The organism is Furfurilactobacillus milii (assembly GCF_009863985.1).
In the GTDB taxonomy this organism is placed as follows: domain Bacteria; phylum Bacillota; class Bacilli; order Lactobacillales; family Lactobacillaceae; genus Furfurilactobacillus; species Furfurilactobacillus milii_A.
Map to the genome: position 1 here is coordinate 13,832 of NZ_WEZT01000020.1, position 47,626 is coordinate 61,457.

The 47,626-nt window shown below is 44.7% G+C and carries 50 protein-coding genes; 30 read left to right on the forward strand and 20 right to left on the reverse strand.

Going from position 1 to position 47,626, the window contains the following annotated elements:
• Window positions 1–100: 100 nt before the first annotated feature.
• The 5 genes from GB992_RS09280 to GB992_RS09300 all read left to right on the forward strand — a co-directional run bounded on the left by GB992_RS09280 (window position 101) and on the right by GB992_RS09300 (window position 4,238).
• Window positions 101–538: an adenine nucleotide alpha hydrolase family protein gene (locus tag GB992_RS09280; protein WP_161002195.1), complete on the forward strand. Its 438-nt coding sequence runs from the start codon at window positions 101–103 to the stop codon at window positions 536–538.
• 381 nt (window positions 539–919) lie between these two features.
• Window positions 920–1,750 (forward strand): hypothetical protein, encoded by an 831-nt coding sequence (locus tag GB992_RS09285; RefSeq protein ID WP_161002196.1) that lies wholly within the window; start codon window positions 920–922, stop codon window positions 1,748–1,750.
• 66 nt (window positions 1,751–1,816) lie between these two features.
• On the forward strand, window positions 1,817–2,941 hold the full coding sequence (gene mutY, locus GB992_RS09290) for an A/G-specific adenine glycosylase (RefSeq protein ID WP_161002197.1): 1,125 nt from the start codon (window positions 1,817–1,819) through the stop codon (window positions 2,939–2,941).
• 7 nt (window positions 2,942–2,948) lie between these two features.
• Entirely contained in the window at window positions 2,949–3,785 is an 837-nt protein-coding gene (locus tag GB992_RS09295) for a ribonuclease H family protein (RefSeq protein WP_161002198.1), read from the forward strand.
• Window positions 3,786–3,809: 24 nt separating this feature from the next.
• Window positions 3,810–4,238: a hypothetical protein gene (locus GB992_RS09300; protein ID WP_161002199.1), complete on the forward strand. Its 429-nt coding sequence runs from the start codon at window positions 3,810–3,812 to the stop codon at window positions 4,236–4,238.
• A 63-nt stretch (window positions 4,239–4,301) separates the two neighbouring features.
• On the opposite strand, the gene GB992_RS09305 is transcribed toward GB992_RS09300, so the two are convergent.
• Window positions 4,302–4,982, reverse strand: a complete 681-nt coding sequence (locus GB992_RS09305; protein ID WP_161002200.1) for an SDR family oxidoreductase — start codon at window positions 4,980–4,982, stop codon at window positions 4,302–4,304.
• 267 nt (window positions 4,983–5,249) lie between these two features.
• Here GB992_RS09305 and GB992_RS09310 point away from each other — a divergent pair, with 267 nt between their 5' ends.
• Window positions 5,250–6,125, forward strand: coding sequence for an alpha/beta hydrolase (locus tag GB992_RS09310; RefSeq protein WP_161002201.1), 876 nt, complete (start codon window positions 5,250–5,252; stop codon window positions 6,123–6,125).
• A 617-nt stretch (window positions 6,126–6,742) separates the two neighbouring features.
• Here GB992_RS09310 and GB992_RS09315 read toward each other — a convergent pair.
• Together GB992_RS09315 and GB992_RS09320 are read right to left on the reverse strand one after the other, a co-directional pair.
• Complete coding sequence (locus tag GB992_RS09315) at window positions 6,743–7,111, reverse strand: hypothetical protein (protein ID WP_178941868.1); 369 nt, start codon at window positions 7,109–7,111, stop codon at window positions 6,743–6,745.
• A gap of 65 nt (window positions 7,112–7,176) precedes the next feature.
• The gene (locus tag GB992_RS09320; RefSeq protein WP_161002203.1) at window positions 7,177–7,899 is read right to left on the reverse strand and encodes a demethylmenaquinone methyltransferase; all 723 of its coding nucleotides are present in this window, start codon (window positions 7,897–7,899) and stop codon (window positions 7,177–7,179) included.
• A 162-nt stretch (window positions 7,900–8,061) separates the two neighbouring features.
• Here GB992_RS09320 and GB992_RS09325 point away from each other — a divergent pair, with 162 nt between their 5' ends.
• The 7 genes from GB992_RS09325 to GB992_RS09355 all read left to right on the forward strand — a co-directional run bounded on the left by GB992_RS09325 (window position 8,062) and on the right by GB992_RS09355 (window position 14,477).
• Entirely contained in the window at window positions 8,062–9,819 is a 1,758-nt protein-coding gene (locus GB992_RS09325) for a sensor histidine kinase (protein ID WP_161002204.1), read from the forward strand.
• Entirely contained in the window at window positions 9,800–10,534 is a 735-nt protein-coding gene (locus tag GB992_RS09330; RefSeq protein ID WP_161002205.1) for a LytTR family transcriptional regulator DNA-binding domain-containing protein, read from the forward strand. The genes GB992_RS09325 and GB992_RS09330 overlap by 20 nt, the downstream gene beginning before the upstream one ends.
• A 587-nt stretch (window positions 10,535–11,121) precedes the next feature.
• Window positions 11,122–11,577: a CidA/LrgA family protein gene (locus GB992_RS09335; RefSeq protein WP_161002206.1), complete on the forward strand. Its 456-nt coding sequence runs from the start codon at window positions 11,122–11,124 to the stop codon at window positions 11,575–11,577.
• A 15-nt stretch (window positions 11,578–11,592) separates the two neighbouring features.
• Complete coding sequence (gene lrgB / locus GB992_RS09340) at window positions 11,593–12,372, forward strand: antiholin-like protein LrgB (protein ID WP_017260748.1); 780 nt, start codon at window positions 11,593–11,595, stop codon at window positions 12,370–12,372.
• A 246-nt stretch (window positions 12,373–12,618) separates the two neighbouring features.
• On the forward strand, window positions 12,619–13,074 hold the full coding sequence (locus GB992_RS09345; protein ID WP_161002207.1) for a CidA/LrgA family protein: 456 nt from the start codon (window positions 12,619–12,621) through the stop codon (window positions 13,072–13,074).
• A 9-nt stretch (window positions 13,075–13,083) separates the two neighbouring features.
• The gene (lrgB, locus tag GB992_RS09350; protein WP_161002208.1) at window positions 13,084–13,863 is read left to right on the forward strand and encodes an antiholin-like protein LrgB; all 780 of its coding nucleotides are present in this window, start codon (window positions 13,084–13,086) and stop codon (window positions 13,861–13,863) included.
• 92 nt (window positions 13,864–13,955) lie between these two features.
• Window positions 13,956–14,477 (forward strand): GNAT family N-acetyltransferase, encoded by a 522-nt coding sequence (locus GB992_RS09355; protein WP_161002209.1) that lies wholly within the window; start codon window positions 13,956–13,958, stop codon window positions 14,475–14,477.
• Between the two features lie 141 nt (window positions 14,478–14,618).
• Here the strand turns inward: GB992_RS09355 and GB992_RS09360 are convergent, their stop codons facing one another.
• Window positions 14,619–15,248, reverse strand: a complete 630-nt coding sequence (locus tag GB992_RS09360; RefSeq protein WP_161002210.1) for an HAD family hydrolase — start codon at window positions 15,246–15,248, stop codon at window positions 14,619–14,621.
• 165 nt (window positions 15,249–15,413) lie between these two features.
• On the opposite strand from GB992_RS09360, the gene GB992_RS09365 reads away from it, so the two are divergent.
• The 3 genes from GB992_RS09365 (at window position 15,414) to GB992_RS09375 (ending at window position 18,055) form a co-directional block, all read left to right on the forward strand.
• Window positions 15,414–16,841 (forward strand): C69 family dipeptidase, encoded by a 1,428-nt coding sequence (locus tag GB992_RS09365; RefSeq protein ID WP_161002211.1) that lies wholly within the window; start codon window positions 15,414–15,416, stop codon window positions 16,839–16,841.
• A 466-nt stretch (window positions 16,842–17,307) separates the two neighbouring features.
• Window positions 17,308–17,883, forward strand: coding sequence for a zeta toxin family protein (locus tag GB992_RS09370; protein WP_347877385.1), 576 nt, complete (start codon window positions 17,308–17,310; stop codon window positions 17,881–17,883).
• Entirely contained in the window at window positions 17,873–18,055 is a 183-nt protein-coding gene (locus GB992_RS09375; RefSeq protein ID WP_161002213.1) for a hypothetical protein, read from the forward strand. The genes GB992_RS09370 and GB992_RS09375 overlap by 11 nt, the downstream gene beginning before the upstream one ends.
• A 92-nt stretch (window positions 18,056–18,147) precedes the next feature.
• On the opposite strand, the gene gap is transcribed toward GB992_RS09375, so the two are convergent.
• Window positions 18,148–19,155: a type I glyceraldehyde-3-phosphate dehydrogenase gene (gap, locus tag GB992_RS09380; RefSeq protein ID WP_161002214.1), complete on the reverse strand. Its 1,008-nt coding sequence runs from the start codon at window positions 19,153–19,155 to the stop codon at window positions 18,148–18,150.
• 507 nt (window positions 19,156–19,662) lie between these two features.
• On the opposite strand from gap, the gene GB992_RS09385 reads away from it, so the two are divergent.
• Window positions 19,663–19,998, forward strand: coding sequence for a hypothetical protein (locus GB992_RS09385; RefSeq protein ID WP_161002215.1), 336 nt, complete (start codon window positions 19,663–19,665; stop codon window positions 19,996–19,998).
• A 72-nt stretch (window positions 19,999–20,070) separates the two neighbouring features.
• Window positions 20,071–22,605, forward strand: a complete 2,535-nt coding sequence (locus tag GB992_RS09390; protein ID WP_161002216.1) for a M1 family metallopeptidase — start codon at window positions 20,071–20,073, stop codon at window positions 22,603–22,605.
• 61 nt (window positions 22,606–22,666) lie between these two features.
• Here the strand turns inward: GB992_RS09390 and GB992_RS09395 are convergent, their stop codons facing one another.
• The 4 genes from GB992_RS09395 to rihC form a co-directional block, all read right to left on the reverse strand.
• A complete protein-coding gene (locus GB992_RS09395) occupies window positions 22,667–22,918 on the reverse strand; it encodes a YdeI/OmpD-associated family protein (RefSeq protein WP_161002217.1) in 252 nt (83 codons plus the stop codon).
• A gap of 3 nt (window positions 22,919–22,921) precedes the next feature.
• On the reverse strand, window positions 22,922–23,578 hold the full coding sequence (locus GB992_RS09400) for an NAD(P)H-hydrate epimerase (RefSeq protein ID WP_161002218.1): 657 nt from the start codon (window positions 23,576–23,578) through the stop codon (window positions 22,922–22,924).
• Window positions 23,579–23,606: 28 nt separating this feature from the next.
• The gene (locus tag GB992_RS09405) at window positions 23,607–25,478 is read right to left on the reverse strand and encodes an FAD/NAD(P)-binding protein (RefSeq protein WP_161002219.1); all 1,872 of its coding nucleotides are present in this window, start codon (window positions 25,476–25,478) and stop codon (window positions 23,607–23,609) included.
• Window positions 25,479–25,968: 490 nt separating this feature from the next.
• Window positions 25,969–26,883 (reverse strand): ribonucleoside hydrolase RihC, encoded by a 915-nt coding sequence (gene rihC / locus GB992_RS09410; RefSeq protein WP_161002220.1) that lies wholly within the window; start codon window positions 26,881–26,883, stop codon window positions 25,969–25,971.
• A gap of 281 nt (window positions 26,884–27,164) precedes the next feature.
• Between rihC and GB992_RS09415 the strand changes: the two genes are divergently transcribed.
• Complete coding sequence (locus tag GB992_RS09415; protein ID WP_347877386.1) at window positions 27,165–27,923, forward strand: tyrosine-protein phosphatase; 759 nt, start codon at window positions 27,165–27,167, stop codon at window positions 27,921–27,923.
• Window positions 27,924–28,662: 739 nt separating this feature from the next.
• Here GB992_RS09415 and GB992_RS09420 read toward each other — a convergent pair.
• Both GB992_RS09420 and GB992_RS09425 read right to left on the reverse strand, forming a co-directional pair.
• The gene (locus GB992_RS09420; RefSeq protein WP_347877383.1) at window positions 28,663–29,253 is read right to left on the reverse strand and encodes a B3/B4 domain-containing protein; all 591 of its coding nucleotides are present in this window, start codon (window positions 29,251–29,253) and stop codon (window positions 28,663–28,665) included.
• Window positions 29,254–29,471: 218 nt separating this feature from the next.
• Entirely contained in the window at window positions 29,472–30,107 is a 636-nt protein-coding gene (locus tag GB992_RS09425) for an NAD(P)-dependent oxidoreductase (protein WP_161002222.1), read from the reverse strand.
• A 128-nt stretch (window positions 30,108–30,235) separates the two neighbouring features.
• Between GB992_RS09425 and GB992_RS09430 the strand changes: the two genes are divergently transcribed.
• A complete protein-coding gene (locus GB992_RS09430; RefSeq protein WP_161002223.1) occupies window positions 30,236–30,883 on the forward strand; it encodes a GyrI-like domain-containing protein in 648 nt (215 codons plus the stop codon).
• On the opposite strand, the gene GB992_RS09435 is transcribed toward GB992_RS09430, so the two are convergent.
• Window positions 30,875–32,311, reverse strand: a complete 1,437-nt coding sequence (locus GB992_RS09435; protein WP_347877384.1) for an MFS transporter — start codon at window positions 32,309–32,311, stop codon at window positions 30,875–30,877. The two genes, GB992_RS09430 and GB992_RS09435, sit on opposite strands and share 9 nt — an antisense overlap.
• An 86-nt stretch (window positions 32,312–32,397) precedes the next feature.
• On the opposite strand from GB992_RS09435, the gene GB992_RS09440 reads away from it, so the two are divergent.
• The gene (locus GB992_RS09440; protein ID WP_161002224.1) at window positions 32,398–33,207 is read left to right on the forward strand and encodes a CPBP family intramembrane glutamic endopeptidase; all 810 of its coding nucleotides are present in this window, start codon (window positions 32,398–32,400) and stop codon (window positions 33,205–33,207) included.
• Window positions 33,208–33,560: 353 nt separating this feature from the next.
• Here GB992_RS09440 and GB992_RS09445 read toward each other — a convergent pair whose 3' ends face one another.
• Together GB992_RS09445 and GB992_RS09450 are read right to left on the reverse strand one after the other, a co-directional pair.
• On the reverse strand, window positions 33,561–34,004 hold the full coding sequence (locus GB992_RS09445) for a universal stress protein (RefSeq protein WP_017260771.1): 444 nt from the start codon (window positions 34,002–34,004) through the stop codon (window positions 33,561–33,563).
• 36 nt (window positions 34,005–34,040) lie between these two features.
• Window positions 34,041–35,630 carry an Nramp family divalent metal transporter gene (locus GB992_RS09450; protein ID WP_161002225.1) on the reverse strand — a complete coding sequence of 530 codons (1,590 nt, stop codon included), beginning with the start codon at window positions 35,628–35,630 and terminating at the stop codon, window positions 34,041–34,043.
• 126 nt (window positions 35,631–35,756) lie between these two features.
• Between GB992_RS09450 and GB992_RS09455 the strand changes: the two genes are divergently transcribed.
• From GB992_RS09455 to GB992_RS09465, 3 genes are all read left to right on the forward strand, one after another.
• Window positions 35,757–36,116 carry a hypothetical protein gene (locus GB992_RS09455; RefSeq protein ID WP_161002226.1) on the forward strand — a complete coding sequence of 120 codons (360 nt, stop codon included), beginning with the start codon at window positions 35,757–35,759 and terminating at the stop codon, window positions 36,114–36,116.
• 171 nt (window positions 36,117–36,287) lie between these two features.
• Window positions 36,288–37,184 (forward strand): cation diffusion facilitator family transporter, encoded by an 897-nt coding sequence (locus GB992_RS09460; RefSeq protein WP_161002227.1) that lies wholly within the window; start codon window positions 36,288–36,290, stop codon window positions 37,182–37,184.
• A gap of 39 nt (window positions 37,185–37,223) precedes the next feature.
• Complete coding sequence (locus GB992_RS09465) at window positions 37,224–37,529, forward strand: HU family DNA-binding protein (RefSeq protein WP_161002228.1); 306 nt, start codon at window positions 37,224–37,226, stop codon at window positions 37,527–37,529.
• Between the two features lie 143 nt (window positions 37,530–37,672).
• On the opposite strand, the gene GB992_RS09470 is transcribed toward GB992_RS09465, so the two are convergent.
• Entirely contained in the window at window positions 37,673–38,956 is a 1,284-nt protein-coding gene (locus tag GB992_RS09470; protein WP_161002229.1) for an ABC transporter substrate-binding protein, read from the reverse strand.
• Window positions 38,957–39,158: 202 nt separating this feature from the next.
• Between GB992_RS09470 and GB992_RS09475 the strand changes: the two genes are divergently transcribed.
• Window positions 39,159–39,503 carry a hypothetical protein gene (locus GB992_RS09475; RefSeq protein WP_161002230.1) on the forward strand — a complete coding sequence of 115 codons (345 nt, stop codon included), beginning with the start codon at window positions 39,159–39,161 and terminating at the stop codon, window positions 39,501–39,503.
• Between the two features lie 3 nt (window positions 39,504–39,506).
• Here GB992_RS09475 and GB992_RS09480 read toward each other — a convergent pair whose 3' ends face one another.
• Window positions 39,507–40,073 (reverse strand): GNAT family N-acetyltransferase, encoded by a 567-nt coding sequence (locus GB992_RS09480; protein ID WP_161002231.1) that lies wholly within the window; start codon window positions 40,071–40,073, stop codon window positions 39,507–39,509.
• Between the two features lie 154 nt (window positions 40,074–40,227).
• Here GB992_RS09480 and GB992_RS09485 point away from each other — a divergent pair, with 154 nt between their 5' ends.
• Entirely contained in the window at window positions 40,228–40,821 is a 594-nt protein-coding gene (locus GB992_RS09485) for a hypothetical protein (protein WP_161002232.1), read from the forward strand.
• 27 nt (window positions 40,822–40,848) lie between these two features.
• On the opposite strand, the gene GB992_RS09490 is transcribed toward GB992_RS09485, so the two are convergent.
• Window positions 40,849–41,661 carry a Cof-type HAD-IIB family hydrolase gene (locus tag GB992_RS09490; protein WP_161002233.1) on the reverse strand — a complete coding sequence of 271 codons (813 nt, stop codon included), beginning with the start codon at window positions 41,659–41,661 and terminating at the stop codon, window positions 40,849–40,851.
• 144 nt (window positions 41,662–41,805) lie between these two features.
• A complete protein-coding gene (locus GB992_RS09495) occupies window positions 41,806–42,999 on the reverse strand; it encodes a CynX/NimT family MFS transporter (RefSeq protein ID WP_161002234.1) in 1,194 nt (397 codons plus the stop codon).
• Between the two features lie 816 nt (window positions 43,000–43,815).
• Between GB992_RS09495 and GB992_RS09500 the strand changes: the two genes are divergently transcribed.
• Window positions 43,816–44,667: a class I SAM-dependent methyltransferase gene (locus tag GB992_RS09500; RefSeq protein WP_161002235.1), complete on the forward strand. Its 852-nt coding sequence runs from the start codon at window positions 43,816–43,818 to the stop codon at window positions 44,665–44,667.
• 91 nt (window positions 44,668–44,758) lie between these two features.
• Here the strand turns inward: GB992_RS09500 and GB992_RS09505 are convergent, their stop codons facing one another.
• A complete protein-coding gene (locus tag GB992_RS09505) occupies window positions 44,759–45,223 on the reverse strand; it encodes an ASCH domain-containing protein (protein ID WP_161002236.1) in 465 nt (154 codons plus the stop codon).
• A gap of 159 nt (window positions 45,224–45,382) precedes the next feature.
• On the opposite strand from GB992_RS09505, the gene GB992_RS09510 reads away from it, so the two are divergent.
• Genes GB992_RS09510 through GB992_RS09520 form a run of 3 tightly spaced genes read left to right on the forward strand, consistent with a single transcriptional unit; the run spans window position 45,383 to window position 46,713 of the window.
• On the forward strand, window positions 45,383–45,949 hold the full coding sequence (locus tag GB992_RS09510; protein WP_161002237.1) for an NADP-dependent oxidoreductase: 567 nt from the start codon (window positions 45,383–45,385) through the stop codon (window positions 45,947–45,949).
• 3 nt (window positions 45,950–45,952) lie between these two features.
• Window positions 45,953–46,330, forward strand: coding sequence for a zinc-binding dehydrogenase (locus GB992_RS09515; RefSeq protein ID WP_347877387.1), 378 nt, complete (start codon window positions 45,953–45,955; stop codon window positions 46,328–46,330).
• An 11-nt stretch (window positions 46,331–46,341) separates the two neighbouring features.
• On the forward strand, window positions 46,342–46,713 hold the full coding sequence (locus GB992_RS09520; RefSeq protein WP_161002239.1) for a DUF1304 domain-containing protein: 372 nt from the start codon (window positions 46,342–46,344) through the stop codon (window positions 46,711–46,713).
• Window positions 46,714–46,769: 56 nt separating this feature from the next.
• On the opposite strand, the gene GB992_RS09525 is transcribed toward GB992_RS09520, so the two are convergent.
• Window positions 46,770–47,504 (reverse strand): DUF6198 family protein, encoded by a 735-nt coding sequence (locus GB992_RS09525; protein WP_431188836.1) that lies wholly within the window; start codon window positions 47,502–47,504, stop codon window positions 46,770–46,772.
• Between the last annotated feature and the right edge of the window lie 122 nt (window positions 47,505–47,626).

Consider the following 47,626-nt stretch of genomic DNA (forward strand, 5'->3'; position numbering starts at 1 on the left):
ATTAATCAGAGACCACTTAAAATACTTGACTGGCAAACACCTTATCAGATCATGCTGACAAATTTGTCCAAAAATTCGGATTAAATTTGCAATCTACCTTATGGATTTAGCAGAAGCAACTCGTTTTGATATGGTTTCTGTTGTGGTAAACGCGGCCACAGAAAATATTGACGCGTTTGATTATGCTTTGCAGACGGCAGTTCATGATAACGCCAGTCTCAACATTATTGTATGGATAGATGATGATAATTTAAGTGTTTTTAATGCATTGAACCCAAGTTATATTCGCAAACAACATGATCAGGCTGATAAGTTTGCAACAGATTTAAGTGATGTTGCTAAGGCGATGGGTGTCAGGAGCGTGAAAGTTTCCATCAAGCGAGGCAGCAACCTGGCTCGGTTAACGGAAGAAGTGTACTGCACTGATTTTTCGTTTGATGTATTGGTGATGGGTTCGGATCATCATGATCACACTCAAATTCGGCGGGCGGTAAATCAAGCTAACGACGAATTAGAAGTGGCAACTGTTGTTCTTTAATATGATAATTATTTAAAAGACGCTTCTAAATTTGAGCGTCTTTTTTAGTGCCTTGAGAAACGAAAAATCTTGACCGTTCCGCGAGACAGGGACGGCCGATCTGTGGGACCGGTCTCAGCCCGCTTTGCGGTCTTCTACCTCGATTCAGAGCCACAAATCGTCTCTGAAGTCGTCCTGCAATACTAAGCGGCCATAAAACGCCGCTAAGAATTGCTATCACAGAACTATGTCCCTGTCTTGCTACACTACTAATACCATTCGGAAGTCTGGCAAAGATGATATTAACAGTTCTAAAACTAAACCGTTTGTTTTCAAACGTTTGACTTATAATTTTATATGGAGAGTTAAGGGAAAATACATATTCAGGGGAGATATTTAGGTATGAAAAAAACTGTTGTTCTGCTGGTATCAACAGCTTCGTTACTTATGCTGACTGCCTGTGGTAATTCAAGCAATGAACAGAATTCTGGAGCTGCGACTAATAAAAGCGAGAGGGTTGTCAAACATTCCAAAACAAATGTGAGTTCTCATGCTGATTCATCAACTAGTGATGCTAGTCAAGATTCAAATCAAAACGGTGAATCGGCGAATGACAATGACCAAACTGACGCATTTATTCAGGCACCATGGACATTTGCGACAGCTTCATCGTTTTTGCAAAAGGTTGATAGTGCCACGCCGGAGGGGAGCGAACATATTGGACTAGAGCGAATTGATCTGGGCCAAGCCGTTGATTCATCGTCGTGTCCAATCAGCAAGTTGCCAGGAAACAGTATTTACATTTCAGAAAATAATAAAAGTGGCATAGGAGACGGCGGCTTTGTGCTGACCAAAAATTCCAATAGAACTGTCACGATTATCGAAGGGTCCGGTGCAATGTCCGAACCGTTTGAAAAACTGGTCGTCGATGCTAAAAGCGGGCATATTCTAAGTACTCAGCAGCTTTCTGGCTATGATAATATGTTCGCTTATTTTGGCATTGATGTTTCAAACGATGATCAAGCGAATAGCGACAATCAAAGTGATACAGATTCGACCGATGATGACTCGTCAGATTCAGTGAGTGATGATTCACAAAGCAACGATGATAGTGACTCAAACGATGATACTTCAGATTCTCAATCGAGTGAAGATGACAGTAGTTCTCAAGATAGCAATAATAGTGTCAGTGTCGATTCTGATAACGTGGATTCGAATGATAATGGCGATTAGGAATGCACATCAGTTAGCTTAAATATGCTAAGATAACAGCACTAACAAACGGATGGGAGCGCAGCAATGGAACAGTGGTCAAAAGAAACGATTGCAGCGTTTCGAAAAACTTTATTAACGTGGTATGACGAAAATAAACGGGATTTACCATGGCGTCACGATCATGATCCGTATCACGTGTGGGTATCGGAAATCATGTTGCAACAAACGCAGGTGAATACGGTTATTCCTTACTACGAACGCTTTATGAGCATGTTTCCCACAATTAATGATTTGGCAGCGGCTAAACCAGAACAATTGTTGAAAGCGTGGGAGGGCCTCGGCTACTATTCAAGAGCCCGCAATCTGCAACGAGCGGCACGGGAAATCGTCAACGACCGGCATGGTGAATGGCCGACAACGGCTGCGGGTTTGCAGGAACTGACTGGCATTGGCCCATACACGGCGGGTGCGATTGCCAGCATTGCGTTTGGCGAACCGGTGGCAGCAGTCGATGGGAATGCCTTTCGGGTATTTGGCCGATTGCTGATGATTGACGCTGATATTACCAAACCGGCAACTCGCCAGCTGTTTGCCGAGACGATTGATCGAATTATTGATCCACAGCGGCCCGGGGATTTTAATCAAGCCATTATGGACTTGGGCAGTAGCTACATGACAGTGAAAAATCCGGATGTTGAGCATTCACCAGTAAAGATGTTTGACCGTTCATACGAAACCGGCCATGTACTTGATTATCCGGTTAAAACGGCCAAGCCGCGACCAGTTCCAGTCGATTATGTTGCGCTAGTCATCCATACACCGGCCGGATATTTAATGACGAAACGACCATCGACGGGATTACTGGCCAACTTATGGACCTTTCCATTGGTTAAGGTAAGCGATTTGTTGAAGGATGATGAGCAGGAAACAGACTTGATGGACGTCGATATCGTGTCACGTGCTGAGCAAGCATTCGAAACGGAAACGGAAATTCCGGTTTCCTTGGCCTTGATTGGTGGCCGCGCTGTGACACACACATTCACTCATTTAAAGTGGCAAATTCGACTAGTTTCTGCCGAGTTATCGACAGTCCCAGACATCAGTTTGTTTGCGGGTGAAATTGTAGCTGAATCGGCGTTTGATCAATATCCGATGCCAGTTGTCCAACAAAAGCTGTGGCGACGTTGGCAAGCTGCATCAAAAAAGTGAGGTTATTATGGCAGGAAAAAAGTTTTATGCGGTCGCTCATGGTCGCAAAACAGGCATCTTCACAACTTGGGCGGCGGCCAAACAACAGGTTGACGGGATGGCTGGAGCACGATACAAGAGTTTTCCAACACGCGATACTGCTCAGCAATGGTTGGACGCTGGCGGGCAGTACACCGCGTCTGGCCGTAAACCGCTAGCAACAGCTTCACGGCAGCACACGACAACCAGTCAACCGGTAACAGAAAAAATCGTCATGTATTCTGACGGTGGTTCTCGGAACACGGGTAATGTGGCTGGTGGTCATGTGCGTCAGGGCGACAAGGCGGCCTGGGCTTACCTGATAAAAAAAGACGGCCAGCAATATTACGATTCACTGGGTGAATTTGGCGCAACCAACAATAAAATGGAAATCACTGGCTTGTTGCGGGCGCTACAGGCTTTACAACAGTCGGGTTTGAACAAAGAACCAATTTTGGCTGTACTGGATTCAAAATATGTCCTAGATGCGATTACCAAACGTTGGCTAGCCGGCTGGAAGCGACGGGGGTGGGCACGCAGTAACGGTGCGCCACTAGCAAACAAAGAGCTGTGGCAGGCAATGAGCGACCAGTTGACAGCCTTTCCACATTTACGCTTTGAGTGGACGAAGGGTCACGCCGACAATTCTGGTAACGTGTTTGTGGATGAACTGTTGAATCAAACAATGGATGCCATGAGTGAGGAAAATCCGATCGGCAAACGGTCCGAAGTGAACCCGTTAGCGGCAATTGCGGATCAAGCGGTGGCTACTGATGACGCCGATAATGATGCGTCAGCTGATTCGGAACAAATGAATTTATTTTAAGACTTTTAGAGACGGGTGACGGGTATGAATAGGTGGCTACAACTCGTAATTTCCTACACATTGGGATTGATCTTCTTTGCTTTTTTTACCCTGGTAGCGCATTTGAAACCAGCTGGTGGCTTATTTTACACACTTACGGCGTTTGATTATGGCAATCTTGTAAATTGGCTTCTGCTTTATCCGTTTGCTCGCACGAGTGTTAGTCGTTGGCGCCAACTGCGACGGCAGGGCAAAACTGTTGATAATCGAACATTTATCCGTCGTGCCTATGATGAAAACGGCGAATCTTTTGCGCAAACGGAATACAACAGTGCGTGGGCTTCACATGGTTCGCCAAACGGCGGCTCAGCGCTGTTGACATTTATGTTATATGGTCTAGTTTATATTTTTGCAGCTGTCATCGACGTTTGGTTGTTGATTCGGCTTGTATTTGTTAAGTGCCAAAAATCTTAAATAAACGAAAATGGTTCAAACACAATAATCTGCGTTTGAACCATTTTCGTATGACTGTACAAATTAATCGTCCTCTTTAATGAGGTCGTGATAGGCCAAGTCAACGGGCTCACGTTCTGTAAATAGCTTGTAGTAAGCCTTCGCAATGTTAACCGGGTCCTGATTTTCACGGTGCCCGTCACGGATGTACGTGTTGATTGTGACCTGTCCGGCAAAGATGTTAGTTTTTTCCAGATCTTGATTGAGGGCAAGAACGAAATTCTTCATTGCCGCTTTTTCCATGCTTTGCAGAGGCGCACCTGTTGATGGTTTGGTGGCCGCGATGCTGTTAGTGAACAGCAAGGCCGTTGGTTGTGAACTTTCGAGTAGGGCCGGAATGGCTGCGTGAGCTACTGCTACCGGCGCAACGGCCCCAATCAGCATGCCAGTTTCGGCCGTCTCGGCCGTGAGTGCACGAGGTTTGACGCCAGGACGGAACGTGGCGTTAAAGATGACGGCCGTTAGTTGACCCAACTGTTTGACCTGATCGAAGGCTTCATCAATAGTGGCAGCCTTTGTTAGATCAACTGGAAAAATAGTGGCGTTGATTTGCTGGTGTTGGAGATCGTCAGCAGTTTGTTTTAAGACATTTTCATCGCGGGATAGTAAAGCAATTTGGAAGCCTTGACGGCCAAAAAGTGCGGCCTGAGCCTGGGCTAATCCAGTTTTACCAACACCGACGATTGCAACAACGGGTTGTGTCATAATAATCCCCTCCAATTCACTTTCAATATATGTTTGGCAACAGTATAGATGATTGATCAGAAAAACTCAGAAAATAATGCTCGTTATTTCGACAAAACAGAATAATTATTAGCTAACGGTTTGTAAACGAGCTGATTATTCTCATCGTGGCAAACTTAATTTGCCGTTAAGTCACGCGTTGCGACTGGTCACAAAGATTCGAAAGCGTTAAAGTTAATTAGAAATAAACAGCTGAGTGGGAAACGTCAGCGATGGGGAGGTTTGCACGTGCATCGACGGATTTGGACAATTACCAGTGCGCTCGTTTTAATGTTGGGCGCAAGTTTTGTGTTGTTCCATAAGGTAACCAGCATTGGCGTGACTGCCGAACCATTGAAGAGCAGCCAGGTTAATAAAAGTGTTATCCAAACGCACACGCCGACCATCTTCATGCCTGGCTGGGCCACTTCGGCTAACTCGTTTAACGCTATGATTGGTTACATGCAGGGCGAACGTACTGCAGGCAAAGTGATGCGAATCAATGTCGACTTTTTTGGTCGCATTCACGTGATTGGTCGTCTTAAAAAAACGGATATTAATCCGCTCATTCAAGTTACGTTTGACCGCAATCTAGGGAATAGTTATCAGCCACAGGCAAAGTGGCTCAATCAGATTCTGATGTTGCTCAAACGTCGTTACCACGTTAACGAATACAATGCCGTTGGCCATTCGTGGGGCGGCAGCGCGATGGTCACTCAGTTGATCCGTTATGGCAACGATGAGCGACTGCCAAAGTTGCATAAAATGGTATTGTTGAGTGCACCGGTCGATGAAAGTATTGATCGGCCTAAAGATGTATTACCTAGCGGAAAGCCTAAACGTTCATCACACAGTTATCGTCAGTTGATCGCAGCCCGCAACAATTTGTGGGCTAATAGTCAGGCACAAATCTTTAACGTCTACGGGTCTGCTAACGGCGAAGATACAGACAATTCCGTACCCATTGTGCAGGCGCAGGCCTTACGTTATTTAGTTCATGATATTGTGCCGCAGTATCACGAAATTCTGATGAAAAACACCAACCACCATCAGATTCACACCACAATCCGTAGCTACAAGCTAGTCACCAACTTGCTCTTTGGCAAACCAGGTAGTAAACCTTAATCTTTAGTTGGTTCTTGTCTTGCGCCTCCGGTTGGCAGCATTGACACACTCGCCGTGGGACCGGTTCAAGCCTCGTGGAGTGCCGAGTCTCAACGGACCGTCCGTAACCTAAATTCGGGAAAACCACCGAATTAACGTTACCTTCACGGCTCGGTATCAATGCTGCCGCCCTTCGGCTCACATAGAAGTTTTAAGTATCTCTTCCTTGGTTTAGACGATGATGCATTGTTGCTTTTGGCTATGGTCCGTCTAAATTATATAGTCAATTGACTGTGATTCACCGATTCCCTGCTTCGTTTAGAATCTTGCTTGATGACGCTGAAAGGAAATGGTTAAGAAGCTGTAGGTTGGTAGTGTTGAATCCTGCTGTGTCAGTGGTGTTAATTCGGTTGTTTTTGCCGAATTTACAGCACGGGACGAGCTTCAAGACGTGGGTTGTACGGCTTGAAGTCGAGGAATAAGACTGTGATTTTCAGGCTTAATCCGGTCCCCACAGCAGGGTTCAAAAACGGACAACTGAAAGCGGGCGAAATCGCAATCATTTTCACAAATATTTGTAATCAAAAAATCCTGTTAATTAGTGAGAACTAATCGACAGGATTTTTTATGTGAATGGGTTAATGCCGTGACGCGCGTAAGTTGCCGCGTTGATGGTTTTTAACTGTGTGTGCCTTAAACCGTGGCGTTGACGCTTCACCGACAAACTTGAAGTGTTTCAGCTGTCCGTGAAATGGCTGCCCAGCTGCTCGCGTGCGGGCCCACTTGTCCATTTCATCGGCCATGTTGATAGCCGCGTCATGACGTTGTGGCGCATTTTCAGTCAAGGCTGCTTGGGCAATGTCACTGCGTAAGGCAGCGGTTAGGTTGTGATTATAATCAACAAGTTCCTGCGTAATTGGGGCATCCTTATAGCGATTAAATAATCGTTCAATGTACCGCATTGCATCCTTGCTATCTTTTGGCTGATAATACCGATCTTCTGACACGAGCGCCATCCTTTCTGTTAATACAATGGCTCCAGTTTAACGAAATTTCTAACATTAGTAAACGGCTACTGTGCCGGTTTAATTCCTGTATGACAAGCTGCCGCACCAAACGTAAAGCGACGGTAATGAACGTCTTCAAAACCGGCTGTTGTGAACGCTTCGGCCAACGTTTGATAATTTGCAAACGCCTGGGTAGTCCGCTGAAGATAATCATAATCATCATGAGCATGGGCAAATACGGCTCCTAACCACGGCATGACGGTACCGAAATACCATTGCCAAACGGGTTTGATAATTGGCGCGGTTAATTGAGAACTTTCCAAGCACACAAGCTGGCCACCAGGACGCAAGACGCGTAGCATTTCTGTTAAACCGGCGTTTAAGTCTGCTAGATTGCGCATGCCAAAACCGATTGTAATCAGGTCAAAACTGTCATCGGGAAAGGGCAAGTGAAGCGCGTCACCAAAAGAAATGGTCGCTTCATTCGTCAAATTATTGTCAGCAATTTTTTGTTGAGCTAGCTTAACCATTGCCTGACTGAAGTCCACCCCGATAACTTGACCGTTACGGCCAATACTGTTGGCCAGCGCAACTGTCCAATCGCCTGTCCCACAGCACAAGTCGAGGACCGTGTCGCCAGGCAAAAAGTGGGCCTGACGCATAGCATATCGTCGCCATCTGTGTTGTAAACCAAGCGAAATAATGTTGTTCATGCGGTCATAATCCGGTGCTATGCGAGTGAAAAGAGCCTGCACACTTGCCGGATTTTTTGGAGTACTTTGAGTCAATTTGCTCACCACCAATCTAATAGTTTTAATATATGCTCTTTAAGCCCGACACACAAACGTTTTTAAAGTTGCCTCTGTTTCACAAGTTTTCGCGCGGGTATAATTCAATGGGGCACAAACGAGTAACGATAATGTTAAAGGTTTAAAAGACAAGGAGAAAGCATGTTAACGCTATTTTTGTTACTGATGCAGCGGGTTGGACTGATCATTATCCTCGCCTTTCTTTTGGTAAATGTCAGTTATTTCAGACAATTAGTCAAGGCTGATGATACATGGACGGCGAAGGGAATGTTGATTCTCATTTTCGCTGTTTTTGCGATTATCTCAAACTTAACGGGGGTTGAAATTACTTCCCACAACACGTTGGTATCAACAACATGGCTAACTGGTCTACCAGCTACTGATTCAATCGCTAACACGAGAACCTTAGCGATTACGGTGTCCGGCTTAGTTGGTGGACCGCTGGTCGGAACAGTGGTTGGTTTAATTGCCGGTGTCCATCGTGTGATTCAGGGAAATGGCTCCGATTTATTCTATATTTTCAGTTCAATTATCGTTGGTTTTCTTTCTGGGATGATTGGCAAACGTTATCTCAACGAGAATCGATATCCAAGCATGACGACGTCAGCACTGATTGGATTGATGATGGAATCAGTCCAGATGTTGTTTATCTTCATTTTCAGCGCTTCTGGATTCAGTTTGGTAAAACTCATCTTTTTCCCCATGATGATTTTAAATAGTGCCGGAACGGCCATCTTTATGTCAGTCATTTCAGCTTACATTAGGCAAGAAGAGCAGTTACGGGCTGTGCAAACGCACGATGTGTTGGAGCTGGCAGACCGGACATTGCCATTTTTTAGTTCCGGTTTAACCGAGGCCAACGCCCAACAGGTTGCGACCATCATTCGTAATTATACAAACTTTGACGCAATCGGCATTACGGATACGACGGACGTTTTGGCTCATGTGGGGCCGGGGAGTGACCACCATATTCCAGAAAAAGAAATCAAGACAGACTTGTCCAAACGGGTCATTGCGACCGGCCAGATGCGAATTGCTCATTCTAAGGCCGAAATTGGCTGTCCGCATTCAGGATGTCCGTTGGCGGCCGCAGTGGTGATTCCACTGGTCGTCCAAAACCACGTTGTAGGTACGCTGAAGATGTACTTTACCAATCCGAAAGATTTAACGCCGGTTGAGGAACAGTTGGCAACGGGGCTAGCCTCAATCTTTTCAAGCCAATTAGCATTAGGGGCCGCTGAAGAACAATCTAAGCTCGTCAAGGATGCTGAGATTAAGTCCTTACAAGCTCAAGTAAATCCTCACTTTTTCTTCAATGCGATCAATACGATATCTGCGTTGATGCGAACAGACGCTGACAAGGCGCGCACTCTGTTGCTGCAATTATCCACGTACTTCCGAACAAACTTACAAGGTGTCCGGCAAACAGAAATACCATTGCGTCAGGAACGCGAACATGTTGATGCCTACCTATCGCTGGAACAAACGCGATTCCCAGATAAATACGACATTACGTTTGATACGCCATCGGATGATAACGTGTTGATTCCACCATTTACCATTCAAGTGTTGGTTGAAAATGCGATTCGCCATGCGTTTGATGATCGACGATATGGTAATCGCGTGTGGGTAAAAGTTGAAGCCCAGCGCTATGCGACTGAGATTAGTGTCAGCGATAATGGTTTCGGGATTGACCAAGATGTTTTACCGCAACTTGGTCATCAAGTGGTAACTTCTACGAATGGTAGTGGTACAGCGTTGGAAAACTTGAATGCGCGGCTGGTGGGACTTTATGGTCCAAACAGTCAGCTTCATTTTGAAACAGCTTCAACTGGCACGACAGTAAGTTTAACAATTCCAAATAAGCAGGAGGCAATTCATGAAAGTCTTAATCGTTGATGATGAACCGCTCGCACGTAACGAGCTAGAATACTTGCTTAAGCAGAATCCACTGGTTGACCAGGTGTCTCAAGCGGAATCGATCAGTCAAGCGTTGGCCCAATTATTAACTACCCCCAGTGACCTCGTTTTTCTCGACATTTCTTTGAATAACGAAAACGGTTTTGATTTGGCGGACAAACTTGATCAGTTAGCGAATCCACCGTTAGTGGTTGTAGCCACGGCCTATGATGATTATGCGGTTCGCGCATTTAACATTAATGCGGTCGATTACGTACTTAAACCATTTGAGCAGCAACGAATCAATCAGGCGTTATCAAGAGTTGACGAGGTGCTTCAACTTCGGGAAGAGGCCAATCCGGTTGTCAAAACCAAGCCACGTAAGCCACTGGGGATGATTTCAATAACCGAAAACGAGAAGACACGTGTTCTTAAGCAGGGTGACATTCTCGCTGGTTTCGTTGAAAACGGAGAGTTAATATTGACGACCAAGGACGGTCGCTTCCACACCCATCAGACGTTAAGCTGGTTGATGACACGACTGTCGGAGGATCAGTTTATGCAGGTACATCGCAGTATCGTCGTTAATATCACCGCCATTTCCGAGGTCGAACCGTGGTTTAACCATACCTATCAAATTAAGTTGACCAATGGTGACAAGGTGCCGGTCAGCCGTTCCTTTGTTAAGTCGATGAAAGATCGATTGAATATGTAAGTATATCCGCCACGAATATTGGTGGTAGATGCCGCTTGCGGTTGTCAACATTGACACACTCGCCGTGGGACCGGTTCGAGCCTCCCAAGTTCGGAGTCTTTCACCTCGTCATAAAGCCTCGTGAAGACCGCGAGTCTTTACGACCGTCCGTAACCTAAATTCGGGAAATCACCGAATTAACGTTACCTTCACGGCTCGGTATCAATGTTGACGCCCTCCAGCTATGCTATATAGTAGTTAGCTTCATATGCATATCTTTTAATGTCTAATAGTAAGATGGTGGCAAAATCTGTTATTTTCAAAGCATTCGCAACTAGACGAGTGCTTTTTTGTTTACCAAAAACAGGTGTGTGAGCGTGAACAGAGCATGGATTGAACAATCATGAACTTAGTGAAGTTAGCTAACAAATATGTCGCAGTAAATCACTTCCCGAGCAGGGTATTTCAGCTGGCAAAATGTGCGTTTGACAAGTGAATCACGTTTTTTTGTGAATTGGCGACTACACTTTAACTGTTAGAAAGCGCTGGTACGACAAACTTTGCCGTCACTGGTGACACTATTCACAATAATGGAAAGGACGTTTGTCATGGCAGAAAATAATAAATCTAAGACGGCGACATCAACTAAAAAAGATGCGCCCATTCTGGTTCAAATCGGTATTTATGCCACGGTACTATTTATTTCCTGGCTCATTTCTGAGTTTGTTGCAAAGACTTTTCCAAAGTTCCCACTACCAACGCCAGTTATTGGGCTGGTACTACTCTACTTAGCATTGACGTTCAAACTTATTAAAGTGGAGTGGGTTGATTCTTTCGGTAGCTTTATGATCAGTCTCATTGGTTTTCTTTTTGTTCCTTCTGGTATTCAATTGGCAGGCACGCTTGGCATCCTGCAAAATGAAGGCTGGAAGTTAGTTATTGTTATTATTCTATCCACTATCGTATTGCTGGTTGTTGTGGCTTACACTGCGCGACTCTTTATCTGGATCCGGGTTCACTGGTTCCATGGCGATGCAACTGTTAATCAGGATGATCAAAAGTAAAAGGAGGATTGCTTTATGTCTGTTTCAATTTTAGCGGCTGCTGCGGCACCGGTCATTAAAGGACCACTGGCTTACTTTGCGACACCATTCTTCGGAATCTTCTTGTCCATCGCTGTTTATTTATTGGGCCAATGGTTATTCAAGAAATTTAACGGGTTCTTCTTATTTCAGCCATTATTTGTTGGGATGGTCCTTGGGATCATCGTGTTGGTTATCATGGCCAAAATGTTGGGCATGGACACAGCTAAGTTCTACACCACGGCTTACAAACCCGGCGGTGACATTATCTTCTGGTTCTTGAACCCAGCAACGATTGCGTTTGCCGTTCCATTGTACAAACGTAACGATATTGTCAAAAAGTTCTGGTTGGAAATTCTATTATCACTAATCGTCGGGGCGTTCGTCTCACTGTTTGTTATCTTCGGTATTTCCAAACTGTTCGGTCTCAGCAACGTTGGTATTGCATCTATGCTGCCACAAGCTGCAACGACTGCGATTGCATTGCCAATTTCAACAGCTGTCGGTGGTAACGCTGCTGTAACAGCGATGGCATGTATCCTGAATGCGGTTATCATTTACGCATTGGGTGGCTGGCTTGTTAAAGTCTTCCGTTTGAACTCAGATCCAATTGGGACGGGGCTTGGCTTAGGAACTTCTGGACACACGGTTGGTTCAGCATTTGCTTTACAGTTAGGATCCGCTCAAGGTTCTATGGCTGCTATTGCAGTGGTTATCATCAGTATCGTTATCGATATCGTTGTGCCAATCTTCGCTGCCTTAGTTGGTCTCGGTTAATTTAAAATGATTTTATAAACGTCACCAAACGGATGTGTTGGCGGCGTTTTTTTTGCGCGCCAAAATGGCAACATTACTACCAAAAAGACTTACTTTGTGAACAAACTTAACGATTCTGTCGTCCTCTAAGAAAACGGTTACAATCGCTATGATATTGGTGTTCATAGCATAAATAATTCGTTATAATTTTGCTGATGAAGAGTTTTATTCACAAGCATAGGCAGACCTTTTTGGAGGCGATTAAAGATGGCAACACAGGGTAAACATCCACAGAAGACATCGAACCGTGCACCAATTTTGATTCAAATTGGGATCTACGCGACAATTCTGTTTATATCGTGGCTTATTTCCGAGTGGGGTAACAAGACATTTCCTAAATTCCCGTTACCGACACCGGTTGTGGGATTAGTCCTTATGTATTTAGCGTTAACGTTGCACATTATTAAGGTAGAGTGGGTTGAGGATTTAGGCGCTTTCTTAATTAGTATTATTGGATTTCTGTTTGTGCCTTCCGGTATCCAGTTGGCAGGAACGCTCAATATTTTGGAAAACGAAGGCTGGAAGTTAATCTTAGTTATCATTATCTCAACTGTGATTTTATTGGTTTCTGTCGCCTATTGTACCCGCTTCTTTATTTGGCTCCGCGTGCACGTTTTGCATAAGGATGCGCAGGTTGATGGGGATAACAAGGATGAAGGGTAGGTGGCAAACATGGCAAATACATTCATTTTGGCCGCTGCTGCACCAGTCATTAAGGGGCCACTCGCTTATTTTGTGACGCCGTTCTTTGGTATCGTATTATCAATTGCCGTTTATTTATTGGGTCAGTGGTTATTTAAAATTTCAAAGGGCTTCTTTTTATTTCAACCATTATTTGTTGGTATGGTAATGGAGATCTTAGCGTTAGCAATTCTTGCAAAGTGGTTAGGGATGGACACCGCTGCTTTTTATACGCAGGCTTACAAACCCGGCGGTGATATCATTTTCTGGTTCTTGAATCCAGCGACGATTGCCTTTGCGATTCCTTTATACAAACGTAACGACATCGTGAAAAAGTTCTGGCTCGAAATTTTGTTGTCATTGATTGTTGGTGTCTTCATTGCATTATCGTTGATTTTCTTAGTTGCCAAAGGATTTGGTCTCAGCAAAGTTGGCCTGGCATCCATGTTGCCACAAGCTGCAACGACCGCGATTGCGTTACCAATTTCGACAGCTATTGGCGGTAACGCGGCGGTTACAGCGATGGCATGTATTTTAAATGCTGTGATTATTTACGCACTGGGCAACTGGCTCGTTAAAATTTTCCGTTTGAAGTCTGATCCAATCGGTACTGGTTTGGGATTAGGAACTTCTGGACACACCATTGGCTCGGCGTTTGCTTTGGAGTTAGGCACCATCGAAGGTTCGATGGGGGCCATTGCGGTGGTTATTATCGGAATTGTGGTCGATTTAGTAGTGCCAATTTTTGCAACATTGGTTGGATTAAGGTAAAAGTTTCCTGTTTATAATGGTTTTCAATTGACGGTTTTACACATTGCGTTCGATACTTGAAGTGTAAGTAATACTTGAGGGGGCGACGCAACGTGGAAATTCGGTTAGCGCGGGTCAGCGATGTTCCGGTAATTGCCAGGATTCACGTTGACAGTTGGCAACAAACATACTCAGGTTTGTTGCCACGCAAAGTGATCGATCAGCATTCATATCCGGACCGTTTGGCTCTGTGGGAAAAGATTTATCAGTCAGACCGCACGTTAGTTGCCATTGATGAGCACAGCGGGCGTTTGTTAGGCTTCATTACTGGTGGACCGCAACGTTCGCATCCGGAGATGACAGATTATCCAGGCGAAATTTACGGCTTATATGTCGATCCTAAATTAGAGCATCATGGTATCGGGACGCGATTGTTTTATAGCAAACGGGCGGAACTGCTAAATGAACGTTTGCTACCGTTTACCATTGATTGTCTCAGCAGCAACGTTCCGGCGCTCGGATTTTACCAGTCTCATGGTGGCGAGTTGTTGAAGTCGGGGACGTACGTAGCTAACGGTTGCGATTTTGAAACACAAGTCCTGACGTTTAACATGCGCGTGTTGGGCTTGGACTGATTGACTTCTGCTTCGAAAAAGGAAAGAACCAAAGCAATGTGATTTTTCACTTGTCTTGGTTCTTTCCTTTTATTTTTGGCTTAAAAATAATAATACCGTCCATTTCCTGAATGCCAAGATTGAACGGTACTGATCTCATATCTAAATTAAATTAAGTAAATCATGTGGCTTATCTAGCACCTCTTCACTGTCGCGAATGAGTTTTTGATCCTTGGGGCCGCCCCAAGTAGCTAAGGCAAATGCTAGGCCAGCGGCGTGGGCTGCTTGTAGATCGTAAATGGTATCGCCGACATAAATAGTTTGTGTCGGGTCGAGTTTCATTTTGTGAATGATGGCAAACAAGGAGTCTGGCGCCGGTTTACCGCGTTCCACTTCGTCAGCAGTAACGTGATCATCCATGTATTGATCTAGCGGAAAGTTTTCGACAAGGTCGCGTTGATACTCTGGTGCGGCCTTAGATGTCACGATAGCGGTCTTTAGACGCGGATTTTCATGTAATTGTGCAAGCGCGGACGTAATTCCTGGGTAGACACGCATGGTATCATATGTATCCTTTGTGTACGTTTGCCACGTATCAAGTAGTCCATCGATTTCGTTATCAGGAATGCCAATTTCTTGTAAGGCAATTTTGCCAGTTGTGCCAAACGTTGGAGAGAGTTGGTCATAGTCGAATTGGCGGCCGCTGGCGGCTAGTGCACGCTGCATGGACAACATGTACATTTTCTCGGAATCAATCAGTGTACCATCCACATCAAACACAAAGTTTTGCATAAATAATCCTCCATACCAGAATATAAACGGAATTTACCATCATTATAGCAGACTGATGTTTTTGACAGCATTTTCTAGTCCCGTCCACTGTTGTGAAAACCTGACTGGGTGAGTTAAAATGGCAGTTAAGTAATTAAAAATGTACTGGAAGGATTGAGTAAACACATGAAATGGGATAAAGCTTGTACGACCGTTTTAGTTGGGAAAAAGGCGTCCGTTGATGGCTCCGTAATGGTAGCACGTAACGACGACACATTCTTGCCAATCACACCACAAAAGTTTGAAATGAAACCAGCTGCTAATGGGCGCCATGAGGAATTAGCATCTACTCAGAATGGTTTTAAGGCACCACTACCAGAAAGTGGTTATCGTTATCAAGCAACACCAAACGTGGACGTTCAAAGCGAAGGTATCTATGACGAAAGTGGCTTCAATGAGAAGAATGTTGCCATGTCCGCTACTGAAAGTGTTTACGCCAACGAAAAAGTTTTAGCTTATGACCCATTATTGCCTGATGGCATGGCCGAAGATACTATGCAAACAATGGTCCTGCCATTTATCAACTCCGCTAAAGAAGGGGTTGAGTATTTAGGCAAGTTGGTTGCCAAGTACGGCTCACCAGAAGGTAACGGGGTTATCTTCGCTGATAAAAACGATATTTGGTACATGGAAATCGTTACTGGTCATCACTGGGTTGCATCACGAATTCCTGATGATGCTTACGTTGTTGCTGCTAACCAGGTAGGTCAGGAACAAATTGATTTCGATGACCCAGACAACTTTATGTGGTCTGACGGTATTCGCGAGTTTGTCGACGAACATCACTTGAACCCTGATAAGACCGGTTGGAACTTCCGTCACATTTTTGGAACGGACACCGAAAAGGACCGTTACTACAACACACCACGGGTTTGGTTTGCACAACGCTACCTCAACCCAGAAATCGAACAGGATCCAGAATCCAGTGATTTGCCATTCATCAATCATGCCAATCGGTTGATCAGTGTTGAAGATATTGAGTATATCGAAGGCTCACACTACAACGAAACGAAGTATGATCCACTCGGTCATGGTTCTGATGAAGACAAACTACGTTACCGGGCAATTTCATTGAACCGGACACAGCAAAGTCACGTTTTGCAAATCCGTAACGATGTGCCAGAAGCATTGTCTGCCGTTATGTGGATTTGTATCGGTATTCCTGCCTTTACGCCATATTTGCCATTCTATGCCAATGCAACGGATACGGACCCTAGTTATAGCAACACATCCATGACTTACAACGTCAAGGATGCTTATTGGATGTACCGGACAGTTTCCATGCTGACAGAAAGTCACTACAGTCACTTTGTTCAAGACGATGTTGACTATCTTAAAGACTGCCATGAAGAGTTACGTCGCTTGATCGACGGGATTGACAAAGAAGCACAGGCTAAGGGCTTGACTGGCGATGCTTTGACAGCCTATCTGACAGAGCAAAACCACCACATCGTTGATGTCATGCGTGACAAGACGATGGCCATCATCGGTCACTTTGTCACTGAAGGACTCAACCGTTCCAAACTGACATTTGATTTTGACATTAACTTGTAGAATTGTGAATAGATTTAAAATGACCCACATACTGGCGTTTGCTAGCATGTGGGTCATTTTGTTTGAACCAGCGATCACATAAAATGACTGTTGCTTATAGGGACAAGACTTTGTGGAGATCGATCAAAAATGGTCAGTATTACAAAATTTGTGTATAAAACGTTTATTATTAGTCGAAAATATCCATTTTTTATTTCTAGGTGTCCCTAATTTACTTCTGGAATTCAGTTTGCTATGTTAGTTGCATGGAGGACGTGGAACTGGTCGAACTCTGGTTGGTTGAAATGTTGGTTGCTGTGTGATGAAGGTTGCAGGAGGATGCGGAACGATGGCTGGGGAGAAGGATATTCGTTTTATGAGCGAGGATGAACTAAAGCAACATTGGCGGGAATATGCGAGTGCGCACGAGGATGAGTTCCTAAATCCGATATTTTCAGGTGTTAGGTAGAAGAAAAACAAGTGGGCAATATTGACGGCTGGAGCGCCAGGATCTGGAAAGTCAGAAGTGATTGATAGTATTTATGGTCCAGTAATGCAGGATTTTGTGCACATAGATGCCGACGATTTTAGAAAGTTTTTTCCGAAATATAATGGTGCTAATGCGGCTGACTATCAGAAAGGTGCGACGAAGTTAGTTGACAGGGCGTTTAGAAGGGCCTTGAATGAAAATCAGTCGTTTATTCTTGAAGGTACATTCAACTCCCAAAGCTCAGCTAGTAATATTAAGCGTGCGTTGAATCATGATTATTCTGTTAGGATAGTCTATACTTACCTTGAACCTGAAATTGATTGGCGGTTTGTTGTTCAACGGGCTATAAAAACAGGTCGCCAAGTTCCCCAAGCGGCATTTATTAGTGGTTTCCTCAATATTCCACAAAATATCTCTCAGATTTTGGAGAAATATGGAGATCGAATAGAAATAGAGATGTACGCAGGTTTGGGACATCAACAACATATTTATCGTGGCGTGGAAGCTGTGATAGAACACTTGCCAAATGATATTTCGAGAGACAGGCTGGAGGCAATAGTCAATGGAAACTAAAGATCAGAAGTTTATGCGTGAACTAGTTGAAAAGTATCATAACAATTCGGATGAATTTGAAGATAATGCTACTGATGAAGAGAAAGAGGCGTACATTCAGGCCGGTGCAAGAGAACGTAGCAGAAAAATTTTAGACGTGCTTTATCCAAACAAAAATGAAAAAGAAGCCTAGTTGTTATTAATTAATGTGGCTCTAAAAAAAAGAAGGAAACAAGCTGATGATCGCACAAGGCCTGTCTCCTTCTTTTTACTAATGAATGTTATTTATGCCACAGCTTCTTTTTTCAGAATTCGAATCATGTTGCAGACAAAACCGAATTCATTGTCGAACCAAGTGTGCGTCTTAACAACTTGGAAGTCACCATTTGAAGTAACTTCGGTCTGTGTTGGGTCAAAGACCGCACCGTGGGTGTCACCGATGATATCGCTAGAAACGATTTCATCTTCGTTCCAACCAAACGCGGGGTTGTTTTCTGTGTAAGGTTTGATGGCTGCATTAACTTCATCAACGGTTACCTTTTTATCCAAAACAGAAACGAGTTCACAAACAGAGCCGTCAATGACAGCAACCCGTTGAGCGTGACCATTTAGCCGACCTTCAAGTTCAGGAATAACTAGGCCAATTGCACTCGCAGCACCAGTTGAATGAGGAATGGTGTTCGATGATGCAGTCCGGTTTGGTCGGAAGTTTTTGCCCTTAGGACCGTCTAGCAGATTCTGTGAGCTGGTGAAGGCGTGAATTGCGGTGATTGTCCCAACTTCCAGGCCAAATTCTTTGTTCAGGAAGTAAGCCATTGGTGCCAAGGCGTTAGTGGTACAAGAACCGACAGACACGATTTGGTCATCATGAGCAACCAAGTCGTCGTTAACCCCTTCAACAAGGGTTTTGATTGGTCCAGCTGGTGCAGAAATGACTACTTTCTTGGCACCGGCATCTAAATGTGCTTGCGACTTATCCTTCGATGTATAGAAGCCTGTACATTCAAGGACGATATCGACACCATCGTTTGCAACCCAAGGAATTTGCGTGGCATTGCGTTCAGCGTAAACCCGAATCTTCTTGCCGTTAACAACTAATGAATCATCGGTGGAGCTAACGTCGGCATCAAAAATACCAAAGGTTGAATCGTATTTAAGTAGGTATGCCAGCATTGCTGGACTCGTCAAATCATTAATGGCGACCACATTTAAATCAGGATCGTTAAGCGCCAACATCCGCCGGAAGGAGTCCCGACCAATGCGTCCAAAACCGTTAATACCAATATTTGCCATAAGTGTAACCTCCTAAGCTAAGCACATGTTAGTAAATCTTTTTCACTACGACGCAAGGTTAACAAATTTTCGAGGATTACGCTGTTTTTTGTACTTTGTGGGTATGCGTCGTCATATTCTCTACCGATAAATTCGTTAGTTTGATTTCATTACAGTATTTATATTAAAGTCGTGGCACTCAGCAGTGCATAACTTGGATTAAATACAATGAATGTTTGGGGTTGATTTTGTGTGAGCTGAAAGGCGTCAAAATGAAATGTAAGCCGTGGTGAAAGACTTCGGTTTTCAGAAGACTCGAACCAGTTCCACGGTAGTATTCAATTTTGGCAACCGTAAGCGTCCTCAATCATCCAACATTGCGGTGCAAACCTTTATGCGAAAGTCATGGTAAACGGTATAATTAAAAATGACGTTGGCTGTTACGAATTTCCACTACGTAGCGGTCACACATGCACGTTTGGGTTTATTATTATTTTTACTATGTAGATTGATCAATGAGGTGAAAAAATGAGTCAAGAAATACCAGAAAACATGCATGAGGTCGTTTTAAAGGTGCAAGAATTAAACGAAACACGCCATGGTGCTGATGTTGTGACTGAAGAGGAAGTAATGAAAGATGCCGTTCATGACACGTTGCAGTATTGGGCCGACTATTTGCTTGATGGGCACTACGATGACGTGCTCTGGGATGGCGAAGATCTTGTCATTGAAGATATTATGGGCAAACGGGTTGGCCGTGTGAAGCCGATGAGCGCCACATTTGCTAATGATTATCGGCAAAGTCCAGAAGGCACTTTATTCCGTTTGGAAAACGAAGCCAACAAAATTATTGCGCAGCGGTAATCCTAGTTGAACCACAAAAGATAAATGGAATGGCGTATAATTAGAGTATTCTAATGTAATCGAGGGGAAATTATGGCCGAAATAACACGACTTTATCAGAAATTCCAACCAAGTCACTACAACTTATTTATTGATGTTGAACGTGATACAAAGAAAATCAGTGGGACATCTACCATTACCGGGGATGCCAAGACCACGGACATTCAAGTTAATCAAAAGGGCATGACCATTGCCAGTGTAAAAGCAGATGGACAAGACGTTCCATTTACTACTGATGATGACGCCGAAGCAATCAACATTACGTTATCTAAGACTGGTGAAGTAACGGTTGCAATTGAGTACTCGGCACCACTAACTGACAGCATGATGGGCATTTACCCGTCATACTACGAGTTAAACGGTGAAAAGAAGCAAATCATCGGAACTCAGTTTGAAACAACGTTTGCTCGTCAGGCTTTCCCATCTGTCGATGAACCAGAAGCCAAGGCTACCTTTGACTTAGCATTGAAGTTTGACGAACAGCCTGGTGAAACAGTGCTGGCTAATATGCCAGAAGTACGTACTGAAAATGGTGTGCACTACTTCGACACGACTGTTCGGATGTCGACGTATCTGATTGCCTTTGCTTTTGGTGATTTGCAAAGCAAGCAAACAACCACGAAGAGTGGCGTGAAGGTCGGTGTGTTCGCAACCAAGGCCCACAAGGCTAACGAACTGGACTTTGCGTTGGACATTGCCAAACGCTCAATTGAATTCTACGAAGACTTCTACCAAACACCATATCCACTGCCACATTCATGGCAATTGGCATTGCCTGATTTCTCGGCCGGTGCGATGGAAAACTGGGGCTTAGTTACATACCGTGAAGCCTACCTAGTATTGGATCCAGATAACACCTCATTACGGATGAAGCAACTGGTTGCGACTGTTGTTGCGCATGAGCTGGCCCATCAATGGTTCGGTGATCTCGTAACCATGAAGTGGTGGGATGACCTATGGTTGAACGAAAGTTTTGCCAACATGATGGAATATGTGGCCGTTGATGCCTTAGAACCAGATTGGCACGTTTGGGAAATGTTCCAAACATCCGATGTTCCTGGTGCTTTAGGTCGTGATGCGACGGATGGTGTTCAGCCTGTTCACGTGCAGGTTAACAATCCGGCCGAAATCGATTCATTGTTTGACGCAGATATCGTTTATGCCAAGGGTGCACGGATGTTGGTTATGGTGCGGGCACTGCTCGGTGATGACAAGTTACGTGCTGGCCTAAAGGCTTACTTCGCTGCACATCATTACAGCAACGCTACTGGTGCTGACTTATGGTCAGCCTTGGGTGAGGCCTCTGGCATGGATGTTGGCGCAATCATGAACTCATGGTTGGAACAGCCAGGTTACCCAGTGGTTAACGCCGCTGTGGTTGATGGCAAACTGACATTGTCTCAGAAACAATTCTTTGTTGGTGATGGTAAGGATGCCGGTCGTGAATGGCAGATTCCGTTGAACGGTAATTTCAGAGAAACACCAACCATCATGAAAGATAAGCAGGTTGTCTTAGGCGATTACGATGCTTTACGTCAATCAAACGGAAAACCATTCCGTTTGAACGTTGGCAATAACTCTCACTTCATTGTGGAATACGATGACACCTTGATGCAGGATATTTTAGCTCATAAAGATGAGTTAGACAGTATTGATGAGTTGCAATTGTTGCAAGACATGCGGATGTTGGCCGATGGTCGACAACTGTCATATGCAGCAATCGTGCCATTGCTGACACAGTTTGCTGACAGTAAATCAACAATCGTCAACACTGCTTTATACACGGTTGCAGGCAACTTACGTAAATTTACGTTGCCTGACACACCAGAAGAAACGCAATTGCGTCAATTGTATGGCAAACTGAGTTCAAAGCAGGTTGCTCGTTTGGGTTGGGAAGCCAAGGCTGGTGAGTCCAATGATGACCAGATGACACGGCCAATTGTTTTGGGTGCCTCAATGTTTGCTAAGAACGCTGATTCAATTGCGGCTGCTCACGACTTATACCAAGCTAACGCGGACAAGTTGGAAACGTTGAACGCAACTTTACGTCCATACATTTTGATCAATGAAATGCGTGAGTTTGGTAGTGAGGAACTTTTCAACAAATTCTTAACGGCTTATCAGAAGACTTCTGACGCCAGCTACAAGACGTCTCTGTTAGAAGGAATCACAGCAACTAAAGACGCTGCTTTGGTGAAGAAGACCATTGCACAGTTTGAAAATGCTGATGTCATTAAGCCACAAGACCTTCGCGGTTGGTACTATGAACTATTGTTGAACAAAGATGGTCAGCAAGCTGCGTGGGACTGGATTCGTGACGAATGGTCATGGCTTGAAAAGACTGTTGGTGGCGATATGGAATTTGCAACGTTTATCACACGGACTGCTGATGTCTTCAAGACACCAGAACGCTTGGCCGAATTCAAAGCATTCTTCGAACCAAAACTCAACACACCTGGTTTAACCCGTGAAATCCAAATGGATACTAAGGTTATCGAAAGTCGGGTTGCACTGATTGAAGCTGAACAAGCCAAAGTTAATGCTGCAGTTGCGGAAGCTGCAAAGTAAATTTAAAAGTTTTTGAATTAAAAGGCTGCTCAGAGTCTCATAACTCTGGGCAGCCCTTTTTTTATTCAGTCTCACGTTGATCGTATGCACGTTTGGATTTATAACCAGCTTTGAACACTGTTTTCATGGTGGCGATGTGGGCTTCTTTTGTTGCTTCCGATTTAACATCGAAAATGTAGCGCGCCCATTCGCGTTGATAACCTGGTGTCAATTTTCTAAAGAAGGTTTGCATCTCTCGGTCATTTGCTAACAAATTTGCTACTTCAGGAACGTTCGTTTCAAAATCATCTAGCGTTTTATTCTTTTCTGCCATGATTCAAGACTTCCTTTCAGTCAGTGTTGCTGGGTCGTAGATACCAATATCAGCAACTGTCACAATACCGCCAAAACGACGGCCATTATCGGTTGCCAAACCAAGTTTGTTATAACTCATCGTCACTGTTTCTGTGGCTTCAACAACGGTGCCCATTACTTGGCCGTTGTCTGTACCGAGGCCAGTGGGCATGTCAACCGCCATGACGTTAGCTTTGGCGCCGTTAATAGCGTCGACCACGTCAGCAAACTTACCAGTAACGTCACGTGAGAGACCGACGCCAAAGATGGCATCTACGATTGTTGTGTAATTTGCCATGTCGGGTTGATCGGTGACAACGGGGATGTTGTAGTGATCAGCAATGGTCAGTTGTTGTTGCGTCTGTTCAGAAGCATGGTCACGATTACCGAGCAACCAAATCGTCACTGGGATGTGATTTAGGTGCAGCAATCTGGCAACGGCTACGCCATCACCGCCGTTGTTACCGGTGCCAGCAACCACTAACACACTTTTTAGATCAAAACTGGTACTGTTTACGATTTGATGGGCGACGGCAAGCGCCGCCCGTTCCATCAGAACCATTGAAGGGACACCAATTTGATTCATCGTGTAAGCGTCAAATGCCTGTGATTGTGCTGCCGTAATGTACGTTGTTGCCATAATGAGATACGCTTCCTTAATCAAAGAATTATTGAACGCTCGTGAAGGTGTGGAATAGGTCAGCGACGGTGGCGTCGGCAGTTCGCAGGAGATTGTCGTTCACCCCTGGCCGTGGGCTGGCTGTTGTAAACCAGTGCCTGCCTTCTGTCGGGACGCCCCAAAAGTAAAGACCTGTTCGATGCTGGCCATTACTATCAATGAGTTCATTACGACTCATGTCGACATCAATGCCACCAGGTTCAAAGGTGCTTCCATCTTCCATAGTAACGCGTTCTGGTCGGCCCAGTCCTTCTTTGATCAGATTTTGGATTAGTGGGTTCAGTGTATGGCTGGCGGACACTGCAGGTAGCCGGGCCTCAACCAGCCAACTGGCTTCGTAGCGTTCCTCAGGTTTCACCTTTGACCATGTGGCAAACTGATGGGTTTGTGCATCTGCTTCAGCCATCATGCTGGGTCCGAGAAGTGTCACAATACCGGATTGAATCAACGCTCGCAGTTCTGCAATGCGAGTTTCAGGTGGCCCAACAGATAGATACGAATTTTCATTGTTAAATTGACCGAGGAATGTGTTGCGGTAATCTTCTGGTCGCAACAGCTGGTTATCAACGACTTTACGAACCACATCTCGCAGATCACGAAACATTTCCAGCGCGGAAGTGAGTGGACCTGTTTTGGTGCCTAGCAACGCCGCTTCAACGTCCGTCTGTAAATAGTCGGCCATGGTTTCCGGCTTGTCACTGTTAGCGACAAACTCAGCTGGATTTAACAGTTGATTCCAATTGAGATAGTCGCTTTCAACAATGGGAGAGCGGAACACAATCGCTGATGGTTCCTTAGCGGCCACAAATTCACGCAAGAACTCATCAGCATCCACCTGTGGATACTTCAAAGCGAGCAAACGTTGATAATAAACGTATTCCGCCTCGTGGTGAAATTGTTCGATAAAGCGAGAGCCAATTAAGGATCCGGTCGTTTGATAGTGTGAAAACCAATCAGGAGTTAAAAAATGTGGTCGATCCAGCTCACCATAGCCTTTTTCATTACGTCCCTTAGCTCTCAGTGGAAAGCCGCGGCGTGAACCGGCAATAATGTGAGGTTCGATGCCAGATGGGTGGTAAGTGAGTTCGCCATCTTGAGCTTGATTGAAATGACCGCCAAGACCTTGCGTGAGCATTGTTACGGCATCAAAGAAACTTAGTCCTAACCCGCGCAAAATAACATTTTCGCCAGCTTTTAAATCAGTGAAATTGTATTCTTGTGGCTGTGTCGGTGCTGTGTAGTGCAAGTCGTTTTCGTCGGCAAAGTTTAACAGTGCCTGTTGTTCATCAGTAAGTTCATCCTCGTAATGACCCAGAGCCATGATGACAGCGTCCGTTTGGAAACGATCCGATGCCGTCTTTAACAGGTAGCGATGCGTTGCGTCAATATGACGAATTGACACCACTTGCTCTTTTTTAAGAGTCAGTGAAACTGAGTCAGGCAAACGTTGTTGTAAATAGTTATAGAACCAGCGTTGATAAGCACCAAAGAGGCTACGGGATGCGTAGCCGTTGTGCACTAATGCTGCCGCTTCATTGAGTAAGTCAGCTCGGTTGGGTAATTGGTGTCCAAACAGAAAAGCTGGTGCTTGTTTATGTGCCCATTCATATAAGTTTGGTCCTTTAACGATGGGCCCTTCCATTTGGACACTCTCGTCAGTGAATAATGTGATGTAATCTGGGTTCGTGTTCATAAGCAATTCGTGGGGTTGACCAACAGGCCACACGCGGCCGCCGATACCATATGGATCGATAAACGTTAAGTTCAGGTGGTCATACTGTTTTGTTTGACGCTGCCATTCAATTAAGCGTTCAGCGGCTACCAGTCCGCGGGGTCCAGCCCCAATTAAGTCAATGTCCATAGTTCTGCCTCCAACACAATAAAGTAACTGCCATTAGTATATTTCTTCGTGGGTGAAAGTGCATGGATTTATCATTAGAGCGATTTCAAACTTTTGTATCAATTGGGATGTAGGATGTGGATCTAAATGCCGCTTACGGTTGTCAATATTGACACGCTCGCCGTGGGACCGGTTCGACTCTCCTGAGGACCGGAGTTTCTCACCTCGCCGCAAAACCCCGTGGAAACCCGGGTCTTTACGACCGTCCGTGTTGTAAATCCGAATGGTTCTCTCGGATTAACAACACCTTCACGGCTCGGTATCAATATTGACGCCCTTCAGCTCACTTAGTGATTTCGTGATGACAGTATCGATAGGTTATCAGCAGGGGAATAAAAATAAGTTTCTAGTCATCCTCATAGCAGATAATATTGTACTTTTAGCCATTGTTTGTTGAGTCAAAAAAGGCCGTCCCGATTGGACGACCTTTTTACTGTAACTGTCTTTAAAATTAGTCTTTAAAATTTTTAACTTCGTCAATGAACCACTTGTTAAAGGCAGCAGCGTCCACGTCGACACAGACACTGGCGTTAGTCTTACCATCGTGATAGGCACCACGGACATCAGCAACCGTTTCACCGTTTGCTGGGCCATCTGTCACAACATCAACCCAGTAATCTTTGGTTGTGTAGGCTTCAGGGTGCAAGAGGTAGAAGATGGTGTTGGCATCATGAACGGCGGTCCCGTTTTCGTTGTGATCGAAGTCATGACTGATGATTTCGTGCAACATGTGACCGGCGCGGCCAAACTTGTCGATGGTTTCCAATGTTTCGTCGGTAATCAAGGCCTTCATGGTAACGTCCAAACCAACCATCACAATTGGCACACCAGAATCGTACATGATTTTGGCAGCATGTGGGTCAGTGAAGACGTTGAATTCTGCGGCACTGGTCATGTTACCGTGACCTAACGAACCACCCATGGCGATGATTTTTTCAATGTGATCCTTAACTTCTGGGTATTGGATAAACAATAGCGCAATGTTTGTGTATGAACCCGTTGGCACAAGGATAATCTTTTCATCGCTAGCCATGATGGCATCGTGCAAAGCTTCTACGGCGGACTTGTCGATTGCTTTGTCAGTTGGTTCAGGGAAGTCGTATCCGGCCATTCCTGAAGCACCGTGGATGCGGGCGGCATCTTCAAATTCTTTAATCAATGGTGTTTTGGCACCACCTGCAACAGGAACGTGTTTGCCATAGAAGTTATCGATGGTCAGTGCGTTTTTCGTCGTTTTATCAACCGTAACATTACCGGCCACAGCAGTGATGAGTTGTAGGTCGATTTGTGGGTCGTTTAAAGCCATTGATAAAGCAGCTGCGTCATCAATACCTGGGTCAGTGTCCATAATTACTTTGTAAGTCATAATATGATTCCTCCAGTATATTCTTCCGTGGCGTAACGCTCACTGACGCTACCGACGGTTCTCTTTCATCATACTAAAAAATCGATCAAAAAGAAAACGCTTTCGCACATTATGAACATTTTCTAATGAATGGAGACGCTTGCTGACCAAATGTGTTGATTAAGTTGCAGTTTAATTGAAAGTTGCTACGTTTGTGGTTGTACAAGGTTCTACCCGAAAAGGTATAATGGTAAAGCAAACAAAAACTTTAGGAGGCGGCAACTATCGAACGCATATTACCAATTAAGAATGGGCACAACTTTCGGGACTTGGGTGGTTATCAGACAAATGATGGTCGCACGACTGCTTGGCAGCGCGTTGTTCGGTCAGCTAAGTTAAACACACTTGATCGAGCGGATCTTCAAGTACTCTCTGACTATGGTGTTCACACCATTCTTGATTTTCGAACGAACAAAGAATTGCTTAGCGCACCGGATCGTGTTCCCGGCGGCGCCAAGGATTACCATACGCCAATCTTGGCTGTTGATGATACGCGTAGTTCCGCCTCGCGTGAAGAATTACGCGATGACTTGAGTGAACCGGGGTACGGTCATCGTCAAATGGTCCAAACGTACCATGAGATGGTTGCTGACGACTTCTCACAAAATGCCTACCGCATGTTCTTTGATTACTTATTAGCCAATCAAAGTGGCGCCGTTCTGTTTCACTGTACGGCAGGAAAAGACCGAACTGGTTTAGGGGCGATTATGTTGCTGTCTGCCTTAGACGTTCCTCAGCAAACGATTCTAGAAGATTATTTGCTGACTCGGTTGGCCTCAAAAGCAATGCTTGCAGAAAATCAGCAACGTTTGGAAGACGAAGGGGCATCACAGGCGGTAAAGGATAACGTGACTGCCTTGTGGACCGTTAGCGAAGATTACTTCGACGCTGCCATGGAAGAAGTCAAGACTCAGTCGGGTGACATGAAACATTACCTAACTGATAAGATCGGACTGACGCCAGATAAAATTGATATGCTAAAACAACTGTATTTGAAATAAGTGGTGAGGACGGCATTGAAGCCGTCTTTTTTAATTTGAAGATAAAACGAACCATCTAATTGCTCCCTAATTGCTCCAAATTTAAAAAGCATTCAGTTAAAAAAGCTGTTAGCGTAGATTTCAGCAGGTTTGGCTGTGTATAGGTGGAAGCATAAAATTGTGTTTAGATATCTAACAAATGTAAGCGTTGAATGATGTTTGATAGATTGTAAAATTAATCCGAACGCTGTTCGGACAAAAAAGATCAGCTTCCTTTAAAATGGTGTTTACCACAAACCCATCTTTTAGGAGCTGATCTAATTAATCAGAGACCACTTAAAATACTTGACTGGCAAACACCTTATCAGATCATGCTGACAAATTTGTCCAAAAATTCGGATTAAATTTGCAATCTACCGTTTACACAAAATTGGTCACTTTAGCAAGTTGTAGGGCGTCGACATTGATACTGAGCCGTGAAGGTGTTGTTAATCCGAATGGTTCTTTCGGATTAACAACACGGACGGTCGCATAGACTCGGAACTTCACGAGGCTGTGCGGCGAGGTGAAAGACCGTGATCTTCGGGCTTGAACCGGTCCCACGGTGAGTGTGTCAATGTCAACAACCGCAGGGCATTGTTCAACTTTGATTGGAATTAAAATATTTATTCAAATAAAGCAGGACCGCAGATGCTTATCGCACCCACAGTCCTGCTTTATTTGAATCAAAAATGATATGTGTTGTTGGTCAACAAAAACGTTAGTCAATGACTACTCGTGGTTGATCGATTGTTAGAATACTGGTTTCAGCATCGGCATTGAGGTAGGCTTTGGTCAACTCTTTTAAGTCAGCCAACGCTGCTTCCAATGCGTCTTTTCGTTCTGGATTGACACATTCTAAGCATAAAAAGGCATTGCTTGTGTCTTCAGTAAGCATGGTTCGTTCACCATCGCGCCAGTTCCAGCAGCGGCAGATGATACCAGCGTCATCTTTGTACACCACTTCGCCTGGCAGCGCAGGTTCTTCGTCATCTTCACCTAGTGGGTGGAAAGGTTCACCACCATCGGCCACGGTCAGTTTGATATCACCAACCATGGCATCGATGTTTTCACCACCACAGGGGAGAGCATGACGCAGTGAAATCACGTTATACAGATCAACTAGTGGGTTGATGCTGCTAACTGGTTTGCCCTGTTGAGCGCGTTTGAGCAGGTTTTCAATGGATGAACGCGCCCCTTTTTTCGTTTTGAACTTGCGGTAGGCCTCCCGCCAATCGGCAACCACACCGTTTTGAGCGATGGGTGTTTCAGGAACTAACTGTTGTGCTTGTTGATTAGCGTCATCCAGCACAGCTTAAGGGAACTCGCCGTGATTGTCGAAGTTGTGCAACGTGGCGATGCCAATCGTGTATCGGGAAACAGGTTCCAGAATGCGGGTTCAATTTCAAAAGCTTTAGACATAAAATGGCCTCCTCAGAATTTTTGCGTCACCTAAGATTGTAACGCAGGCTGAGTGGCCAGTGCACGAGTGATTTCGCAAACGAAACAGACAAAGGACTTTTTTGAAAGTTAACGGGAAACGACGGAAATGTGTTCGTTGATATGTTGATGATTCTGAATTTCATCGACGAATGCAATCGCATAATCAGCGTAACTGACTTCACACAAACCTGCAGCATTATAGCTGCGAAAATCAGTTCCCAATTGATAGTGACCGGTGCGAGGTGCTCGAAAGACAAATTTTTCTGCTGGTGAAATATAAGTCCAATCAACGCCATCGCTAGCCCGCAGAAGTTTGAGGACGTCATTTAAACTATTTGCTGAATTTTTGGCAGCTTCTGGGAATCCTGGCTCGTCAAACAACCGTTGTGAGCGTTCAGCATCCGTGTATAAACAACTGGAACTGCCCACGACCATCAACCGAACGCTGGATTGCTTCGTGATTTCAATTAAATGTTTGATCAAGGCTGGATATAAACGACTACTATCATTTAATTTACCTGTGCCAAACGCGCAAACGAGCACGTCCAAATCTTCAATATCATCACTGGTTAATAACGTAGGTTCAATCTCCAACACCTCTGCATCTGAAGATACTCGACGGTGGTCACGCAAGATGACCTCAACATCAATGTCTCGTGACTGCGCTTCCTGTAAGATAACGTTTCCAGTTCGGTTTGTGGCTCCGATAATGCCAATTTTCATAATTTTAAATTACTCCTCGTTTACAATTTGTGTGGCCGTGATGGTCTACTGCACTCTAGCAACAGTATAATGAAAGTAGCGTAACATTACCAAAGAATCCAAGCTTGAATTGTATGGAGGGTCTAAGAATGACAGAAAAATATGAATGGCGAAAAGCCGAGCGCGTCATTTATCCAACCATGAAACGACCAACAATTACGACCATCCCGGCGCAAACGTTTATTACCTTAACTGGGCAAGGGGATCCAAACACCGCACCATTTGGCGATAAGGTAGCTGCACTGTATGCAATCAGTTACGCCATTAAAATGGCACCCAAGAAGAACATTGTCTTTCCTGGTGCGTTTGATTACACTGTTTATCCACTTGAGGGACGCTGGACGCTGCCAGGGGGCTATAACCAACCAACAATTGATAAAACGCAATTGCTGTATACGATTATGATCAAACAACCAGCCTTCGTGGACGAACAGGTGTTAACACAAGCAAAAACGATGGTTAAAGAGAAGGTGCCCGCTGAACTGTTGGCTGCGATGAAACTCACAACGGTTGCTGAAGGTCTCGTGGGGATGTTGTTACACATTGGTTCGTTTGACACTGAACAGGAAGATTTTGAGCGACTCGACTATTTTCTTCACAATGAAGGTTATGAACGCACAGAAAAGGCGCACAAAGAGATTTACCTGACTGACTTTCGGCGGGTGGCCGAAGACAAACGGAAAACCTTATTGCGCGTCAAAATTGCCAAGAATCAACAATTACAAGACCTACTTTAATTCGCGACCGCGTAGTACGTGAGACAAACGCAGTGAGGTCAACAACGCCAGGACAATCATGATGAACGATACAACAAATGAGACGCGAAGGCCGTAGTAAAATGCGTCTGGATGCGCCGGCAAATAAGTCGTGACATGATAGCCCATGAAGTGACTCATTGCCCCAAATAAGGTCGTGGTTGCGGCCGCAGTGCCCGTGACCATGCCTAAGTTACGGGCTAGCGAATTGATGCTGCCCGCGATGCCAAGTTCAGATTTATCGACAACTGACATGACGATATCACCGTTTGGCGACTGAAACAGACCAGTTCCCAATCCCATGATAATTGTGATCACAATGTACTGCCAAATTGGAGTAGTGCCGTTCAAAAGCAAAACGAAGCCTAATTGCGACAGTGCAATAATGGCAAGCCCACTGCTGGCAACAGTCGCCTGTGACAGCTTGTCCGCCAGAAAACCGCCAATTGGTCCGGCGATAACCAGCGTGATTGGGAAGACCATCAGTAAAATTCCGGCTTGCCCAGGTGTAAACCGACGAGCGTTTTCCAGGTAAAATGGCATAAGGACGACGCTAAAAAAGTTTGACAAGAAAATCAGGACGGCAGCACTCACACCTAGTGTAAACGGCCGGTTACTGAAAATGTGCAGTGACATCATGGGTGCTGGTGTGCGCCGTTCTCGTCGAAGAAAAATCACGATAGCGATTAGTGCCAAGACAAAACCAATAATTGGTATGGCAGCGGTGAAGCCAACTTGTTGGCCGATGAATACACCGCCGAACAGACCGATAATGAAGATTGACCAACTAATCAAGCCAAACCAGTCAATCTCACCACCTGGCCGTGATTCGGTTTTTGGCAGTGCAAAAGCACCGATTATAATGGCAACTAAGCCGATTGGAACGTTGATCCAGAAAATATCATGCCAGGATCCCGTCGCTAAGATGAGTCCGCCTAGCGCTGGGCCGGCGACCGAACCAAGCGCGACAAATGTGCCAACAAATCCCATCGCCCGGCCACGCCGGTTGATATCAAACGTACTAGTTACAATGCCGTATGTGTTGGAAAGGGTTAAGGCACCACCAAATGCTTGGACAATGCGTGACAATAGTAGTAACCAAAATGTCGTGCTGACGGCTGCTAAAAGGGATCCAAGAACGAACACGCCAGTACCAATGCGGAAAATGCGCACTTTTCCATACATATCGCCAAGACGGCCAAAGAAAAGTAGTAACGCACACATGAAAATGAGGTAAAGTGAAACTACCCACTCTGCTTGGTTTAGAGGAATGTTCAATTGATGTCCCATAACGGGGATGGCGATATTAACGATGCTGGCGTCCAAATTGGACATAAATGCGAAAATGCCAATAGCGACGAGCACCCACCAGTTATTGGTTGCTGCATTGATGGCTTGTTTTTGCATCATAAACGCCTCCATTACTATTACTATATTGAGAGTATTGTAAACGTGAACTAAAAAAATAGGTGAAATTTGTCCTTGGAGGTGTTGCAATGAAAAAATGGTCTGTAAGCCAAACAATTAGTATTCTGACAGGCGTTACAGTGGCAATGATGATTGGCTTAATAGTCCTTCGACGATTGTTTGGTCAGTTTATGGATAAGACGGCGTGGGAGTTAAGCGTCGAGCTGATTGCCGTGATCGCCATCGTGACTATGAATAAATACTGGCTCCACGTGCCGTTATCTTACCGTTGGCAAACGCATGGGCTGTTTTGGAATGTTTGTTGGCTGGGATTACTCCTTGTTTTTATTAATGGTGGGGTATTTATTGGTAGTTATTTTGTTAATACAAAATTTGTACCCGGGATTGAAGCAGTTGTCATGTCGTTGCTCGTCGGTTTTTATGAAGAAAGTTTCTTTCGGGGCATTATTTTAGGGCAGCTCGTGCATAACTTTAAGGGCCGTCATCGCATTGTAAATGCCGTTTTGGTCAGCAGTGTGCTCTTTGGACTTATGCATGCCGGTCACTTTTTCGACAATTTCGGTCAAAGCGGAATTAACACAACGCTTCAGATAGGTTATGCCATTTGTTTAGGTGTGTATTTCTCTGCGGTGACACTGCGCACGGGTTCATTATTTTGGCCGATGGTGATGCATGCAACGTTTGATTTGCCGTCGTTCTACCTTGAGTTTGCGGAACACGCCAACATTCTTAGCGGCTCGATGTCAGGGGAAGAGTTGATGATTTCTCTGGTCAGTGACGCGGTTCATTATTTGCCAGTTCTGCTGATTGGATTGTGGTTGGTTCGGAAGTCGCAGTTGGCTGAGATTCACCATGCCAATCAAGCTTGGGTTAACTAGCTTCAACATTGTTTGATGACGTTTGCTGAAAAATAGAGGCTTAGATCTCGCTTACGGTTGTCAACATTGACACGCTTGCCGTGGGACCGGTTCAAGCCTCCAAAGTTCGGAGTCTTTCACCTCGCCGCACAGCCTCGTGAAGTTCCGAGTCTATGCGACCGTCCGTAACCTAAATTCGGGAAACCACCGAATTAACGTTACTTGCACGGTTCGGTATCAATGTTGACGCCCTCCAGCTAAATAGTAGCAAGTTTTCGTTACACAGAATAAAATTAAAAAAAGGGTATCCGAGAAGTGATTAGACTTCTTAGATACCTTTTTTGCGTACATTTAAACAGCAGGGATGGTTCAAATTAACGCAGGATCATAACGGAGATAGGTGAGTACTTTGCCATATAAGCGGCTTGAGAACCAAAGTACTTGCGAATTCCTTTTTTAGATAACGAACCAATGATCAGCAGGTCAGCGCTGACCTCAGGAATTACATTTTTGACGATTGTTTCACCAGGATCGCCTTCATCAACGATGACTTCAACGTTTTCTACGCCACCATCTTCGGCAATCTTTTTGTAACCTTGAACGTGGGCGACTAATTCATCATGTTCGCCATGAACATAGTCCTTAGTGAGTGCCTGATAGACGTTCATATCGTCACTTTCCAAAATGGAAGTGATAATCAATGTTGCGCCATCTTTAGCAGCGCGACGAACGGCGTATTTAAACGCAAGTTGGGCGTCAGCGGAGTCATCGACCCCGACTAAAATTCGTTTGAAAACTTTATCTACATCTTCTGACATGTCTATTCATTCTCCTCAAATTAGATTTGAAATCGACTACTTAGCTTCAGCAGTGGCATTGTTTTCTTCGGCTGCTGCGGCAAGTTGTGCTTCGTAACGTTTGTTGCCGTGGTAGAGATCAATGACCATCCATACGAGTAAAGCAACAATGGCAGCGATGACGATGTAAGCGACAATGTTAGCGATGTTGACGTCTTTTGCTGGGAAGAATGCTTGAATTTGAGCTGGCATATTGTAAATGTTTAACCCAATTAAAAGCAATACGGCGACCCAACCCGCAACTTGAGTGTACCAGTGGTTGGTGAATCGTTTGCCCATTTCTACTTTACTGTTAGTAAACATTAGTAATGGCAACATAGAGAAAGGCAGAGCGAAGGCTAGGAACACTTGAGAGTTATTCATTAAATCATTTAGTGCTTCGTGTTGGTGAACGGCTGATTGACCGCTAGTCAAACCAACACAGATTAAAACAGGAACAACTGAAATCAGTCGGGTAACTAAACGACGCATCCATAGTGGCATCTTCATGTGGATGAAACCTTCCATGATGACCTGACCAGTTAAGGTACCAGTGATGGTTGAGTTTTGACCAGAAGCTAACAGGGCGACAGCGAACAGTGTGGACAGGATTCCTGTCCGAGCAACACTGGCCAGCACACCATTACTCATGGTGGACGTGTCATTCAAAGCTTGGTACAAACCGAAGAATGAAGGGTCTTTAACAGCACCACTCTTGAATACGGCAACACCCATGACTAACAGCAATGCGTTAACGAAGAAAGCAACTGTTAATTGGATGTTTGAGTCCCACATGGTGAACCGAACTGTTTGTGCAACTTGGTTTTCATCGTTGTGATCCAGTTGACGTGTTTGGGAAATGGCTGAGTGCAAGTATAGGTTATGTGGCATAACCGTGGCACCGATAATCCCAAGTGAACCAGTCAATGGTGAAATACCACCAATTACGGGTCCTTTTGAAATGGTCTTGGCGCTAGGAATCAAGCCCACAATAGCAGCACCCCAGTCAGGGTTTGACAAGGCAACTTGATAAGCAAAGACGACGAAGATAACGACGATCAATGCGACAACGATTGCTTCAATTTTTCGGAAACCGATTTTAGTTAATAACAATAATAGCAAGACATCAAAAACGGTAATGAAAACTGAAATAACCAATGGAATATGGAATAAAAGATATAACGCGATTGCGGCACCAATAACTTCGGCAATATCCGTTGCCATAATGGCAAATTCTGTCATTAACCAAAGTACGATACCAAGTGCCTTACTAGTGCGGGCACGAATCATTTGTGCCAAGTCCATTTGACTCACGATACCCAGTTTAGCCGCCATGGCTTGTAACAACATTGCGATTAAACTTGATATCAAGATAATGGACATCAGCAGATACTGGAAGTTTTGCCCACCGGTGATAGAAGTTGACCAGTTACCGGGATCCATGTAACCCACGGCAACTAATGCACCAGGTCCAGAGTAGGCAAGCAGAGTTTTCCAGAATCCTTTTCCCATCGGAACTTTAACGGTACCGTTAATTTCTTCGAGCGAACGGCCGTTAGCATAATGAATCAAATGCTCTTTTTTCGGTTTTTTGCTTGTTGTGTCCAAAAGCAAATACCTCCTCACATAATTTTGGTACCCGAATATAATACAACATTTTTTTAGATTTGTGGACACTCAATTTAAAATTAGGTATATTATTTTTAAGGGATGGCTAAAATTAAATGAAAGGATGTGAAAGTCATTTTACTATCAAACAGAATTTTGCTAGCGGTTGATATCTTGGCACTATCGGGGCACAAAACAAGTGAGACGAACCTAGCACTATTTTTAGGGACGGATAACAATAGACTTGGAAAAGCGGTTTCATTATTGAAAAAGCGTCGTTTATTGAACGAAACTACGGGTAGGAAAATATATACATTAACTCAATTTGGTCATGATAAAGTTCGTGTATTACACAAACGATGCGATACGGTTGGTGCAATTATGCAACAGGTTCCTGAATCGATGATGTTAAATGGAGACGGTATGATGATAAAAGCGCCGCGCCTTTCATATTGGGGGCATAGATTGGATTATTTTCGAAGATAACGAGAAGCAACATTAAGTTTGATTGCGTAGGTCAGCTTATATAGGTTTAACCAGCCTGGGTTAAGCAAACAAACTTAGTGGAACTTTTACATCAGTGTAACTTAGTACAAATAATGTGAGTTCGTTTTGAACTGGTTCTTTCGCATTTGACGTACAGAAAGACAGATGATTATGGAAGAACATGAACGACCACTTACGGGTGGCAAATTTGCGTTTGTAACGCTGCTCAACATCTCAATTACGGTTGTTGAAATTATTGGCGGTTTATTGGCAGGCTCGTTGGCTTTGATCACAGATGCCATTCACAATTTTGGCGATTCCTTGTCCATTGTGTTGAGTTATTCAGCACAGCGGATTGGACAGCGCGACCAAGATGAGCGGGCGACGTTTGGCTATCATCGTGTTGAAATCTTAACAGCGTTTGTCAACAGCCTTGTACTGATTTTGATTTCCATCGTTTTGGTATGGGAGGGGATTCAACGACTACTACACCAACAACCAATCAATGGATCTGTCATGTTTTGGACCGCATTGGTTAGTTTTTGCTTTAATATGGGGTCCGCTGTGTTAATGCATGCAGATTCACGGGGAAGCTTGAATATTAAGGCCACGTATTTACATTTGTTGGCGGATGCATTGGCCTCAATTGCGGTAATTATTGGGTCCTTGATGGTGATGGCGTTTCACATTTATTGGATTGATGCAGCGTTAACCATTGCCGTGTCGCTTTACATTATTTATGAGACCCTTGGTGTTGTGAAACAAACGTCCAAAATTTTGCTGCAAAATGCGCCATTACTGGATTATGACGCCATTATTGAAGCAATGACGCAGGTGCCAGGAGTGGTCGATGTGCATCATCTTCACGCATGGATGGAAGACGAGAAGGATATCATCTTTTCCGCTCACGTGAATATTGAGCCTGACGCGATTGAAGACATCGAGTGGATTACTGCTCAAGAAACACAGTTGTTACAACAACGGTTCAATATTTGTCACGTAACCGTTCAAATTGAAATTAAGCATGGTTTAAACAGCGCTAGGTTTGCCAAACACGAAATGTTATAGCAATTGTTCCACAGTTAGAATTTAAGGGGTATTAAGATAATGAAAGAGAAAACAACAAAAAAAGAAATAGTTAAAATGGTTGCCAAACATGCGGAGGTCTCACAAAGTACATCACAACAAGTGATCGATGCCTTATTTGACTGCATCGGTGAGGAACTTGCTGCTGGGCGGGATGTTGAGTTGCGCCGTTTTGGCACATTTGTCGTTCATACAAATAAAACACGTGTCATCAGTGACATCAGTGGTCAGCCGGCAACGGTACCGGAACATCGAATTGCCAAGTATCGATGTGGTACTAGTATGCGAGCAATATTGAACGGTTCGCATGAAGGCATTACCGACTAAGAAATTTTTGTCAGTAATGAAGAATGTTCACCTTAAAAATGCCGCTCCTTAACAATCAGGAGCGACATTTTTTGAGTTGACTAACGAGAACGGGGAGTTCAACACTTCCATGTTAGTTAAAAAATTGTTTATAGAGAAGCAAGTTAGTTGCCGTTTTTCTGTGCAGCTAGTGCTTTATTTTGAAGATCTGGTAAAACTTGTTTTGGCGTCTTACGCAGTGAAAACATATCATCAATGGCGGTGATATAGTCTTGGCGGAAAGCGGAGTACCCTTTAAACGTTGGTTGTTGAACACCAATGTTCAAAGAATCGACGGCCGTTTGCTGGTTTGGATTCTGCTTCAGGTACTCTTTATAACTGGCCAACTTAACTGACGATTTTCTGACTGGTACATAACCAGATGCCTGTGACCATTTCGCGCTGGCCTTCGTAGACATAGAGTATTTCATAAAGTCCCAAGCGGCTTTTTGTTTGGCCGTGGACAGGCCCTTAAACATCATTAAATCCGCACCGCCGACTGCGGATAAACGAGTCGATTTATAAGCGGGCATTTCCGCAGTCCCCCAGCTAAAGTCCTTTGGAGCATGCGTCTGAATGGCCTGAATTGCACTTGAAGAGCTGATGTAAAAGAGTGACTTTCCTTGCGTAAATGCGCCGGAATAGTATTTGTCAGATCCAGCCGGCTTGATGTAGCCTTTTTTGATGTTATCAACAAAGTAAGCGCTGGCTGCCTTAGGTCCTTTGCCGTTCATTTGTGGTTTCAAACGATTATTGATAATCGGACTGCCAAATTCTTGAGCAATCCCGGCAAATTCGATGTCAAAACCAGCATCGATGCCTAGTGCCGTGATATTATCCTGTTTAACTTTAGCTCCGTCATTAGCGATGTCCTGCCATGTTTTGGGGACAGCTAAATGATACTTTTTGAGGAGTGCTTTGTTGTAAAATAACAACCGTGGTGACTTATTGAGCGGAGTCGTGTAGTAACTCTTTTTGTAAGTCATGTTTTTAGTGAATGTGGGATATAAATCGGCAAAATCTTTCTTAGTTAAACCTTGCTTGCCATTCACCAATTTAGTAATGGGTTGGATCAATTGGTGACTTTGCAAATCTGGGACGGCAGAGTAACCTAATTGCCCAAGAGCAGGTAACGTATGCGATTTGCCAGCAGCCATGATTTTTTTCTGGAGATCACCATAGTTTCCTTGATAGAGTGCAGTGACATGAACCTTGGATTGAGTGTGATTATAATCTGTAACCATCTCTGCTAACGCCTTTTCTGACGGTCCCGTCATGGCATGCCACAGGGTGATGTTGACCCGTTTCTTCGTTTGGCTGGCAGATGCCGTTTGCGGTTTGATTACCGTTGCAAATCCAACTAACAACGGTACTGCAAGTAACCAAGTTAACCAATGATTTCTCTTCATCCCAAATACCCCTCCATGTTGGTGATGATTCTGAGTTGAAACGACAGGAAAATGCTAATAAAAGTATTGCTAACGACTTTATACGGCTTAAGTTTGGCAAAACAACGTAAAGGTTAACTACAGTTTTTTGTGTTAATTATGTATCGTTTATGTAAAGACGATATTAGTTATTTAATAAAGGTAAAATTCGAGGAGGCAAAATATGTTATCGTCGGCTGCAATTAGCGAAATCGTCGATGGTTTATGGTTGAGTGTGACATCATTGCTGAATGAAACGAACCGGTTAAAGAAACACAGCCGGTCACAGCGGGATTATGACGCGGTAGTTGCTGAAAGGGTGACACCACGTCTAGCAGCGCTGGATGAATTAATTGACTGGTTGCCAACAGATCGGCTCAGTGATGCGGCACAAACACGCTTAGCGGCCATTCGTCAGGGAATGAGCCAACTAAAAGAAGATCAGCATCGTCAATTGGCTGCTGACCTTCTGAAAAAACGTAATTTAGATCGCGAAGAGGGACGAATTTCTCGTCACCGGCGTTTTTAGCGATTACCACATCACATTAGGACCGACGTTTAGAGCAATGGTTGAGTTAGCAATTTGCTCTTGGTGATCAAGTGCGACAGGCGTGAAGCAACTTAGCATTGACACGGTGCCAATGTTATCGCTTTTGATGGGGTTACTGGATGAGCCGCCAATCAAAACGGTTTGGGGCGATGTTGTCCAACCACCGAGTTCATAAAATGGGACTAAGTCTGGTGGACACGTGAAGATGCTAAAATCAGCGTCGTCGTGTTGAATTAAGGCAAAGGCAGTCATGATAAGTGACGTGCCAAACCCTTTATGGAGATATTGAGGCGCAATCATCACTTCGGATAGGCCGCTGACTTGATAGCGTTGGTCGTTGAGTGTAACGGACGTTGTTGGAATTTTCAGCGACCCCGCCAATTGCCCATTTTTGTCATGCATGACAACGACAATTTGTTGTTCAAGATAATAACGTAAGTCGTTTTCGTCAGCGTCTTCGACATTGGGCCAGTAATGATGACTGAGTTCGGCTATCGCTGCTTTATCGGTAGCGGGTAGTGAGAAATAGTGGTACGTATCTGTTTTCATAATATCCTTAATATTTTGATTGGCTGATATTTATCAGACCTAAATTAAGTCACTTGAAAAGACTGTATTTAAAACAGGAAAAGTGACATTGTGTTGGTTAGTGGTTTAATTTAACCATGAAACGATGTAATTGACCAGAAAGGTGGCGGAAAAAATGGGTTCAAGAATGATGCATTATGCCATAGCACAACAACTAGCACCTGAAAGTACAGCTTTTTCGATTGGTAGTTTGGCACCAGATGTGAGCGGACATAATTTTGACTTTAAATCGCAGACTCACTACATGACCTTAAATGAAGATGGGAAAACGCGCTCGATTCATCCAGAGACGTTTGCCGAAGAATATCAACGACAACTATTACCGAATATGTTTGTTCGTGGCTATTATGCACATTTATTAGAAGACAAGGTGTGGTTAGACACCGTGTTCAATCCATGCATCAGGCCGCAATTAAATACACAGCGTGATCAAAAATTGGCCGCTTACTACGCTGATTTTCATACGCTCAATCTCTTGATTGCGAGTCACCACAAACTGCAGCCGTTGTCTGTGCCGGATTCCGCTCACGATTTCGCAGTCGTTCGTGAAATTGGTGATGGCGATGTGGTACAAGTGGTTAAAGACTTGCAGGATGATTTCGAACCGGTTCCCAAACGTCAATTAGTAATGCTGTCATTTGATCAAATAGAACAGTATATCAACACCTGTGTGCAGGTCGTTCAGAATCACCTTAGCGCGCTTAAGTAAGTTTGCAGTTGCTAGCGCCGCTTAGTGTTAGTTGGCTAAACCGAGGACCATGTCAATCGTCCGTAGCACACCGTCATCGTTGTTGGTCCATTCGGTAACGGCCTTAGCACTGTGCTGAACTTTGATTGACACGTTAGCCATGGCATAACTGTGGCCGGCGTGGGCCAACATCGCGATATCGTTATCATTATCACCAAATGCCATCACATCGGCGGGGCTGATGTGCCAATACTCTTCAAGTGCGTGCAGGCCGACCTGTTTGTTGATATGAGCGGGAATAATGTCTAGGCCACCAAAGCCACTTGCTGTCGCTGCTAATGTTTTCGGCAAGTGTTGGTTGAGATACTCAGCTCGCTGGCCCGCCTGATCGTCCAGCCACACCAAGTCCATTTTGAACATGTCATCATGAACGTCGGTCAAACGATCACACAACTGGAGACCACTGTAGAAATAGTTGGCCTGCTCCATCAACTCTGCGTTTGTATCACGTTCAACATAAGCACCATGCCGACCAGAAAGAATCACCATACCGCCGGTCAGCACTGGATCGGTGCGAATCATGGTGAGTGCTTGATTGAGATCAGTCGCCGAAACAGTATCCGCAAAAATGACCTGATCATTTAAACTGACAAGACCGCCGTTTTCAGCCAGAAACGCAATATTGTCGTAATCGGCAAACATATCGGTTAGATGTTTAAGCTGATTGCCGCTCGCAATGACGAAACGAACGTGACGCTGCTCAAGCTGATCTAGTACATGTTTGAAATGCATATGATTAAAGTCATGGTCATTGGTGATAAACGTGCCATCGATGTCAGTTGCGATCATTTTAATAGTCATAGTGAGTCAAACCACCTTTCTGAGGGTAGTCATAGCGTATCATGACAGCGCTATCAAGGCCAACTAGTTATAAGAAAAATAATGTTTAGAAATTAAAAACCACGTTCGGCAAAAGCCCAGCGTGGTTATTTTTAAAGATAAATTTTAGTGGAACACGTCTTCCTTGCCGTTAACGTACAAGGCTGCTGCAATGGTCAAAATTGAGATTACCAACAGAACAGCCATCAGAATATTCCAACCGCCGAGCATCACGTGTAGCGTGCCGTAAGCGATTGGCCCGACGGCAGCAATCAGATAGCCCAGAGACTGTGCCATTCCTGACAGGTCAGCCGTTTCTTGCGGTGTACGTGTCTTAAGGTTGAACAGTGTCATGGCTAATGCGAATGATGCCGTCGTTGCGCATCCTAGGATGATACAAATGATAGCGAAATACCAAATCGTATGGATTGGTAACAATAGGCCACCGATTCCGATGACAAAGCCTGCACCAATCGTCATTAGCAGCGTAAACTGATTTTTAACGCGTGCAGAGATAATTGGTACCGCATAAGCGGCAGGCAGTGACGCAATCTGATATAGTCCAAGCAACAAACTGGCAGTGTTGGCTGATACGCCACGGTCAGTCATCAGTGTTGGCAACCACGTAATCAGCGTGTAGAAGACAAATGATTGCAGACCCATGAAAATCGTCATCATCCAAGCAGTGGGTTGTTTCCAAACGGACTCGTGTGGTGCAGTCGCTGTTTGCTCGTCAACCGGTTGTGCCTTGTGATTGTACCGTAAGTTTGGCAACCACGTAATGATGTTGATAATGGCCACGATGGAGAAAATTTGGATGGTTAATTGCCAGCCAATCTTGCCAGCTAGCGGCGCAGAAACGCCGGCCGAAATGGCGGAGAAGAACGTCATGGAAAATGAATATAAACTCGTCATTTCACCAATTTTGTGGGGGTAGTTTTCTGCAACCAGAGCTGGTAACAGGACATTTAGAAAGGCGACCCCGATACCGACAAGCAAAGTTCCGATGATCAGTGCTGTTGCAGAATAAACCCGCATCCAGTTCCCGATGACCAGAATAATCAGTGCAAACAATAACGCCACTTCGGTTCCTACCTTAGCGGACACACGCGGGGCAATCGGGGACAGAACCGCAAAACATAGTAGTGGAATAGTGGTTAAACTACCGGCCAGTCCACTTGATAAGTGCAACGTGTGTTGAATGGGTGCCAGAATTGGTGGGATGACGGTGATGACCATCCGCAAACTGGAACCCAGCAAGATAATGCCGAGTAACAACCAACTACTGTGTTTGACAGCCTGTTTCGTTTTGTCAGACATGAAAATAAAACCTCCTCAGCGAGGATTAAAATTTTGTTTTAGTTATATTATGTAGCAAATGATCACAGCACAGTCTGTACGATGATGTTTGCGGCATGGCCGAACAATGCGACCGTCTTAGTTTACACGCGATTGTTCATTTCAGCAACAAACAAGCTGGTTGGGTGGTCATAATGATGCAAAGTTGCGCTTTGACTACGCTTGCGGTTGTCAACATTGACACGCTCGCCGTGGGACCGGTTCAAGCCGGAAGCACGCCGTCTTTCACCTCGCCGCAGAGCCTCGTGGAAATCCGAGTCTCCGCGACCGTCCGTGTTGTAAATCCGAGAGAACCATTCGGATTTACAACACCTTCATGGTTCGGTATCAATGTTGACGCCCTTCAGCTCACATAGTGGCAAGCTTTTAGTATGTATCATTATAACGACAAACTTTTTTTGTAAACGCAGCCTCAATTTTTTATATAGTAGTGGAGCTGACCAGAAACAAAGTTCCGTGTCGGCAACACTTGGCGGCGAGAATTTGGCCGCTTAGTGTTGCGGGATGAGTTATGAGACGTGTACTTCGGCTCATAATCAAGGTAGAAGACTCCGGTTTTAAGGAGGCTGAGACCGGTCCCAATGGAACGGCGTTTCTGATCAGCGTAACGACATGACGTCATAAAAACCGCCATATCAAGTTTGCCAACTTATCAAAAGATGATGTAAAGAATGATAAAACGAGTATGCTTAGAATAATTAATAAGAGAAAGCCCCTGATGATATGAGCAACAAACCGGTGCAAACGAACTAGAAAAACTGCATTGGAGATGGACACATGAATGACTTAGATTTAACCACTATTGTTAACGCGATGGCGCTGGCCCCAAACGGCCGACCAGTACAGGAACACCAAACGGCATACAGAATTGCCTTGGCTGAGGATTGGCAGATTGAACCAGGTATGAAGTTGTTGGAACTTGGTTGTGGACAAGGCGACATGACCGCTGTTTTGGGTGCAGCCGTTGGTGAAAATGGGCACGTGGTAGCTTATGATCCGGCACCGCTAGATTATGGGGCGCCGATTACAATTGGTGATGCCCAGCAGCATCTGGCCAATTCATCGTTTGGCAAACAACTTGAGGTGCATTTGGCGACTGACGTGATGCAGGACGACATCACGTATCCTGACAATTACTTTGACGGGCTGGTGATTGCGCACGCTTCGTGGTATTTCGACAGCCTTGAACAGTTACAGACCACCTTGCAAAAGGTCGCACCGTGGTGTAAACAAATTTTCTTTGCTGAATGGGATATTACGCCGCGATTAGCGAACCAAGTTCCTCATCAATTGGCTGTGTTGATTGAGACACAACTGGCCGCGTTTACGCCCAACAGTTTCGCTAATGTGAGAACGCTGGTGACAAAGGAATGGCTCGTTGAGGTGCTCCATGAACTCGGGTATACCGTCCAAACAGCCAGTCAAGATGCGATGAAGATGGAGGACGGGTATTGGGAGGCCAGTTACACGGCTGAAACTGGATTAGCAGCTGTGACTGCAATGTCCTTGCCCGATAAGTTTAAACAACTGATGGAAACCGAAATTCGTACATTGCAGACTTATGATTTAACGCAGATGAAAACGTTGGACAGTTTTGTAATGACAGCTACGCGGACTGACGCTCAATAGAATCAAAAAGAAAAAGGATCATTCGTTTGACTTACCGATTACTGCGGCAGTGCTCAAACGGATGATTCTTTTTTTATACAATCATTTTATGTTAAAGACTGGTGGGCAGGTAGACCATCTTAAACGTTAAGGCCACAACTGGCGTTTGATCCGTGAAGTGTTGCCCAATTGCTTCGGCCTGCGTTTCTAATCGAGCGCGGTGAGACGTTTGCCAGATGGATAGGGAAGTGCCGTCTTCTAGGTATGCGTGCTCTGCGGTAACATGGTCAAACGGCATTTGTTGCACGGCGACATATTGCAGGATGGCCACTGCATGAACGGAGCCATCAAACAAAATTTCATAATCATGATTAGGGATGGGCATAGTTTGTTTGTCATGCGCATATAGGGCCGCTAGTGTTGTCGTGGCCTGTTTCATACCGGCAACAACCCGCATTGATTCGATATCGGCGGCCTCAGAACCACCGCCAAACGACCACGCGTGATGTGGCGTATTTTTAGCGGTTGGATGTTTTTGGATGAATTGTTGCCAAATTTCGTCAGCATTTAATGACATTGGACAGGACCTCCTAACCTTTATTATACCCATTAACAAACCAACCGACCAAAAAGAACCCTGAAGGAGCCAAACTAGGCAGTTCACTGGGGCTCAATCAGTTGATTCCATATAATTGGGTTGATAATGACATGCTTCTCGTTGAAAGGAGCGTTTTTCATGAAGGCCATGGTAAGTAACCGTCTAGGAAGTGTGGCGACACTGCAGGAACAAACTATGTTGATACCAGAAGTTGGACCTGATGATCTATTATTACGGGTGGAGGCGACGGCGCTCAATCCATTGGATTTTCAGATGATCACAGGCCAACATGATCGTGCATACACATTCCCGTTAATTTTAGGACGAGATGTTGCTGGAAAGGTGGTTGGCAAGGGTAGTCGGGTGAAGTTGTTCAGTTTGGGGGATGAGGTCGTTGCCTACCAACCTGAACAGCAGTTAGGGACGGTTGCTGAATATACGGTGGTGCCGGCAAACCAGGCATTAGTTCGTCCTCGTCAAGTCAGTGCAATTCAAGCAGCAACATTACCGACATCTGGAGAAACTGCTTATGAAGCGATTGTTGACAGTCTTAAACTGCGAAATGACCAAACGATTCTAATTCAAGGTGGTGCTGGTGGTGTTGGGAGTTTTGCCGTGCAAATTGCCCATGTGCTGGGTGCGCATGTCGTCACCACAGTGCCACGCCGTGATGAAAAGTTTGGGATTGTGCTAGGGGCTGACTAAGCAATTGACTATCAGGTAGTCGACTTTCGTCAGGTGATTCAACCGGTTGATGCAGTTTTGGATACGGTGGGCGATAAAGTGCTGGTTGATAGTATGAATTACGTACGCCAGGGTGGGCATTTAGTGTCGATTGAAGCCGCCCCAGATCTACTTGTTGCAGAAAGTGGTGCATTTGCTGGAGAATTCTTCCAATTACAGCCAAACGTCGGTGTGCTCGGTCAATTGTTAACGTTGGTGGCCAAACGACAGGTGAAACCGCTGATTGAAAGGGTGATTCCGTTCACAGCACCCGCCATCAGAGCAGCGCTTAAAGTGGTTGGTAGTGGACATGAACGCGGAAAACGTGTAATCTCCGTATGGAATCCACAATTAGAAAAGTAGGTTGGTAAATAATGTTAGCATTCACTTTGGGATTAGTTGCCGTAGTCGGTTTGGAACATTTATTCATTATGTGTTTAGAGATGTTCTGGTCCACTGGCCGTATTGCGCAACAAACGTTTGGCAGTGACTCATCATTTTTGGAGCAACCACAGGTTAAGGCAATTTTCAAAAATATGGGCATCTACAACGGTTTTGTTGGTGTCGGAATTTTATGGAGCCTGTTTGCGTTGCCAACAATGGAGATGCGATCCGTATTGATTCTCTTTACAGGCTTCGTCGTTGTTGCTGCGATTGTCGGCGCGGTTACAGTGAGTCGGCGCATCTTTGTCGTTCAAGGACTGCCAGCACTGTTTGCAGTTCTTTGTGTGCTACTTTTTCTGTAGACAATAATAAAAGCAGGTGAGCTTCCAATATTGGAAAAGCTCACCTGCTTTGTTGTTTATTTATTGTTTTCTGTAACTACTCGCGTTGTGAAGTGATGTTTTAATGATGGAATGAAATGTTTGTCAGACCAACCTTGAACCCACCCCTGCGTGAGGAAGGCCCAGACGGTACCGAAGTTGACCGCCCATAACTGGAAGTGGTTCGTGAAGAGACAAATAATCATGATAATTACTGGCGGAATATAACTCAACATTTGTGAAGCCGTTGCGAGACCCCGTAAATAGCGGAAACGAATGATGTAGGATAAGTCATCGTTTGGATGCATGATGATGTTTGCCCGTTGATAGAGGGAAACGGCGGCACCAACACCAAACAAGCCAATGACATCAATAACAACTAGTGCCGCAAGTTCCCATGGGTGACTGAAATCGCCGTGCAAGTATTTGATGCCAAGCACGTCCGACCAGAATGGCACAATAAACTGAATTAAATAGCTAAACGGGACGATATATAAGATGTTACGAATGAGTCGGCCCCAGTCGAAATGGCCGATGAGCAATTGGTCCAGAAAGGCAATGACCACACCGTAACCGGTGAGAACAATGCCCAGTCCCTGACTGGCCACAGCCGGGCTCGTCGTATGCAATAACCAATGGGTGAGGTTAACGGCGGATGCTGTCCACACTGCGCTTCCCATATTGGTGGAAATCGTGAGTGCATTAAAGGCGGAGTTCAAAATAATTGAAATGATGAGCCAGGTAAAACGCTGTTTGGCATCTTTCATGTGCACGGAACTGTCCTCTTTTCACAAAGTATATGATAGATTGTAAAATTAATCCGAACGCTGTTCGGACAAAAAAGATCAGCTTCCTTTAAAATGGTGTTTACCACAAACCCATCTTTTAGGAGCTG

What these genes read in the sequence shown, in the direction of transcription:
- GB992_RS09365 (WP_161002211.1), top strand. Translation starts at nt 15,414, where the DNA reads ATGAAATGGGATAAAGCTTGTACGACCGTTTTAGTTGGGAAAAAGGCG.
- GB992_RS09485 (WP_161002232.1), top strand. Translation starts at nt 40,228, where the DNA reads ATGGGTTCAAGAATGATGCATTATGCCATAGCACAACAACTAGCACCT.
- GB992_RS09440 (WP_161002224.1), top strand. Translation starts at nt 32,398, where the DNA reads ATGAAAAAATGGTCTGTAAGCCAAACAATTAGTATTCTGACAGGCGTT.
- GB992_RS09375 (WP_161002213.1), top strand. Translation starts at nt 17,873, where the DNA reads ATGGAAACTAAAGATCAGAAGTTTATGCGTGAACTAGTTGAAAAGTAT.
- GB992_RS09435 (WP_347877384.1), bottom strand. Translation starts at nt 32,311, where the DNA reads ATGATGCAAAAACAAGCCATCAATGCAGCAACCAATAACTGGTGGGTG.
- GB992_RS09460 (WP_161002227.1), top strand. Translation starts at nt 36,288, where the DNA reads ATGGAAGAACATGAACGACCACTTACGGGTGGCAAATTTGCGTTTGTA.
- lrgB (WP_161002208.1), top strand. Translation starts at nt 13,084, where the DNA reads ATGGCAAATACATTCATTTTGGCCGCTGCTGCACCAGTCATTAAGGGG.
- GB992_RS09300 (WP_161002199.1), top strand. Translation starts at nt 3,810, where the DNA reads ATGAATAGGTGGCTACAACTCGTAATTTCCTACACATTGGGATTGATC.
- GB992_RS09285 (WP_161002196.1), top strand. Translation starts at nt 920, where the DNA reads ATGAAAAAAACTGTTGTTCTGCTGGTATCAACAGCTTCGTTACTTATG.
- GB992_RS09305 (WP_161002200.1), bottom strand. Translation starts at nt 4,982, where the DNA reads ATGACACAACCCGTTGTTGCAATCGTCGGTGTTGGTAAAACTGGATTA.
- gap (WP_161002214.1), bottom strand. Translation starts at nt 19,155, where the DNA reads ATGGCAAATATTGGTATTAACGGTTTTGGACGCATTGGTCGGGACTCC.
- GB992_RS09330 (WP_161002205.1), top strand. Translation starts at nt 9,800, where the DNA reads ATGAAAGTCTTAATCGTTGATGATGAACCGCTCGCACGTAACGAGCTA.
- rihC (WP_161002220.1), bottom strand. Translation starts at nt 26,883, where the DNA reads ATGACTTACAAAGTAATTATGGACACTGACCCAGGTATTGATGACGCA.
- mutY (WP_161002197.1), top strand. Translation starts at nt 1,817, where the DNA reads ATGGAACAGTGGTCAAAAGAAACGATTGCAGCGTTTCGAAAAACTTTA.
- GB992_RS09335 (WP_161002206.1), top strand. Translation starts at nt 11,122, where the DNA reads ATGGCAGAAAATAATAAATCTAAGACGGCGACATCAACTAAAAAAGAT.
- GB992_RS09295 (WP_161002198.1), top strand. Translation starts at nt 2,949, where the DNA reads ATGGCAGGAAAAAAGTTTTATGCGGTCGCTCATGGTCGCAAAACAGGC.
- GB992_RS09425 (WP_161002222.1), bottom strand. Translation starts at nt 30,107, where the DNA reads ATGAAAATTGGCATTATCGGAGCCACAAACCGAACTGGAAACGTTATC.
- GB992_RS09395 (WP_161002217.1), bottom strand. Translation starts at nt 22,918, where the DNA reads ATGGCAGAAAAGAATAAAACGCTAGATGATTTTGAAACGAACGTTCCT.
- GB992_RS09475 (WP_161002230.1), top strand. Translation starts at nt 39,159, where the DNA reads ATGTTATCGTCGGCTGCAATTAGCGAAATCGTCGATGGTTTATGGTTG.
- GB992_RS09445 (WP_017260771.1), bottom strand. Translation starts at nt 34,004, where the DNA reads ATGTCAGAAGATGTAGATAAAGTTTTCAAACGAATTTTAGTCGGGGTC.
- GB992_RS09470 (WP_161002229.1), bottom strand. Translation starts at nt 38,956, where the DNA reads ATGAAGAGAAATCATTGGTTAACTTGGTTACTTGCAGTACCGTTGTTA.
- GB992_RS09495 (WP_161002234.1), bottom strand. Translation starts at nt 42,999, where the DNA reads ATGTCTGACAAAACGAAACAGGCTGTCAAACACAGTAGTTGGTTGTTA.
- lrgB (WP_017260748.1), top strand. Translation starts at nt 11,593, where the DNA reads ATGTCTGTTTCAATTTTAGCGGCTGCTGCGGCACCGGTCATTAAAGGA.
- GB992_RS09465 (WP_161002228.1), top strand. Translation starts at nt 37,224, where the DNA reads ATGAAAGAGAAAACAACAAAAAAAGAAATAGTTAAAATGGTTGCCAAA.
- GB992_RS09280 (WP_161002195.1), top strand. Translation starts at nt 101, where the DNA reads ATGGATTTAGCAGAAGCAACTCGTTTTGATATGGTTTCTGTTGTGGTA.
- GB992_RS09400 (WP_161002218.1), bottom strand. Translation starts at nt 23,578, where the DNA reads ATGGCAACAACGTACATTACGGCAGCACAATCACAGGCATTTGACGCT.
- GB992_RS09520 (WP_161002239.1), top strand. Translation starts at nt 46,342, where the DNA reads ATGTTAGCATTCACTTTGGGATTAGTTGCCGTAGTCGGTTTGGAACAT.
- GB992_RS09430 (WP_161002223.1), top strand. Translation starts at nt 30,236, where the DNA reads ATGACAGAAAAATATGAATGGCGAAAAGCCGAGCGCGTCATTTATCCA.
- GB992_RS09390 (WP_161002216.1), top strand. Translation starts at nt 20,071, where the DNA reads ATGGCCGAAATAACACGACTTTATCAGAAATTCCAACCAAGTCACTAC.
- GB992_RS09405 (WP_161002219.1), bottom strand. Translation starts at nt 25,478, where the DNA reads ATGGACATTGACTTAATTGGGGCTGGACCCCGCGGACTGGTAGCCGCT.
- GB992_RS09510 (WP_161002237.1), top strand. Translation starts at nt 45,383, where the DNA reads ATGAAGGCCATGGTAAGTAACCGTCTAGGAAGTGTGGCGACACTGCAG.
- GB992_RS09505 (WP_161002236.1), bottom strand. Translation starts at nt 45,223, where the DNA reads ATGTCATTAAATGCTGACGAAATTTGGCAACAATTCATCCAAAAACAT.
- GB992_RS09325 (WP_161002204.1), top strand. Translation starts at nt 8,062, where the DNA reads ATGTTAACGCTATTTTTGTTACTGATGCAGCGGGTTGGACTGATCATT.
- GB992_RS09345 (WP_161002207.1), top strand. Translation starts at nt 12,619, where the DNA reads ATGGCAACACAGGGTAAACATCCACAGAAGACATCGAACCGTGCACCA.
- GB992_RS09490 (WP_161002233.1), bottom strand. Translation starts at nt 41,661, where the DNA reads ATGACTATTAAAATGATCGCAACTGACATCGATGGCACGTTTATCACC.
- GB992_RS09480 (WP_161002231.1), bottom strand. Translation starts at nt 40,073, where the DNA reads ATGAAAACAGATACGTACCACTATTTCTCACTACCCGCTACCGATAAA.
- GB992_RS09385 (WP_161002215.1), top strand. Translation starts at nt 19,663, where the DNA reads ATGAGTCAAGAAATACCAGAAAACATGCATGAGGTCGTTTTAAAGGTG.
- GB992_RS09500 (WP_161002235.1), top strand. Translation starts at nt 43,816, where the DNA reads ATGAATGACTTAGATTTAACCACTATTGTTAACGCGATGGCGCTGGCC.
- GB992_RS09360 (WP_161002210.1), bottom strand. Translation starts at nt 15,248, where the DNA reads ATGCAAAACTTTGTGTTTGATGTGGATGGTACACTGATTGATTCCGAG.